This is a genomic window from Brevibacterium moorei (assembly GCF_024580735.1).
Taxonomy (GTDB): Bacteria; Actinomycetota; Actinomycetes; order Actinomycetales; family Brevibacteriaceae; genus Brevibacterium; species Brevibacterium moorei.
On sequence record NZ_JANIJX010000012.1, the window covers coordinates 1 to 57,671 of the forward strand.

General features: G+C 65.0%; 31 protein-coding genes and 1 pseudogene (1 of these 32 running past the window's edge). 7 read left to right on the forward strand and 25 right to left on the reverse strand.

Annotation, left to right across the window (positions count from 1 at the left end; translation table 11 throughout):
* Positions 1 to 301 precede the first annotated feature (301 nt).
* Positions 302 to 2,866 carry a penicillin-binding transpeptidase domain-containing protein gene (locus NQ034_RS09145; RefSeq protein WP_257048438.1) on the reverse strand — a complete coding sequence of 855 codons (2,565 nt, stop codon included), beginning with the start codon at positions 2,864 to 2,866 and terminating at the stop codon, positions 302 to 304.
* 9 nt (positions 2,867 to 2,875) lie between these two features.
* Positions 2,876 to 4,621, reverse strand: a complete 1,746-nt coding sequence (locus NQ034_RS09150) for an ABC1 kinase family protein (RefSeq protein WP_257048440.1) — start codon at positions 4,619 to 4,621, stop codon at positions 2,876 to 2,878.
* A gap of 157 nt (positions 4,622 to 4,778) precedes the next feature.
* Between NQ034_RS09150 and NQ034_RS09155 the strand changes: the two are divergent.
* Positions 4,779 to 5,921 (forward strand): annotated as a pseudogene (locus NQ034_RS09155) (SulP family inorganic anion transporter); the annotation flags it as partial.
* Between the two features lie 201 nt (positions 5,922 to 6,122).
* On the opposite strand, the gene NQ034_RS09160 reads toward NQ034_RS09155, so the two are convergent.
* From NQ034_RS09160 to NQ034_RS09190, 7 genes are all read right to left on the reverse strand, one after another.
* Positions 6,123 to 6,299: a hypothetical protein gene (locus NQ034_RS09160; protein ID WP_257048442.1), complete on the reverse strand. Its 177-nt coding sequence runs from the start codon at positions 6,297 to 6,299 to the stop codon at positions 6,123 to 6,125.
* Positions 6,300 to 6,399: 100 nt separating this feature from the next.
* Positions 6,400 to 7,314 carry a dihydrodipicolinate synthase family protein gene (locus NQ034_RS09165; protein WP_257048443.1) on the reverse strand — a complete coding sequence of 305 codons (915 nt, stop codon included), beginning with the start codon at positions 7,312 to 7,314 and terminating at the stop codon, positions 6,400 to 6,402.
* A gap of 64 nt (positions 7,315 to 7,378) precedes the next feature.
* Positions 7,379 to 8,734, reverse strand: coding sequence for a replicative DNA helicase (dnaB, locus tag NQ034_RS09170; protein WP_373456829.1), 1,356 nt, complete (start codon positions 8,732 to 8,734; stop codon positions 7,379 to 7,381).
* 155 nt (positions 8,735 to 8,889) lie between these two features.
* Positions 8,890 to 10,362 (reverse strand): dihydrolipoyl dehydrogenase, encoded by a 1,473-nt coding sequence (gene lpdA, locus NQ034_RS09175; RefSeq protein WP_257048446.1) that lies wholly within the window; start codon positions 10,360 to 10,362, stop codon positions 8,890 to 8,892.
* A 10-nt stretch (positions 10,363 to 10,372) separates the two neighbouring features.
* Entirely contained in the window at positions 10,373 to 11,926 is a 1,554-nt protein-coding gene (locus NQ034_RS09180; protein WP_257048447.1) for a dihydrolipoamide acetyltransferase family protein, read from the reverse strand.
* A gap of 1 nt (position 11,927) precedes the next feature.
* Positions 11,928 to 12,944, reverse strand: coding sequence for an alpha-ketoacid dehydrogenase subunit beta (locus tag NQ034_RS09185; protein ID WP_257048448.1), 1,017 nt, complete (start codon positions 12,942 to 12,944; stop codon positions 11,928 to 11,930).
* A 43-nt stretch (positions 12,945 to 12,987) separates the two neighbouring features.
* The gene (locus tag NQ034_RS09190; RefSeq protein ID WP_257048449.1) at positions 12,988 to 13,953 is read right to left on the reverse strand and encodes a thiamine pyrophosphate-dependent dehydrogenase E1 component subunit alpha; all 966 of its coding nucleotides are present in this window, start codon (positions 13,951 to 13,953) and stop codon (positions 12,988 to 12,990) included.
* A gap of 285 nt (positions 13,954 to 14,238) precedes the next feature.
* Here NQ034_RS09190 and NQ034_RS09195 point away from each other — a divergent pair, with 285 nt between their 5' ends.
* On the forward strand, positions 14,239 to 15,498 hold the full coding sequence (locus NQ034_RS09195; protein WP_257048450.1) for a helix-turn-helix domain-containing protein: 1,260 nt from the start codon (positions 14,239 to 14,241) through the stop codon (positions 15,496 to 15,498).
* Positions 15,499 to 15,569: 71 nt separating this feature from the next.
* Here the strand turns inward: NQ034_RS09195 and NQ034_RS09200 are convergent, their stop codons facing one another.
* Positions 15,570 to 16,655 (reverse strand): alkene reductase, encoded by a 1,086-nt coding sequence (locus NQ034_RS09200; RefSeq protein WP_257048451.1) that lies wholly within the window; start codon positions 16,653 to 16,655, stop codon positions 15,570 to 15,572.
* Positions 16,656 to 16,709: 54 nt separating this feature from the next.
* A complete protein-coding gene (locus NQ034_RS09205; RefSeq protein ID WP_257048452.1) occupies positions 16,710 to 18,074 on the reverse strand; it encodes an MFS transporter in 1,365 nt (454 codons plus the stop codon).
* Between the two features lie 17 nt (positions 18,075 to 18,091).
* On the opposite strand from NQ034_RS09205, the gene NQ034_RS09210 reads away from it, so the two are divergent.
* Positions 18,092 to 18,487, forward strand: coding sequence for a winged helix-turn-helix transcriptional regulator (locus NQ034_RS09210; protein ID WP_257048453.1), 396 nt, complete (start codon positions 18,092 to 18,094; stop codon positions 18,485 to 18,487).
* A 179-nt stretch (positions 18,488 to 18,666) separates the two neighbouring features.
* Here NQ034_RS09210 and NQ034_RS09215 read toward each other — a convergent pair whose 3' ends face one another.
* Positions 18,667 to 18,945 (reverse strand): mycoredoxin, encoded by a 279-nt coding sequence (locus NQ034_RS09215; RefSeq protein ID WP_257048454.1) that lies wholly within the window; start codon positions 18,943 to 18,945, stop codon positions 18,667 to 18,669.
* 327 nt (positions 18,946 to 19,272) lie between these two features.
* Between NQ034_RS09215 and NQ034_RS09220 the strand changes: the two genes are divergently transcribed.
* A complete protein-coding gene (locus NQ034_RS09220; RefSeq protein ID WP_257048455.1) occupies positions 19,273 to 20,346 on the forward strand; it encodes an Ltp family lipoprotein in 1,074 nt (357 codons plus the stop codon).
* A gap of 81 nt (positions 20,347 to 20,427) precedes the next feature.
* Here the strand turns inward: NQ034_RS09220 and NQ034_RS09225 are convergent, their stop codons facing one another.
* Both NQ034_RS09225 and NQ034_RS09230 read right to left on the reverse strand, forming a co-directional pair.
* Positions 20,428 to 21,681, reverse strand: coding sequence for a M20 metallopeptidase family protein (locus NQ034_RS09225; RefSeq protein ID WP_257048456.1), 1,254 nt, complete (start codon positions 21,679 to 21,681; stop codon positions 20,428 to 20,430).
* Positions 21,682 to 21,891: 210 nt separating this feature from the next.
* Positions 21,892 to 23,193, reverse strand: coding sequence for a metal-dependent hydrolase family protein (locus NQ034_RS09230; protein WP_257048457.1), 1,302 nt, complete (start codon positions 23,191 to 23,193; stop codon positions 21,892 to 21,894).
* A 210-nt stretch (positions 23,194 to 23,403) separates the two neighbouring features.
* Between NQ034_RS09230 and NQ034_RS09235 the strand changes: the two genes are divergently transcribed.
* Positions 23,404 to 24,594, forward strand: coding sequence for a trans-sulfuration enzyme family protein (locus tag NQ034_RS09235; protein WP_257048459.1), 1,191 nt, complete (start codon positions 23,404 to 23,406; stop codon positions 24,592 to 24,594).
* 51 nt (positions 24,595 to 24,645) lie between these two features.
* Here the strand turns inward: NQ034_RS09235 and NQ034_RS09240 are convergent, their stop codons facing one another.
* The 4 genes from NQ034_RS09240 to NQ034_RS09255 all read right to left on the reverse strand — a co-directional run bounded on the left by NQ034_RS09240 (position 24,646) and on the right by NQ034_RS09255 (position 29,694).
* Positions 24,646 to 26,019, reverse strand: a complete 1,374-nt coding sequence (locus NQ034_RS09240) for a M20/M25/M40 family metallo-hydrolase (RefSeq protein WP_257048461.1) — start codon at positions 26,017 to 26,019, stop codon at positions 24,646 to 24,648.
* Positions 26,020 to 26,140: 121 nt separating this feature from the next.
* Positions 26,141 to 28,339 carry a catalase/peroxidase HPI gene (katG, locus tag NQ034_RS09245; RefSeq protein WP_257048522.1) on the reverse strand — a complete coding sequence of 733 codons (2,199 nt, stop codon included), beginning with the start codon at positions 28,337 to 28,339 and terminating at the stop codon, positions 26,141 to 26,143.
* Between the two features lie 41 nt (positions 28,340 to 28,380).
* Positions 28,381 to 28,887 carry a Fur family transcriptional regulator gene (locus NQ034_RS09250; protein ID WP_257048463.1) on the reverse strand — a complete coding sequence of 169 codons (507 nt, stop codon included), beginning with the start codon at positions 28,885 to 28,887 and terminating at the stop codon, positions 28,381 to 28,383.
* 180 nt (positions 28,888 to 29,067) lie between these two features.
* Positions 29,068 to 29,694, reverse strand: a complete 627-nt coding sequence (locus NQ034_RS09255; protein WP_257048464.1) for a hypothetical protein — start codon at positions 29,692 to 29,694, stop codon at positions 29,068 to 29,070.
* A gap of 308 nt (positions 29,695 to 30,002) precedes the next feature.
* On the opposite strand from NQ034_RS09255, the gene NQ034_RS09260 reads away from it, so the two are divergent.
* Complete coding sequence (locus tag NQ034_RS09260) at positions 30,003 to 33,905, forward strand: phosphodiester glycosidase family protein (RefSeq protein ID WP_257048465.1); 3,903 nt, start codon at positions 30,003 to 30,005, stop codon at positions 33,903 to 33,905.
* A gap of 71 nt (positions 33,906 to 33,976) precedes the next feature.
* Here the strand turns inward: NQ034_RS09260 and NQ034_RS09265 are convergent, their stop codons facing one another.
* Positions 33,977 to 35,587, reverse strand: a complete 1,611-nt coding sequence (locus NQ034_RS09265; protein WP_257048466.1) for an ADP-ribosylglycohydrolase family protein — start codon at positions 35,585 to 35,587, stop codon at positions 33,977 to 33,979.
* An 86-nt stretch (positions 35,588 to 35,673) separates the two neighbouring features.
* Between NQ034_RS09265 and NQ034_RS09270 the strand changes: the two genes are divergently transcribed.
* Entirely contained in the window at positions 35,674 to 36,360 is a 687-nt protein-coding gene (locus NQ034_RS09270; protein WP_257048467.1) for an NUDIX hydrolase, read from the forward strand.
* 331 nt (positions 36,361 to 36,691) lie between these two features.
* On the opposite strand, the gene NQ034_RS09275 is transcribed toward NQ034_RS09270, so the two are convergent.
* The 6 genes from NQ034_RS09275 to NQ034_RS09300 all read right to left on the reverse strand — a co-directional run.
* A complete protein-coding gene (locus tag NQ034_RS09275) occupies positions 36,692 to 38,407 on the reverse strand; it encodes an SIR2 family NAD-dependent protein deacylase (RefSeq protein WP_257048468.1) in 1,716 nt (571 codons plus the stop codon).
* A gap of 215 nt (positions 38,408 to 38,622) precedes the next feature.
* Positions 38,623 to 41,226, reverse strand: a complete 2,604-nt coding sequence (locus NQ034_RS09280) for a sigma-70 family RNA polymerase sigma factor (protein WP_257048469.1) — start codon at positions 41,224 to 41,226, stop codon at positions 38,623 to 38,625.
* A gap of 88 nt (positions 41,227 to 41,314) precedes the next feature.
* Complete coding sequence (locus NQ034_RS09285; RefSeq protein WP_257048470.1) at positions 41,315 to 47,722, reverse strand: DUF3320 domain-containing protein; 6,408 nt, start codon at positions 47,720 to 47,722, stop codon at positions 41,315 to 41,317.
* 152 nt (positions 47,723 to 47,874) lie between these two features.
* A complete protein-coding gene (locus NQ034_RS09290; RefSeq protein WP_257048471.1) occupies positions 47,875 to 50,406 on the reverse strand; it encodes a 3'-5' exonuclease in 2,532 nt (843 codons plus the stop codon).
* A complete protein-coding gene (locus NQ034_RS09295) occupies positions 50,403 to 57,338 on the reverse strand; it encodes a DEAD/DEAH box helicase family protein (protein ID WP_306428212.1) in 6,936 nt (2,311 codons plus the stop codon). Before NQ034_RS09295 ends, NQ034_RS09290 begins: the two co-directional genes overlap by 4 nt.
* A gap of 102 nt (positions 57,339 to 57,440) precedes the next feature.
* Positions 57,441 to 57,671, reverse strand: the end of a protein-coding gene (locus NQ034_RS09300) for a hypothetical protein (protein ID WP_257048472.1). It continues 1,014 nt past the right edge of the window; 231 of the gene's 1,245 nt are visible here — the last part of the coding sequence; the start codon falls outside the window, past its right edge; its stop codon occupies positions 57,441 to 57,443.

Here is a 57,671-nt window from a genome sequence, read left to right on the forward strand (position 1 = left end):
TTCAGCCAGAAAATATGTACTACTTAGTTCTGGCATCACGAAAAAAACTATTCAAGTACGCTATTGAGTTCTCAAACAACAGGCACACACCCACACTGGCCAACCCCGACAACCACCCGTGAAACACGGGCAATCACAAGAGGAGTCACCGCGAAGGGATGCTCGATTATGTTCACTGCCGCCGGGATTTCCGGCCCCGCGAACCCGCTGGGCTGTCCTGGCGACAAGAGAAAACATTACACGACCCGCAACCCGGCCGCAAACCGGCTGAGCATGACGCTGCTCACACTCCCCTGCTCGCCTATTCGCCGTCCACCCCACGCAGGAAGTCGGCGGCGGCCGGTGCCGCGGCCGCGGCACCGAAGCCACCGTCCTCCACCAGGACGGAGAAGGCCAGATCGCCTTGGAAGCCGGCGAACCAGGAGTGCGTGCGCGGCGGATTCTCATCACCGTATTCGGCAGTGCCCGTCTTGCCGTAGACCTTGCCGCCCGGCACATTCTTCAGCTTCGTTCCGGTGCCCGTGGTGACGACCCCGCGCATCATCTCGCGCAACTGCTTGATCTGCCCGGCCGAAAGCTCCTTGCCATCGGCCCCACGCAGCGGACCGGATGCGTTTGCATCCGCGCCGGCCGCATCCGAAGACCCCGCGGATTCCGAACCGGTGGCCCCGGAGGACTCCCCCGCGGCTCCCAGGACCAACTGCGGAGCCACGGACTCGCCGCGCTTGATCGCCGCGGCCAGGGTCGCCACTCCCAAGGGGCTGGCCAGAACCTTGCCCTGCCCGATCATCGAGGCCGCGTGTTCGACCGCATCGTCACCGGTTGGCACGGCAGCGCCGAAGGACGGTACGCCGATCTGCGGATCGGTCATCCCGGTTGACTTCGCGACCTGCGCCAGACCGTCGCCCGGAATCTTCCCCGCCGAGGCGATGAAGGCGGTGTTGCAGGACTGGGCGAAGTCCTCGGCCAGGGTCGCTTTGCCCTGCACGTGGCCGTCGGAGTTCTTGAAGGTCTTGCCCTCGACTGTCGTCGTATCGGGGCAGGCGATCGCGTCGTCCGGGTTCGTCCCGCCGCCCAGCAGCGCGCCCGTGGTGACGATCTTGAACACCGAACCCGGCGCGTACCGGCCGGTCAGCGCCCGGTCGTAGTCTGCAGGGGCCTCGGCCGTCTGCTCGCCGGACTTGTCATCCGCCCGACCGTCGGCGGCCTTCGCCCCGGACTTCCCTGCGGCTTTCTGCGCCTGGGCCGCCGTCGGCACGGCGTTCGCCGCGGCAACCACGTGCCCGCTGCGCGTGTCCAACGCGACGATGGCCACCGCCTTGCCCGTCTTCTTCGCGGCGCGCGCCGCGGCGGCATCCGCCGGGTTCTGCACCCGCAGATCCAGGGTCGTGTGCACGTCCCCGCCATCGGCCCCGCCCAGGGTTCCCACCGTCGTGCCGACCGCACTGGTCCCGCCACCCTGGCTCAGCCGCACTGCGGGCTCGTCTCCGCTCAGGGCCGAGGCCTCGGCGTCCTTGGCGGGCCTGACCGTGACCGTGTAGCCCGGCCGGCCCCGCAGCTGCCCGTCGAAGGTCCGTTGCATCCCGCTCAGGCCGGCCTCATCGCCGGCCCGCAGCGCACCGCCGGATTTCTCGATCTGCTCGGCACTGGCCTGGCCGACCCGGCCCAGCACCGGCCCTGCCAAATCCTTCTCCACGCTCAGCGACCGGGTCGAGGTCCGAAACAGCGTCCCCGGCAGCGGCCGGATGGTCGTCGAGACCCGGTTGTAGTCACCGCGACGCAGCGTGATCACCGACAGGAACTGATCGCCGCGACCGGCCTTGTCCGCATCCTCGATCCGCTTACGCAGAGCCGGCCCATCGATGTCGAGCTCTTTGCCCAGAGTCTCCGTCAGCGACTTCACGTCCTCGACGCGCGAGGGCTGCACACCCACTTCCACGACCTCGGCGTCCTTCGTCAGTGGCTTGTCATCGGCTCCGAAGATCTGTCCGCGCGTCGCCGGCTGCGCCCGGGCGCTGAGCACGGTGTCCTTGCCCAAGGCGGGATACAGGGCGCTCGGCGCGGGAGAGGCCTTCCACCGGCCGCCCCGGCGCACCAGCCCCAGGTCGGTGGAGTAGGTCCAGGTGCCCTTTGCCGAGGTCCCGCTCGACCCGGCACCCGCTGCCCGGGCGGCTGCACCTTGGGCGAGCGCCGCTCGGGTGCCAGGGAGCGCACCGGCTGCGGAGTCGCCCGAGGCCGCGTCCGCGGCGCCGGATGTTCCCTCCGCGCTCGTCCAGGTCCAGGAGAGCAGGGCCGTCGCCCGGTCGCCGGAGCGCTGGACCTTCACCACGCGGACATCTTGTGCGCGCAGGCCCGGGCGCAGGTCCGCGAAGACCGCCGAGGCGGCATCGGCCTGGCCATCTGTGGCGAACAGGGACTGGTCGAAGGAACCGTCCTGAGCTTCGGCGGCGAACTCCTTGGCTACATGTGTCGGATTGAACGAGCTGCCCACCACCGCGATCCCACCGCCGGCGGCCAGGGCCACGACGACGACAGCGCCGCCCAAGATCCACAGCGCCCGGGGAACCCTTCGCCGGGGTCGACCGCCCCTGGCCCGGCGCAGGGCAGCGCGCCCAACCGGCTCCGAGCCTGTGGCCGGGGCCAGACCGTTGACCGGGCCCGAGGCCGGCTCCGGGCCGTTGGATGGATCCGAGTCGTTGGATGGATCCTGTGCTGCCGCGGGCACCGGCGCCCAGGGCTCGGGGAACACGGGGTCCGACGCATAGGGGTCGGAGGACTCGGCCTCCGCGGACTCGGTCTGCGCGAATTCGGGCCTGGGGGACTCGGGTTCCGGGGACTCGGGGATGTTGTCGCCAGTCACACTCATGGCCCCAGCCTAATCCCGACCGCCCCGCGCCAGCAGCGCATAGGCCAGGGGAACCAGCGAGCCGGACATGCAGACCACCCCGACGACGCGCGCGCCGGCACCCACGGCGGCGGTCCCGAAGAGCACGGCTCCGCCGATGAACAGACCGGCGAAGACGATCCCGGCCACTGCGCGGCGGGCCACACGCTCCAGCCCGCGCAGTTCCCGATCCACGCCCGGGGTCTGCACCGCCAGGTCGCCGGCCAAGATGACGCTCACCAGATCGTCGATCCGGCCCGGCAGGCGGACGAACATCCGCACTCCCGCGATGACCCGGTCCACCTGGTCCCGGGCGAAGTTCCCACCCTCCTCGCGCATCAACCGCAGGCCGTAGGGCCGCACCGCATCCCACATGTTGAACTCGTGGTCGAGTTCACTGCACAGTCCCGAGACGATCGAGACGGCGCGGAAGATCAGCAGGAAGTCCTCCGGCAGTTGGAAGGGCAGATCACGCAGCAGATCGCCGAACTCGGAGAAGAATTCGGCGAACTCGCGCTGGTCCTTCCGCTGCAACTGCGCGATGCTCAGGCCGCCGAAGCGTTCGAACAGCTCCGCGAGCGCCCGCTCGATCAGCCGCTTATCGGCACTCGGCAGCAGGACCCCCAACCGGTCCAGGCTGTCGACCAGTTCGCCCGGCCGCTCGCCTGCGAGCGCGATGGCAAAGTCCCGCACGGTGGCGCGCAGGGCCTCGGAGACCTCGCCCATCATGCCGAAGTCGATGAAGGTCAGGGCGAACCCGGGGTCCGGCGCGCCGAGGCCGCCGGTTCCCCCGCCCGCGCCACCGGTTCCACCGGCTTCGCCGCCCACCGTCCCGTCTGCGGTCGGGGTGACGAAAACGTTGCCCGGGTGCGGGTCGGCGTGGAAGAACCGGTGGACGAAGAACTGGTCGAGCATGACCGCGGCGAAGGCATCGGCGACCGCGTGCGGGTCGATCCCGGCGCGACGCAGTGCGGCCACGTCGTTGATCTTGATCGCGGTGATGTCCTCGAGGGTCAGGACCCGGCCGGTGCACAGGGACTGGGCGATCCGCGGCGTCTTCACCCGCGCGTCGGCGCGGAAGGCCGTGCGGAAACGGCGGGCGGCCGAGGCCTCGTGCCGGTAGTCGATCTCCTGCCGGCTGGTCGTGGCGAACTCCGCGATCAGGGCCGGCAGGTCCACCCGGGCGGAGACGGTGGGCAGGCGTCCGACGATACCTGCGACGCGGCGCAGAACCGCCAGGTCGACCTCGACGATGCGCTCGATGCCCGGCCGCTGGACCTTGACCACCACCTGCGACATCCCGTATGCCGCCGCCGGCCCGGGATGCAGCACGGCGCGGTGGGCCTGCCCCAGCGAGGCCGCGGCCAGCGGGCGCGCATCGAAAGCGGCGAACGCGATGGCCGGCGGGGCGCCCAGTTCGGCCTCGATGACGGCTGCGATCCGCTCGGCGGACACTGCGGGCGCTTCGTCCTGCAGGCTGGACAGCTCACCGGTGACCTGGGCCGGCAGCATGTCGAGCCGGGTGGAGAGGAACTGCCCCAGCTTGATCAGCAGACCTCCGTGGGCGGCGGCCAGGCGGTGGAAGCGGCGGGCCGCAGCACTCATCCGGCGCAGCCTGCCGCGAGCGGACAGGCGCCCCAGGCCCAGGCGCGGCAGCACCAGGTCGCACCAGAGGAGAGTCGTCATCAGGCGGACGGCGAAGGCCATGAGCCGCAGGTAGCGGAGGCTCGGGTTCATGGGGCCGAGGCTATCCCCGCTTCCTGATAGGAGTTCCACTACTAGGAGTTCCACTACTTAGCGAAATGTTGATTCTTGGCCGAATTCGCTGGATTTTCGACAGTTCGTCAAGTAGTGGAACTCCGGGGTGAGACGGGTGCCCGATAGAGTTCCACCTATGACCACTCCCGCACAGGCGACCTCGGTACTCGGGGCGCTTCGTAATCCGAAGTTATTGACTCGTGAGGTTCTGGCCGGGCTGGTCGTGGGACTCGCACTCATCCCCGAGGCCATTTCTTTCTCCATCATCGCCGGCGTCGACCCGAAGGTCGGACTGTTCTCCGCCTGCGTGATGGCCGTGGCGATCGCCTTCGTGGGCGGACGGCCCGCGATGATATCCGCGGCCACGGGTGCCGTGGCCCTGGTGATCGCACCGGTGATGCGCGAGCACGGCCTGGACTACCTGATCGCGACGGTGCTGCTGGCCGGCGTCCTGCAGATCGTTCTGGGCGCCTGCGGGGTCGCCAAGCTCATGCGCTTCGTGCCCCGCTCGGTGATGACCGGCTTCGTCAACGCCCTGGGCATCATGCTCTTCACCGCCCAGCTGCCCAATCTGATCGGCGTGCCGTGGGCCGTCTATCCCCTGACCGTCCTCGGCATCCTCGTCATCGTGTTCTTCCCCAAGATCACCAAGGCGGTGCCCGCTCCCCTGGTGTCGATCGTCATCGTCACGGCCGTGACCCTGGTGTTCGCGTTCCAGGTGCCCACCGTGGGTGATATGGGCGAGCTGCCGCGCAGCCTGCCGACCCTGTTCATCCCCGATGTGCCGCTGAACTTCGAGACCCTGCGGATCATCGGTCCCTACGCACTGGCGATGGCCCTGGTGGGGCTGATGGAGTCGCTGATGACCGCGACCCTGGTCGACGAAATCACCCATACCGGCTCGAACAAGACCAGGGAGTCCTGCGGCCAGGGCATCGCGAACATCCTCTCTGGCTTTGCCGGCGGCATGGGCGGATGCGCCATGATCGGGCAGACGATGATCAACGTGAAGTCCTCGCACGCCAGGACCCGGATCTCGACCTTCCTGGCCGGGGTCTTCCTGCTGATCCTGGTGGTGGTGTTGGGCGATGTCGTGGGCCGCATTCCGATGGCCGCGCTGGTGGCGGTCATGGTGATGGTCTCCGTCGGCACCTTCGATTGGCGCTCGATCCGCCCCTCGACCCTCAAACGCGCCCGCAAGCGTGAGACCGCGGTCATGGTGGTCACCGTGATCCTGGTGCTGGCCACGCACAATCTGGCCGTCGGCGTGATCGTGGGCAGCCTGCTCAACCTGCTGATCGGCCGGATCCGCGGCGAGCTGGGCGGGGAACCGCGCTAACCGTCCCGTCGGACGCCGGAGCCGAGGTCCGCAGCGCAGACGACAATGCCCGGTCCCTTGACGGGACCGGGCATTGTCTGTGCTTCGGCTGTGCGGGCGCCCCGGCTGACCTGGGTCAGCGGCGCATCCGGCGCGCTCACCTCAGTGGCTGCGGGCCTCCAGCGGATCGGCGTAGTGCACGGGGTGGTTACCGTGGTTGAAGAACACGCGGCGCAGACCCTCGAAGATCCAGGCGATGGCGAACACTACCGCGCCTGCGACGACGACGAGCAGGCCTGCCGCGATGATGGCGACGATGAACGCGATCAGTGCGTACATACTGGGGCTCCATTCCATGGGAGTGGGTGGATATATTGATTCTGCTGCGATTCTACCCCGCGTAGTGGCATCGGCGCACACGCTCCCGCCGGCGTCCCGCTCAGACCCGGCCGAGGTCCCCCAGACCGGCGACGAACTCCTCCGCCGCCCGCGCCGCCAACCCGCTCAGCCCCGCGACGGGAGCCGGCAGGGCGTCCGACCCGGTCAGCTCCAGCGCCTGGGCGAGCGCCGCCGCCACGCGCAGGCTGCCGTGGACGTCCATCAGATCCCATACCGGTTGCAGCAGTGCCTGCGCCCGCTCGGCCGAGTCAGTGTCCCCGGCCAGGGAGGCACGGGTGAGTTCGAGCGTGAGCTCCGGCAGGACTCCGCCGATGACGGAGAACCACAAATCACACCCGGCCATCAGGGCGCGGGCCGCGGCGGAATCACCCGAAGTCCCCAGGCGCACGTGGCCGGGCAACTGGGCCCGGACCTCGGCCAGGTGGGCGGCGACCGTGGCCGCGTCGCCGCGCACCGGCGGAATCTTCAGCGCTCCGATGTGTGGAAGTTCGGCGATCCGGCCGTAGAGTTCCGTGGGGAATGTGAAGTGGGTGGTCCCCGGATTGTCGTAGACGACCAGGGGAACGTCCAGTTCGCCGGTGACCGCGGCGTAGAGACCGTAGACCTCGTCCGGGCTCAGGGCCTGGTAGGTCATGGGCGCCAGCAACACCGCCGCGGCGCCGGCGGCCTGCGCGTCGTGGGCCAGGGCCTGGACCTGCGAGGTGCGCAGGGCGCCGATGCCCACGATCACGGGAGTGTCCCCCGCGTGTTCGACGGCGAGACGGGCCACCCGGGCGCGTTCGGCACGGTCCAGATAGGCGTACGACCCAGTCGAGCCCAGGGCGCCGATCGAGTCGACCCTGGCCGCCGCCAGGCGCCCGATGATGCGGATGAAGGCCGCCTCGTCGATGCGGTCGTGGCGCAGGGGCGTCAGGGGGAAGGCGCTGAGGCCGGTGAACAGTCGGTTGTGGTCCATGCACTCAGCATGGCATACGGAACGGCGTCCGCGGGGCCGAGGCGGCGTCCGCGGGGCCGAGGCCTCAGCTGGGCATGTTCGCGAACCGGCTGCGGGAGCCCTGGAAGGCCACCGTGATGTCGCCGGTCGGACCGTTACGGTGCTTGGCCACCATGATGATGGCCTCGCCGGCGTGCGGGGACTCCGGATCGTACATGTCCTCACGGTGGATCAGCAGGACCATATCGGCGTCCTGCTCGATCGAACCGGATTCGCGCAGGTCGGAGACCATCGGCCGCTTGTCCGTGCGCTGCTCGGAGGAACGGTTGAGCTGCGAGAGCGCGATGACGGGGACCTCGAGCTCCTTGGCCAGCAGCTTGAGCGAACGGGAGAACTCCGAGACCTCCTGCTGGCGCGACTCCACCCGCTTACCCGATGACATCAGCTGCAGGTAGTCGATGACCACCATCTTCAGATCGTGCTGCTGTTTGAGCCGGCGGCACTTCGCGCGGATCTCCGCCAGGGCCATATTCGGCGAATCGTCGATGAACAGCGGCGCATCGTTGATCCGGCCCATGGTGTCGGCCAGTTTCGTCCAACCGCCACGCTCATCGTCGAGGTTGCCGCGCCGCAGCGACTGCAGCGGAATGCCGGATTCGGCCGAGAGCAGGCGCATGGTCAGTTCCAGGCGCCCCATCTCCAAGCTGAAGATGACGGTGGCCTGGCCGTGGGCGATCGCCGCCGAGCGCACCATGTCCAGTGCCAGGGTCGACTTGCCGACGCCGGGGCGGGCGGCGATGACGATCATCTGGCCGGGGTGCAGGCCGTTGGTCAGCTCGTCGAATTCGGTGAAGCCCGTGGGCACGCCCGAGGTCTCCCCGTCGTGGTCGCCGGCGCGTTCGATCTCCTCGACCGTGGGCCCCAGGACCTCGGACAGGCGGATGTAGTCCTCTGCGGTTGAACGCTCCGTGACCTGGTAGATCTCCGACTGCGCGCGGTTGACCAGGTCGTCGGTGTCGCCCTCGGCGTCGTAGCCCATCTGCACGATCCGGGTGCCGGCCTCCACCAGGCGGCGCAGCACCGCCTGTTCGCGCACGATGTTCGCGTAGAAGCCCGCGTTCGCCGCGGTCGGCACCGAGGAGATCAGCGTGTGCAGATAGGCCGCACCGCCGATCCGCGCCAGGTCGCCGGTCTTCGACAGCGCATTGGCCACCGTGACGGCATCGGCCGGTTCGCCGCGCGCATAGAGGTCCATGACGACGTCGTAGATCGTCTCGTGCGCCGGCTTGTAGAAGTCGTCGGCGTGCAGGTTCTCGACAACATCGGCGATCGCGTCCTTCGACAGCATCATGCCGCCCAGCACGCTCGCCTCGGCCTCCAGGTCCTGCGGGGGCGTGCGCAGGCCGGCTTCGGCCCTCTGCCAGTTGTCGGTTTCGCTCATGATCATCAAGATTAGTGCACGGAGCCGAGGCCCCGCGCAGCGCCCACACGAGCACACCGCCGGCTGTCCCGCGCCACTGCCGCGCCACGCAGAGCAGGCGATTCAGTCTGGAACCCCTGCGGATTCTCAGACCAAATCGCCTGCCATTCAACCGCCTAGAGCGTGTTGACCGGGCGGCCCAGGGCCGCCATGAGCGACTCGTGCACGACCTCGGACTTCGAGGGATGCGGCAGGATCGCGCGGACGAAGGCGTCGGCGGACATGTCTCCGGCGTGGGACACGGCCAGCATGCCGATCAGCTCCGTCATCCCCTCCCCCACCAGGGTCGCGCCCAGGATCTCATGGGTGTCGCCGTCGATGAGGACTTCGCCGAAGCCCTCGGTCTGGCCCGTGCCCAATGCCCTGCCGTTCTCCGCCAGGCGCACCGGACGCGCCACCACCGGATGGCCTGCTGCGCCGGCCTGCTCACGCGACAGGCCGATGCTGGCGACCTCCGGCGTGGTGTAGGTGCAGCGCGGGACCCAGGAGCGCCAGTCGGCGTCCACCGGTTCCCGGTCGAAACCGGCCAGGGCGTCGACGCAGCGCAGGGCCTCGGCGCTGGCCTTGTGGGCCAGCATCGGACCGCCGGAAACGTCACCGATCGCGTAGAGTCCCCAGACCTTGGTCCGGCAGTACTCATCGGTTTCGATGAACCCACGCCCATCGACGATGCCGAAGGGCTCCAGGCCCAGGCCCGCGCTGTTGGGCGCAACGCCCACGGCCAGCAGGACCTTCTCAGCCGACACCTGTTGTTCGGTGCCGGCCGCGTCCGTATAGTGCACGACCGCGCTGGTCGTCCCGTCCGCGGCCACGTCCGCCACCTCGACGGAGCCCACGCGCACCCCGGCAGCCGCGGTGATGCCGCGGGACCGGAAGTTCTTGGCCACCACATCGGAAGCCTCAGCGGACTCGCCCGGCAGCACATGAGGCAGGGCCTCCAACAGCGTCACCTGCGATCCCAGGTCCGCATACAGGGACGCGAACTCGCTGCCGATCGCACCGGAGCCGATGACGACCAGGGACTCGGGCACGTGGTCGGGCACCAGGGCCTGCCGGTACGTCCAGATGGTCTGTCCGTCCGGTTCGATGCCAGGCAGGCCGCGGGGACCCGCACCGGTGGCCACGATGATGTGGTCGGCGCCCAGCAGACGGGGCTTGCCCCCGCCCACCGCGGCGCCGTCGGCACCGGGGTTCAGCGTGACGCTGACCTGGCCCTTGTCCGCGATCGTCGCCTCGCCCGCAATCACCGTGACTCCGGCCGCGCCCATCAGCGCACCCACCCCACTGGTCAACTGCCCGGAGGTGGAACGCGAATGGGCGACGAGCTTGGCCACGTCGATCGCCGGTGCGGCATCCGTCAGGACGCCGAACTGGGCGGCCGAACGGATGGTGCGGGCGACCTCGGCGCCGTGCAGCAGTGCCTTGGTGGGGATGCAACCCCAGTTCAGGCAGATGCCACCCAGTTCCGCCTTCTCCACCAGGGCCGTTTTCAGGCCCAGGCGGCCGGCCCGCCCGGCGGCCACATAGCCGCCGGGACCGGCGCCGATGACGATGACGTCATAGCGGTCGTCGGGATGAATCTCAGTCATGATTCCCCCTTCAGGCGAAGATCAGCGCGGGCGTTTCGAGGATCGTGCGCAACTGCGCCATGAACCTCGCGGCCAGGGCCCCGTCGATGACGCGGTGGTCGCTCGTCAGGGTCAGCGGCAGGATCGTCGCGGCCACCGGAGCGCCCTGGGCGTCGGGCACGAAGCGCTTGGCGCCGGCGGCCACGGCCAGGATCGCAGCCGAGGGCGGGTTGATGATGGCGTCGAAGGACGACACCCCGAACATGCCCAGATTGCTGATCGTGAACGTCCCGCCCTGGAACTCGTCGGGCTTGAGAGTCCCGGCCTTGGCGCGGGTCGCCAGGTCGCCGGTGACCGCTGAGATGTCCGTGATCGACCGGGTGTCAGCATGCGTGACGATCGGGGTGATGAGCCCCTCGTCGGTCGCCACGGCAACGGCCACGTCCGCATGCGCGAACTGCCGGATCACCTGGGCGGCCGAATCGTACTGCACGTTGACCTCCGGCACCGCGACCAGGGCCTTGGCCACAGCGGCGACGACCAGGTCGTTGACCGAGACCCGCACGTCCAGTCGCGAGTCGTTGATCTCCTTGCGCAGCGCCAACAGCTTGTCGATGTTCGCATCGATGCTCACGCGGAACGCCGGGGAATCCAAGTAGGACTCCTTCAGACGCGTCGCGATGACCTTGCGCATCGCCGACATCGGAACCTCCGTGGCGGGGTTCCCGGCATCGGCGACCGGAGCCGCAGTGCCGGCAGCCGCGGCCGAGGCCTGGGCTGCTGCCGATCCCGTGCCGTGGAGGTGCCAGTCGGCGGCCTCCACGTCGTAGACCGTGACGCGTCCGTGCTTGCCGGTGGGCCGGGCGTCGAGCAGGTTGACGCCCAGTTCGGCGGCGCGGTCGCGCGCTCGTGGGGTCGCCGCGACTGCGCTGTCATCGCGCTTGGCTGCGACCTGTCCGGTCCGCGGCAGGTCGTTGCCGAAGGGCAGCGACCCACCGGCTGCGGTGACGGCGTCCTGCAGGTCCGTGACCGTGACCCGGCCGCCGCGGCCGGTGGCCTCGACCTTGGACAGGTCGATGCCGTGCTTTTCGGCCAGGTCCGCTGCGTGCGGGGTGGCCGGCGCGTTCGGATCGAAGGTGCCCTTGAGTGCCGCCGGGACGGTGACCGCTCCTGGCTTGGGCGCCGCGGGTGCTGCGGCCGGAGCCGCAGGGGCCGAGGCCACCGGTGCGGCAGCGGGCGCCGCTGCCGGGGTAGCCGCGGGTGCGGCCGATGCGGCTGGGGCCTCGGCTACGGCGGGAGCGGCGTAGCCGGCGATGGCCTCGTCGATCTCACTGTCCGGGGTGCCGGCCGGAGCCACCACCGCGACCAGGGAGCCCACCGGCAGGGTCGAGCCGAGCTCCATCACCTGGCGGGCCAAGACGCCGTCGCCCGGGGCCTCGAGCTCACCGGAGATCTTGCTGGATTCCAGGGTTGCGATGGGAGTTCCCTCGGTGACCTCCTGGCCGACGTCGACCAGCCATTCGGTGAGGGTTCCCTCCTCCATCGTCATGCCCCATTTCGGGACTTCCAATGCGTGGATGGACATATCAGGCCTCCACAACGGCGCGGATTGCGGCTTCGATCTTCGCCGGTCCCGGGATCCACTCCTGTTCCAGGGACTGCGCGAAGGGCACGGGGGCGTGCGGCGGGGTGACCAGCTGGACCGGGGCCTTGAGCGAGTCGAAGGCCTTGGATGCCGCGAGCGCGGCGATGTCGTGGGCGAAGCCGCAGCGGGCCGCGGATTCGTCGACGACGACCAGGCGGCCGGTGGCTGCGACGGATTCCAGGATCCCGTCCTCGTCCAGCGGGCTGGTGGTCCGCGGGTCGACGACCTCGACGCTGATGCCCTCGGCGGCCAGTTTGTCGGCCACGCCGTTGGCGAAGTTCACGCAGTTGGCCAGGGCCACGACGGTCACGTCTGTGCCGCGCCGCGGGTAGGCGGCCACGCCCAGTGGGATCGTGTACGACTCGTCGGGCACCTCGGCCTTCATGTCGTACATGGCCTTGTGCTCGCAGAAGATGACGGGGTCGTCATCGCGGATGCTCTCCAGCAGCAGGCCGCGGGCATCGTAGGCGTTGGACGGAACGACGACCTTCATGCCGGCCGTGGAGGTGAACAGGTGGTAGGGCGAGGCCGAATGCTGGGCGGCCGCACCCACGCCCGCGCCGATGATGCCGCGCATCACCATGGGGGTGGTCGCCTTGCCGCCGAACATGTAGCGGAACTTCGAGGCCTGGTTCCAGATCTCGTCGTAGCAGACACCGAAGAAGTCCATGAACATCAGTTCGGCCACCGGGCGCAGACCGGTGACGGCCGAACCCGCCGCCATGCCGATGATCGCCGACTCCGTGATCGGGCAGTCGATGACGCGGTCATCGCCGAACTCCGTCCACAGGCCCTGGGTCACGCCGAACACACCGCCGAAGGCCTCGACGGTGGGGTCGGGGTTCGACCCGCCCTTGCCGCCACGCAGGTCCTCGCCCATCAACACGACGTCCTTGTCTTCGCGCATCGCATCGGCCATTGCGGCCCGGATCGCCTCGCGGAAGCTCATTGCAGTCATTTTTCACTCACTTCGCTGTGGTTTGGATTGCCGGGTTGGGGACTCAGTAGGACAGGTAGACGTCGGTGTCGACTTCGGACGGGTCCGGTTCGGCAGCCGCCCTGGCATCCGCCACCGCCTGGTCGACCAGGTCGATGTTGGACGCGTCGATCTCATCGAGTTCAGCCGCGTCCACGGTGCCCGCGGCCTTGTCGCGGAAGATCTGCAGCGGATCCTTCGACGCCTTCTGCGCGGCCAGCTGCTCCTGGGTGCGGATCAGGCCGGGGTCGCCCTCGAAGTGTCCGTAGAAGCGGATGGCCGATGCCTCGATGGCCGACGGGCCGCCACCGGCGCGGGCCCGGCCCACGGCTTCGCCCGCGGCGGCGTACATATCGAAGAAGTCCGAACCGTCGACGCTGAGCACCGGCAGGCCGAAGCCCTCCGCACGGGCGGCGATCGACTTGGCGCCGATCGAGAAGTCCGCGCCGGTGGCCTCGCCGATGCCGTTGTTCTCGAAGACGAACACGATGGGCAGCTGCAGTGCCACCGCCATGTTCATGGCCTCGAAGGTGGTGCCCTGGTTGGAGCCGCCGTCGCCGGTGAAGGACACCGCGACGTTTCCCTCACCGCGGTACTTCGCGGTCAGGGCCGCGCCGATGGTCAGGGGCGGGCCACCGCCCACGATGCCGTTGGCACCGAGCATGCCCACGGACAGGTCCGCGATGTGCATGGACCCGCCCTTGCCGTGGCACAGGCCGTCGGCGCGGCCGAAGATCTCGAACATCATCGAGCGGACGTCACTGCCCTTGGCGATACAGTGTCCGTGTCCGCGGTGGGTGGAGGCGATCTTGTCCGCCGGCGTCAGGTGTTCGCAGATGCCGGTTGCGATGGCCTCTTCACCCGCGTACAGGTGGATGAAGCCGGGGATGTCGCCGGTTGTGTTCTCCTTGTGGAGCCGGTCCTCGAAGGCGCGGATCTTCGACATCTTGTCGTACGCGCCCAGCAGCTGCTCGCGGCTGAGATCGGTCATTTCGGTCCCTCACTTCCTCGTGTGGTCAAGGGTTGGGATCACCGTACGCGTGAGCACTGACACAGCACCAGCAACAGAATGTTTCGTGTGCTGAGATTCCCGTGTTCACTGGGGAAGAGGGCCTTTGCAACGCATTGCAACGCTGTTATCGTCCTCTACATAAGGTAGACATCACATACGGATTCACATGTGGAGGACGACGGGAGGACGAGGCCGCGGCGGGGCCCGCACCGACCGCCCGGGTTCGTTTCCGATCCGATACCGCCAGGCGCGGAAGGCACAGCGATGAGGCAGACGCCACAACCCGAGTACGCACTACCCTTCGACGAGGACCCCAGCGAGTACGCCCGTGTGCTGGCCGAGGTCCACCAGGCGATCCGCTGCGGCGGCAGGCCCCCGGCCAAACCCCGTCCGGTGATCGACAGGTCGTGGAAGCGGATGCTGCGCGGCGGGGTGCCGGTCGACCACCGCGACCCCAGGATCGACGAGTCCCGCGTCGCCCAGGACAGGGCGAGGCTACTGACCAGCTATGGGGACGCCTCGGCCACGGTTCTGGCCCAGGTGGACGCGGCGCTGGCACCGGCTCTGTCCGATTCGCGGCTGATCGGCGTGGTGTCCACTCCGGATTCCCGGATCATCCACCGGATCGGGGACAGACCGGCCCTGGGCAGCGCCGATTCCCTGGGTTTCGTCGAGGGCGCGGATTGGGCGGAGCAGTCCGTGGGCACCAATGCGATCGGGGTGGCGGCGCTGATGGGCGGGCCGGTGCAGATCCTGGGCCCGGAGCACTGGTGTTCCAGTCACCATGGATGGAGCTGCTCCGCAGCGCCCGTGCGCGATCCCGCGACAGGGCAGATCCTGGCCATCATCGATGTGTCCGGACCCGTGGCCACCGCCCATCCGGCGATCCTGGGGATGGTGCAGGCGCTGACCGGGCAGATCGAGTTCATGTTGCGCGACGCCCACCACCGCAGGCTGGCCAAGCTGCGGGCGGCGGGCCCGCGCCGTGGCGGTTTCACCCCGCTGTCGGGTTTGGGCGCGGGCGGCTCCATGAGCGCCGGCGGCGCCGCGGGGTCCGGACGATGGGTGCTGTGCGATCCGTGCGGCTGGGTCGCCGATTCCTCCGGTGTCGAGGTCGGTGAACAGTTGAACCTGGGCGTGGGCCTGGTAACGGGGCGGACCGTGCTGCGCGGCCTGGGGGCAGTCGAGGTCCACCGCAGCGGCGCCGGGGTTCTGGTCGTCCCGCTGGAGCACGGGCAGCCGACCGCCGAGTACGCTCTGGACTTCTCCGCGGGCGCCCTGACGGTGACGGCCGCCGGCGAGGCCATCACCCAGTCGGTCTGTCCCCGGCACGCGGAACTGTTGCGCGCCCTACGGGATTCCACCGTGCCCTTGAAGGCCGAGGCCCTGTCCGAGCAGGTGTGGGGCGGCACCGTGACGCCGGTGACCGTGCGCGCGGAGATCAGCCGGCTGCGCAAGCGCTTCCCCGATTTGGTCTCGGGCTCCCCCTACCACCTGTTGGCCGACCTCAGCATGGTTGGCTGAAACGACCCCGGCTGGGGGCACACTCCGACTGAAACGGCCCGGCCGGGCGACGTTTCGCCGGGCCACCGTAGTCACATCTCAGCCCGGGTCAGCGTCGGGTAGTCGATGTAGCCGTGTGCGCCACCGGTGTAGAGGGTCGACGGGTCGAGGTCATTCAGTGGCGCACCCGTGCGCAGACGCTCCACGATGTCCGGATTCGCCAGCGCGAACCGGCCCAGCGGGGCGATATCGGCCAGTCCCCTGTCGATATCGGTAGCGATCCCCTCGCGCTCGCGCCCGTAGCGGACGACGAGCACCGCGCTCGGCCACACCCGGCGGAACGAGGCCAGGAGTTCATCGTCGCCCAGGTGGTGCACGTGCAGGTAGGCGAGGCCCAACTGTGCGAGCTCGCCGACGAGGTAGCCGTATTGGGCGCGCACGGCCTCGGCCCCACCTTCGTCGAGTCCCCCGAGCGGGAACCCAGGAGAAATGCGGATGCCGGTACGGTCGGCCCCGATCTCATCGGCAACCGCTCGGGCGACCTCGATGGACAGCCGGGCCCGGTTCTCAATCGACCCACCGTATTCGTCGGTGCGCTGGTTCGCATTGGGCGCCAGGAACTGGTGTAGCAGGTAGCCATTCGCCGCATGGACTTCCACCCCATCGGCTCCCGCGGCGATCGCGGACGCCGCCGCGTGCCGGAACTCGCCGATCACATCCTGGATTTCCGCCGCCGACAGCTCACGCGGGACCGGCGTCCGCTTCGGGCCCCTGGCGGTGTACATCTCCTGTTCGGCCGATATCGCCGAGGGCGCGACCGGCCGGCGGTGGTGCGGCGTGTTGTCCGGGTGCGACATGCGCCCGACGTGCATCAGCTGGATGAACAGACGGCCACCCTTCTCATGGACCGCACCGGCGACTGTGCTCCAGCCGGCGATGTGTTCCGGCGTGTAGATGCCGGGGGTGTTCATATACCCCTGCCCGTCGGCCGACGGCTGGGTGCCCTCGGTAATGAGCAGGCCCAGTGAGGCCCGCTGTCCGTAGTACTCGACGGCGAGCGCGCCCGGTGTCCCGTCGGGATTCGCCCGGTTGCGGGTCATGGGCGCCATTGCCAGGCGGTGCGCGAGCTCGATCCGGCCCAGTTTGAAGGGCTGCCAGAGGTTTTCGAGATCGGTCATGGTGGGTGTCTCTCCTTGAGGTTGCAGGTGTGTTGTGTGACTTACGGGCTGGGTTCAGGTTCCCGGTCGCCGGGTTCGGATGAGAATCCGCGCCACGATCAGCAGCGCGCCGAGGACGGTGAGCCCCGCTGCGACGAATACCGCGATGCTCCAGCCGTCCACGATGTCCTGGGTCGTGGCCGTCGCGATGATCGTGAACAGGGTGATGCCGCAGGCCGCCCCCAGATAGCGTGCGGTGTTGTTCGCGCCGCTGCCCGTGGCCGCGTGGTCGGCGGGCACGCTGGCCACGGCCTCCCGCCCCAGGGTGGAGTTGAGCAGACCGCTGGTGATGCCAATGAGCACCATCGGCAGGATCAGGCGTGGCACGGATTCGGCGCCCACCGCTGTCAGCATGAACCCGGACGTCAGGGCCAAGAGGATGGCGACCGCCCACGGCCCCTCCACGGGGAAGGGCAGCCAGCGCACGGCGATCGCGGTGAAGGTGCTGGCGACCGCCCACACCAGCGGCGGCAGGCTGGCCAGTTGCAGCGAGGCGCCGAATCCCGATTGGGCGACCGTCGGCAGGAAGGATGTCATCCCGATGGTCCCGACGCCCACGGTCAGGGCGCCGATGGTGGCGGCCAGGACTCGGGGGGCGCGCAGCAGGCCCGGTTCGATGAGCGGGTGGCGCACCCGCGCCTCGACGATCCCGAGAACGCCGAGGACGCACAGGGCGGACAGCGCGAGGACGACGAAGGACACGGTGACTCCGTGTCGCAGCTGGGTCAGGGCGGCCACCAGGAGCACTGTGCCGGCGACCAACAGCACCAGCCCCGGGACGTCGACCGGGCGCAGCCGCGTTGCCCGCGAGGCAGGCAGAGTCACGAGCGTGCCGGCGAGCAGGAGCGCGCCCAGGACCGCTGTCACCACGTAGTTCGACCGCCAGCCGGCTGCCAGGTCAAGCAGCATCGCCAGGAGTGAACCGCCGGCGATCCCGGCTCCGATGCTGGCTCCCCAGATCGAGGTGGCGTGCGCCCGCTGTTGTGCGGCCGGGTAGGAGTGCGCCAGGATGGCCAGACCGCAGGCGATCACGGCGGCTCCGCCGAATCCCTGCAGGATGCGCGAGCCGATCAGTATCGCCGGGTTCCAGGCCACCGCGCAGCCCAGCGCACCGACGGCGACGGCCGACAGGCCCACAGCGTAGACGCCGCGGCGCCCGAACCGATCCCCCAGCAGGCCGGCGGCCAGCAGGCCTCCGGCCAATCCCACACTCATCGCACTCAGGATCCAGGCCCGGGCGGATGTCCCCGCGCCGAGGTCCCCTGCAGCCGAGGGCAACGTCGCCATCGGCGTCACATAGGTCACCAGCACCAGGGCCGTGCCCAGGGCGATGGGCAGGAGTGGACGCTCACTCCAGTTTGGTTTGATTCTCAAACTCATGGGGGTAGCATACCAGCATGGCAACGACAGTTCCGCTCACCGATCTACCCGGCCGCGCCTGCCCGATCGCGGCCTCATTGGAACTCGTAGGAGAACGCTGGGCCCTACTCGTGATCCGTGAGATCGCCATGGACAATCACCGGTTCTCCGACATCGTGCGCGGCACCGGAGCCCCCCGCGACCGCATCGCCGCCCGACTGAAGTCCCTAGAGTCCGCGGGCATCGTCATGCGCCGCCAGTGCCCGAACTCGCAGCGCCACACCTATCATCTGACCGAGGCCGGCGCGGACCTGATCCCCGTGCTCAATGGACTCCTGGAATGGGGTCTGCACCACGCAGTGGCGCCGGACGACCCCAAGCGGAAGGAACAGTATCCCCCGCTGGCCGAACCCGTGACCGAGCTCAACCCATAGCCCGCACCCTGGCTCTCGCACCTCGCACCACGCACCTCGCACCTCGCACATACGACGCGCATACCCGGCACATACGGAAAACGACTCCGCCCCCATCGAACGATGGGGGCGGAGCCTGGACCCGGTCGACCGGGCTGCCAGCGTGCAGACTAGGCAGGGTGTGGATCAGACCAGAGGGATCAGGCCAGCGAGGCCAGCTTCTCCTTAACCTGTGCCGCGGACGGATTCGTCTGCGTGGTGCCGTCGATGTAGAGCAGCGTGGGCACCGTCTGGTTGCCACCGTTGGCGGCCTCGACCACCTGAGCACCGTTGGCGATGTCCTCGATATTGACCTCGTTGATCTCAATACCGGCCTGGGCCAGCTGCGGCTTCAGGCGCTTGCAGTACCCGCACCAGCTGGTGGTGAACATCGTGACCTTGCCGGCCTCCGGCAGGAATTCCTCAACCTCAGTGCTCATCGGCACCCTCCTTCATCTCGTCTTCAAGCTATATGGCTCACTTGCGACAACCGTACACGGAGGAGCACTATTCCCGACCTCGGCCCCAGTCAGCCACCCCTGTGAACTCGCTCCCCACACATCCGCCGGCTTGCCCGTTTAACAGGTTCCACGTGAAACGTGACGAGCCTCAACAGCCACCGAGACTCTAAGAAAACTTAGTAAAGTAACATATAGACGTATTCACATCCACACCGGTTTGCAGCTCCGCTACGGTGCGCGAGCTCGCGAACACAACCGGATCTGCCACCACCCTGCTGCCTGAAACTACAGCACGAAAGGTCCGCCTTGAGCACCGCCCCCACATATCCCGCCACCTCGATGTCGCCAACACCGAACCCAGTCGAGCAGGAGGGGACGAGGTCCTTCGTCGTAGCCTGGTTGCTGTCCCTGTTCCTGGGCGGGCTGGGAATCGACCGCTTCTACCTGGGCAAGGCCGGCACGGGCGTCCTCAAACTCATCACCGCCGGCGGGCTGGGCGCCTGGGCGCTGATCGATCTCATCATCATCCTGGGCAATGGCGCACGGGACGATCAAGGGTATCGGCTGCGCGGCTACCGCACATACCGGGTACTCGCCTGGATCACGAGCATCGTACTCGTCCTGGCCGGTCTGGCCCTCGCCCTCATGTCCTTTATCGGCCAGTGGTCCACCACCACGACCGTGACCAGCTCCCCCGCACCCGGGGCACCCGCCGGTCCCGCTGCAACGCACAGTACCCGTCCGGCCCAGGCTCCGGCCGAGCAGGCCCCCGGTGGTTCCGCCGGGGGTCCGGCCGCCGGCCCCGCCCCGGCCGCCGACGATTCGGCACGGGATACAGCGCCCCGCCGACAGACATCGGAGACCCACCGGAAAACCACTACAACCGAATCCCACAGCAGCACCGGCGAGAGCAGCAGTAAAAGCAGCACCGAACACAAGACCTCTGCCGGCACCCTGAGCCAGCAAAATGCAGTGGAGCGGGCCCAGAGTTACCTGCGCAGTTCGGCTTTCTCCAAATCCGGCCTGGTCGAGCAGCTGGAGTTCGAGGGATTCTCTACCTCCGACGCCACGTGGGCGGTCGCCCATATCGAGGTGAACTGGAAAGACCAGGCGTTGAAGAAGGCCGGAAGTTATCTGCACAGTTCGGCATTCTCCAAGTCCGGCTTAGTCGAGCAGTTAGAGTTCGAGGGATTCACCAGCGCACAGGCTCAATACGGCGCCAACCATGTCCAGGCGAATTGGAAAGAGCAGGCTGTGAAGAAGGCTAAGAGCTACCTGCGCTCAGGCTCCTTCTCCGCCGATGGCCTACAGGAGCAACTCGAATTCGAGGGCTTCACCCCGTCTCAGGCCGCCTATGGGGTCAAGCAGGTCGGCCTCTGACCGGGTGCGTCCAGACATATAAGCGATCCCTCCAGATTTGACCGGAATCCCGGTCAAATCTGGAGGGATCGCTTATATCTTTTAAACCTCGGCACGCAGGCGCTGGGTGGCCAGGTGTGCGAGCACCGCGGCCTGATCGCCCAGCACCGCATCGTCGAAGACGACATAGGGCGAATGGTTGTCCGCCTGCTTGTCCTCGGGTACATCGGCGCGCTTGGCGCCCAGCATCATGTACGTGCCGGGCACCTCGTCCAGCACATAGCTGAAGTCCTCGCTGGGCATCACCGGATCGGCCAGGGTGCGCATCCGCTCGGCCCCCAGCAGCCCGCGCACCTGGTCCATCGCCCAAACCGTCTCAGACTCGTCGTTGACCGTCACGGGGTACTTCACCTGGAAGTCCACCTCGGCCGTGCACCCGTGGGCGGCGGCGATGCCGGCGGCCAGGCGATCGACCTCGGTCTGCATGGTGGCCAGCGCCTCGGCTGAGAACACGCGGATCGTCGCACCCAGCGTGGCCGAGGCCGGGATGACGTTGACCGCGTCCCCTGCAGACAGCTGCGTGACCGACATGACCACCGGGTCGAAGACGTCGAAGCGGCGCGAGACCATGTTCTGCAGCGCCAGCACCAGTTCCGCCAGGGCTGGCACCGGGTCACGGGACTCGTACGGCTTCGAGCCGTGGCCGCCTGCGCCGTTGATGGTCACATGCAGGATGTTCGAGCCCGACTGCAGGATGCCCGGCTTGGTGTGCAGGATCCCGGCCTCGCGGACCTCGACATGGACGCCGAAGGCCGCGCAGACCCGCGGGCCCGCCGCCTCCAGCACACCCTCCTCGATCATGATCGGGGCACCGCCGGGATCTTCCTCCCCCGGCTGGAACATGAAGACGACGTCGCCGGGCAGCTGGTCGCGGTGGGCGGCCAGCAGCCGCGCCGCACCCACCAGGCCCGAGGTGTGCAGGTCGTGGCCGCACGCGTGCATGTTCCCGTTCAGCGATTTGAAGGGCTCGTCGGTCAGCTCCGTGACCGGCAGGCCGTCCATGTCCCCGCGCAGCAGGACCGCGGGTGCGGAAACGGCCTCCGCCGGGGCCCCTGCCGCAGGGCCCGCAGGCCGATCCGGGTGAGTGCCGCGCAGCACCGCGGTCACGGAGCTCAGGCCCGTACCCACGGTGATCTCCAGGCCCGCGGATTCGCGCAGCGGTTCCAGAGCCTCGAGCACCTTGGCCTGGGTACCGGGCAGGTCCAGGCCCGTCTCCGGCTCGGCGTGGAGCCGGCGGCGCAGGTCCTGGAGTTCGGGCAGCAGGGCCGCGGCCTCGGCCACGTAGTCAACGGTCATCAGCGGGTCCTTTCGGTTCAACGGCTGTGGGCAGGAGCGTGCAACCCCCTCGGTGAGCAGTCACTTTGGTCCGATGCCCCTCGATTTGCAGTCACTTTGGTCCGAGAATCTGCCCGGAATCCAGACCAAAGTGACTGCGAATCAGGACGAGACCAGACCAAAGTGACTGCTCACGGGGAGGGATCGAAGCTCACCTGCAGGCTGTGCGTCTCAGAAGGCGGAGTGAGCCAGGTCCAGGCCCGGCAGCGCCGAGTCCGTGTCCTTGACCTTGCGGCCGCCCTGCAGGACGACGCGCACGTTCGCCGGGTCGGCCAGCGCGGCGATATCTGCCAGCGGGTCGATGTCGGTGATGACCAGGTCGGCCAGCTTCCCGGCCTCGACCGTACCCAGGTCCGAATCCAGGCGCAGCAGCTGCGCGGAATTGCGGGTGCCGGCGGTGATCGCGTCCAGCGGGCTCATGCCCAGCGACACCAGGTGCTTCAATTCCATCAGGTTCTCGCCGTGAGGGCAGATACCCGAATCGGTTCCGGTTGCGACCTTGACGCCGGCTGCGATCGCTGCGGTCACGCGTTCGCGTGCGATCGCCGACCACTTCACCTTCTTCTGGTACAGGTAATCGGGCACCAGCGCGGGATCGGGCACACGCAGCGCACTGGAGAGGGTGGGCACCAGGAAGGTATCCTTCTCCAGCATCAGGTCGATGCCCTCGTCGTCGATGCCGTAACCGTGCTCCACACTGGACACACCGCCGCGGATCGCCTCCTTGATGCCCACCGGGCCCTGTGCGTGGGCCGCCACGGGCTGGCCGGCCCGCTTGGCCATCTCCTCCACGATGATGGCGATCTGGTGGGCGCCGATACCCACATCGTCCGGGGTGTCCGAGGGGCTGGACACGCCACCGGTAGCGCAGACCTTGATCGCGTCGGCTCCGGTGCGCACCAGGGTCCGCACGGTCTTGCGCACTTCGTCATCGGAGTCCACTACGGGGTTGACACCGGCGACGGAGGCCGACAGACCGGAGTGCACGCCGTTGGCCAGGTGGGCATCGGTGTGGCCGCCCGTGGGCGACAGGGCCGCGAGCGCCAGGTGCATGCGCGGGCCGATGATCTGCGCGCGGGCCACCGCATTGCGCAGGCTGGGGTCCTGACCGCCCAGGTCGCGCACCGTGGTGACACCGGCGAACAGGGTCTTGCGGGCCACCAGGGCGGCTTCGAAGGCGGACTCGCCGGGGAACCGAGCCTCGACCTCGGCCGCGGGGGCCTCGATGTTGAGGTTGAAGTGGACGTGTGCGTCGATGAAGCCCGGCAGCAGGAACTTGCCGGTCAGGTCGTAGACCGGGGCCGAGGTCGCAGGCGCCTCGGTGCCCGAGTAAACCGCTGCGATGCGGCCGGCGGCCACGTCGACGGTGGCGTTTTCAACCGGGAGTGCCCCGGTGCCGTCGATCAGAGTGACGCCGGTGAGGCGGTATTCATCGGTATTGGCTGGAGTGGCTGGTAGGCGGACCGGGTTCACGGTACTTCACGTCCTAGGTTATGAGATCGGTATTGGATCGGTTGGAGATCACTTCTGACCGGGTTCCAACCTACCAAATGCGCCTGGCCGCCGAGCCGCCGGACGGGCCGCCGAGTGTGACGTCGGGTGACCCTGTATGTCATTGCCGTCACACATCACCCGGCCGGAGGTGTTCACTGGGGTTCACCCATACGACAGGGAGGACTCACCATGACCGACGCACCCGGCTTCACCACCCGCTCGATCCACGCCTCGGCCGCGGCCGATACCGATTCCTTCGGTTCCGTGGTCGCGCCGCTGTATCTGAGTTCGACCTTCGCGATGGAGTCCCCCGGTGTGATGCGCGGGCCCTATGACTATGCCAGGGCGGGCAATCCGAACCGCACCGCGCTGGAGGACACCCTGGCCGGGCTGGAGGGCGCGGACTTCTGCGCGGTGGTGGCCAGCGGGATGGCCGCCGAAACCGCTGTACTCAACGCTCTACTGTCCCCCGGCGACACCCTGGTGCTGCCGCGCGACGTCTACGGCGGCACCGTGCGCCTGGCCGAGGACGAGTACGCCCGCTGGGGCGTGCGCATCGTCACCGTCGACACCACCGATGACGCTGCCCTGGACCGGGTGCTGGCCGACGGCGCAGCGCTGGTGTGGATCGAGACGCCCTCGAATCCCTGTCTGGACGTCCTCGACATCGAATCGATCGCGGCGCGGGCTCACACCGCGGGAGCCCTGTTGGTCGTCGACTCGACCTTCGCCTCGCCGTATGTGCAGCGGCCCCTGGAGTTGGGCGCCGATGTGGTGCTGCATTCGACCACGAAGTTCATCGGCGGGCATTCGGATGTGATCGGCGGGGCGGTCCTGCTGCGCACCGATTCCCCGCGGACCAGCGATGCGGCGGTGCGGATCGAGCGCTGGATCTTCAACGCCGGGGTAGGGCAGGCACCTTTCGACACCTGGCTGACCCTGCGCGGGGTCAAGACCCTGGCGCTGCGGATGGAGCGCCACTGCGCCAATGCGCTGGCCGTGGCCCGCTGGTTGGAGGGGCGGCCCGGGGTGGCCGAGGTCTACTACCCCGGGCTCGAATCGCACCCGCGCCACGAGCTGGCCCACAGGCAGATGAACGGCTTCGGCGGGGTCGTGTCCTTTCGCGCGGACAGCCCGGAACTCGCTACTGAAATCTGTCGGAACACTCGGGTATTCACCCTGGCCGAGTCCCTGGGCGGGGTCGAATCGCTGATCGACCATCCGGCTTCGATGACGCACCGGGTGCTCGCGGACACCGAGCTCGCCGTGGACCCCGCCGTGATCCGCCTGGCGATCGGCCTGGAGGACGAGGCCGACCTCCTGGCCGACCTCGCCGACGGCCTGCAGGCGGGGCTGGAATCGACTATCGGCCGGCTCTGAAACCGACCACTGGCGATCGCTGAACGTGCAGATCGGTCAGAATGTGCAACCTCATGCCCGGCCGCCGAACCAGTCGGCGGGGTTGCGGCTCAGGTCGGCGAAGACCTCGCGCATGATGGCGTAGCCGGATTCCAGGATCGACACGAGCGCGTGCTCATTGGGCGCGTGCTGATTGCAGCCGGGGTAGGAGTGCGGCAGCCAGACCGTCGGCAGGTTCAGCACCTCGGCGAACACATCGTTGGGGATGGTGCCGCCCAGGTTCGGTTCGATCGCCGCATCCGCGCCCGAGGCCGCACGCACCGCCCGCGCGGCCGCCAGGGCCGCGGGGGCCTCGGGATCCAGGCGGGTGGCGTTCATCTGCTCGCCGGCACTGACCTCGACCCCGGTGATACCGGCATCGGCCAGTGCCCGGCGGACAGCGCCGGGCAGGTCGGAGTCGTCGGTGCCCACCACGTAGCGCAGCTGGACGACCGCGCGGGCGGAGCCGGGGATCGCGTTGACGGGGGCGTCCGGGTCGCCGGCGGTGAAGGCCAGGACCTCGAGGACGTTGAAGCCCAGGACCTTCTCATCGGGGGTCAGCCCCGGTTCGCCCCAGCCCGGGTCGATCGCGGGGTCGTCGGGGGCCGGGGGCCGGTCCGGCAGGGCGTCGATGGTGGCGCGCACGGAGTCCGGGAGGGGGCCGGGGCGCAGGGCGGCGGGGCGGATCCGGCCGGTGCCGTCGACCAGGGCGTTGATGGCCGCGGCGATGACGGTGGCGGGGTTGCGCAGTTTGCCGCCCCAGTTGCCGGAGTGGTTGCCGCCCGCACGCAGATCGCAGACGAGCTCGAAGGTCGCGCAGCCGCGTGAGCCCAGGAAGATCGTCGGGGCGTCAGCTGCGTAACGGGGGCCGTCGGAGCCGATGAACAGGTCGGCGGCCAGCAGGTCCCGGTTGGACTCGGCGAAGGCGCGCAGGCCCAGGGAGCCGGATTCCTCCGCGGTTTCCAGGAGCACGGTGACGTTGTAGCCCAGGTGGCCGTCCGGGGCCGCGGCGATCGTGTCGGCCAGGGCGACGTGGTTGACGGTGTGCTGGCCCTTGTTGTCCGCACTGCCGCGGCCGTAGAGTCGGTCGCCCTCGCGGGTGAGTTTCCAAGGGTCCAAGCCGGCGCGCCACTGTTCGGCATGGGCGAACTGCACGTCGGCGTGGCCGTAGAGCAACACGGTGGGCAGGTCGGCGGATTCGATCCGACGGGCCACCAGCAGGGGGTGTTCGATGGATTTCGGGTTTTCGTGGACAGCGGCGGTGAAGCCGGCGGCGGTCAGTTCCGGAATGATCTCCGCATTCAGATAGCGCAGCATGTTCTCCCTGCAGCCACCCGCCTGACTCTCCGTGGCGATGGCGACGCGGCGGTCCAGAGCTTCGATGATCCGATCAATGGGAGTACTCATGTCCCCATTTTCCCATCGATATTCGCGCAGGTGGGAAGAACAAAGCGATCCCCGCACTCCGAACCCCTTCTGGGGTTTGGAGTGCGGGGATCGCTTTGGAGTATGCCGGGGCTAGATCAACTCAGGCGTGCAGGTCGAAGCGGTCCAGCTCGGCGACCTTGGCCCAGGCGGCCACGAAGTCGTTGACGAACTTCTCCTTGGCGTCATCGGAGGCGTAGACCTCGGCGACGGCGCGCAGTTCGGAGTTCGAACCGAAGACCAGGTCCGCGCGGGTGGCGCGGAAGACCTTCTCACCGGTCGCGTCCTCGGTCGCCTCGAAGGCGCGCGAGCCCGGATCCAGCGGCGACCAGGAGTACTTCATGTCGAGCAGGTTGACGAAGTAGTCGTTCGTCAGCACGCCCGGCTGGTCGGTCAGCACACCGTAGTCGGAGCCATCCCAGTTGGTGCCCAGCTGGCGCATGCCGCCCAGCAGCACCGTCATCTCCGGAGCCGAGAGGTTCAGCAGGTTGGCGCGGTCGACCAACAGGTATTCCGCAGGCTGGCCCTGCGCACGGGCGGATTCGTAGTTGCGGAATCCGTCGGCTGCCGGGTTGAGGTACTCGAACGAGTCCGTGTCCGTGAGTTCCTGCGTCGTATCCACGCGGCCGGCGTGGAACGGCACGGTGACATCGAAGCCGGCTGCCTTGGCGGCCTGCTCGACACCCACGTTGCCGGCGATGACGACAACGTCGGCGAAGGACACCTGCTTGCCGTCGGCGGCCTCGGCGTTGAAGGCCTCCTGGATGCCCTCGAGCACCGGGATGACCTTGTTCAGCTGCGCCGGGTTGTTGACCTCCCAGCTGCGCTGCGGTTCCAGGCGGATGCGGCCACCGTTGGCGCCGCCGCGCTTATCGGAGCCGCGGAAGGAGCTTGCGGCGGCGAAGGCGGTGGAGACCAGCTCGGACACGGACAGGCCGGACTCGGCGATCTTGGCCTTGATGGCGTCGACGTCGGCGGAGTCGATCTGCTTGTAGTCGGCCGCGGGGATCGGATCCTGCCAGATCAGATCCTCAGCGGGGACCTCGGCACCCTTGTAGCGGGTCTTCGGACCCATATCGCGGTGGGTCAGCTTGAACCAGGCGCGGGCGAAGGCGTCGCTGAAGGCCGCCTGGTCGTCCTTGAACTTCCGGGAGATCTTCTCGTAGGCCGGATCGACGCGCAACGAGATGTCGGTCGTGAGCATGCGGGGCTCACGGCGGCCCGACCCCTGGGCCATCGGCACCATATCGGAGCCGCCGCCGTCCTTCGGGCGCCAGTGGAAGTGGCCGCCTTCGCCGACGACGCATTCCCATTCGTAGGCGAACAGGATGTGGAAGAACTCGTTGTCCCAGCGAGTCGGGTGGTAGGTCCAGGTGACCTCGATGCCCGAGGTGATGGTGTCGTTGCCCTTGCCCTCGCCGAAGTCGTTCTTCCAGCCCAGGCCCATCTGCTCCATCGGAGCGGCTTCCGGCTCCGGACCGTTGTGTTCGCCGTCGGGGGCGGCGCCGTGGGTCTTGCCGAAGGTGTGGCCACCGGCGATCAGGGCGACGGTTTCCTCGTCGTTCATGCCCATGCGGCCGAAGGTGTCGCGGATGTCCGAGGCCGCGGCAGCCGGGTCCGGCTGGCCTTCGGGGCCCTCCGGGTTGACGTAGATAAGGCCCATGGTGGACGCGCCCAGCGGCTTCTCCAGCCGACGTTCCTCCGTGTAGCGCTCATCGGTGCCCAGCCAGGACTTCTCCGAGCCCCAGTAGACGTCGTCGTCCGGCTCCCAGGCTTCGGGGCGACCGCCACCGAAGCCGAAGGTCTTGAAGCCCATGTGCTCCAGCGCGACGTTGCCGGCCAGGATCATCAGGTCGCCCCAGGACAGGGACTTGCCGTACTTCTGCTTGACGGGCCACAGCACGCGGCGGGCCTTGTCCAGGCTGCCGTTGTCCGGCCAGCTGTTCAGCGGGGCGAAGCGCTGCTGACCGGTGCCGCCGCCACCACGGCCGTCGAACACGCGGTAGGTGCCGGCGGAGTGCCAGGCCATGCGGACGATGAACGGACCGTAGTAGTCGAAGTCGGCCGGCCACCAGGGCTGGGAGTCACTCAGGGTCGCGTCGATGTCCTTCTTGACCTGGTCCAGGTCCAGAGCTTCGAACGCCGCGTTGTAGTCGAAGTCCGCGCCGTTGGGGTTGGCTACGGCGGGGTTCTTCGCCAGGATCTTCAGGTTCAGGCGTTCGGGCCACCAGTCGCGGTTCGTGGTACCGAATTCCGCGGACTTGTCCGCGCCGGCGCCCTTGAAGTCCACCTGGCTGGGCATCACCGGGCACTTGCCGGCTTCTGCGTTGACATCAGTCACTGTTAATTCCTTTCCTCGTGATGAGTGGAAGCTGTTGATTCGTGGGGGAACTGTGGGTCCCGGGATTCAGGGGAATCCCGGGATTCGCAGTCCCGGCAGATACCGCGGAACGTCACCGCGGCCTCCAGGATGCGCATGCCGTGTTCATGATCCGGACGCAGGCAGGGGGCCTGACCGACGACGCACGCGACGTCTTCGATCCGGCCGCACACCACGCACTGCACATGGTGGTGGTTGTTTCCCACCGCCGGTTCGTAGAGGGCCCCACCGGAATCCGGGAGGTCCAAACGGCGCAACAGTCCGGCGTGGGACAAGTCGCCCACGATATTGTGCACGGACTGCGGAGACAGGCTGGGCAGTTCCGCACCCAGCGCCCGGTGAATATCGGAGGCCGAGCAATGATGATGGCCGTCCAGGTATTCCAACACGGCAACCCGCCCCGCGGTCACCCGCAGGCCACCGGTGCGCAGGCGTTCTGCCAATGCGTCCGGGGTTGTCGTTCTGTTCATGTCTTCAGTGTACAACTTTTGAGTCATTCAAAAAAGGGGATGGAGGGAGGTTTTTCGGTTGGGGTCGCGGTTCACGCCCGCCGTCGTGGTCCGGGCAAGGTTCGTCGTGGTTCTGGTTTGGGCTCGTCGCTTCGAAGGAACGGCCCCAAACCAGACCCACGACCAACCTGGGGGCCGCCTTCAGTCAGGGTGCCCATTGCCGGCCAAGAACGCGTCCACGTGCCGCGCCGCGATGGCAAAGCCCCGACTGCCGTAGACCCGACCCAGCCGGTCGGCCCGCGAGCGCAACCAACGCAGGAAATCCTCGCGGGTGCTCGCGCCGGACAGTGCATCGTCGAGTGCGCTGGCGTATGTCAGAGCCCGTTCGCACCTGGCCCGGTCCTCAGCAGCGGCGCCGGCCACGTCATCCCGGAGGCCGGCCAGTGCTTGATACCAAGGCGAATCGGGGTCGCCGCTGGGCTCGGCCCGGGCAGCACCGGACTTGTCCCGGGCGTCCAGAGTGTCCAGGGCACGCAGCAGCCGGAACCGGACGCCATAGGGGAACACGTGATGGACTTCGACCGCATCACCGTCCCCAGCCGCACCATCGCACGCGCTCCCAGCTTCACCGCCGGGCCCATCGCCGGCTGCACCGCCTGGCCCATCGTCAGAACTCTGCACGCTGGGCAATGCGAAGCCGATGAAGTCCCGCAGCATACGCACTTCCACCGCCCGATACCCCGCGTCTTCACGAGCGTCCGGCTCCGTCAGTTGCAAGGCAAGAGCCAGCAGCTGTGCTTCAGGATGCCCGTCGAGATCAAATTCCACTGAGCTCCCCCATCCCTTCGGCACGAATCCCAGCCACCCCCCTGTCGACCACCCCGCCAAGCCAGGACTGTTCAGCGGACTCGCCATTGTAATCGATATCGAAGGCTGCATACGACGTGCTGCACGCAAAGGGATTTGACCCGCCAGACCCCATCACACTCTCAAATCGAATGAGCCGGCCATGGCCCTATCGGCCCGACCACGGCCCTTGGCCAAAGGTTCACGCATCGGTAACCGAGTCCTCAACTCCGTCTCCTCCACGTCTCATAGCCTGTCCGGGTTATACCCACTACGAGTGAAGGATTTTCGTGGCCAAGACTCCCATTGGTGGTCAACTGTTCGCACACAACTCACAGTCCGCCCCCGCATGGCAACGGGCCTTGAAGCCGCTGGCAGCCGGACTCGCCGGCCTCGGCCTGGTCGTGACCGGCGGACTGCTCCCGGCACAGGCCAAGACCGCTCCGCCGGCCCAGCCCACCTCCCCGACCATCGCCGAGGTCGACCCCGACGGCGGCGTGCTACGGACCCAGGAGTCCCAGGCGGTGGCACCGGGGGTCTCGCTCACGAACTTCTCGCGCTTGGAGGACGGCGGCTGGAACAACGGCAACCTGCTGTCCATAGACCTCACCGAGCCGACCGTATCCCTTGATGTGGCCAACAACGGTGCCGTGACCAAACCGGGGACGCTCACGGAGATCATGAAGCGCTCGCCCAAGGCCGTCGCCGGGATCAACGGAACCTTCTTCGACATGAACTATTCGAATGCCCCCGTCTATACGTCGATCGGCCGCGACGGCGTGCAGACCGGAACCGTAGACGAACGGCCCGCGCTGACCGTCGACGGCGCCAGGGCCGCCATCCAACAGCTTTCGGCGGCGGGCACGATGACATACCCGGATCACGGGGAAAGCTCCGGAGGTACCACGACAGTGGACCTGGGCGGACTGAACAATCCCAGCCTGGGCAAGGACAAGATCGGCGTCTACGACACCCAGTGGGGCGATTACCCGTTGTCCAGACCAGTCGGCGGTCCGGACGCGGTGACGAAGACGGTGGCCAAAGCGATCGTCGTTGCCGGCAAGGTCTCCGAGGTCGTTTCCGACGCCGGCTCTGAGCTGGGCCGGGTCCCGGAGGATAAGGGCACGCAGGTGCTTCTGGGACGCGAGGCCGGGGCCAAGACTGTTGGGGCACTCAAGCCCGGCGACGAGGTCGACATCACCGTAGCGCCCAAGGCCAAGATGGACATGGGCCTTGCCGGCAGCCACCAGCTGTTGCGCAATGGCAAGGTGACAGAAGAGGTCGAGTCGTCCGCTGACGATCTCATCACCTCCTTGCATCCGCGGACCGCCGTCGGCATCAGCAAGGACGGACAGAAGGTCTTTGCGCTGACGGTCGACGGCAAGACCGCACAGTCGCACGGTATGAGCATGCCGGAACTGGCCGACACGTTGGCGCGCATGGGAGCCTACAACGCGGTCAACCTAGACGGTGGCGGTTCGACGACCATGGCAGCGCGTGTTGCCGGAGCCTCCGCGCCTGCCGTCTGGAATTCACCATCGGATGGCTCGCAGCGCAACGACGCCAATGCCCTGGTGGTCTACTCCGATGCGCCCACTTCAGCCCTGACATCGGTCCGAGTGGATCCGACGGTGAAGGATGAGCACGCCGTTTTCGCGGGACTGACCCGGAGCATCCAGGCCACCGGACTCAACGATGACCTGGGCCCGATGGCCTCGCAGGGCACGTTCGCCGCGGGTGGCAAGGTCGCGGTGAGTTCCACGAAGGACGCTTCGGCCGTCGTCGAGGGCAGGGCCAGGGGTACGGGCACCGTCACCTACACTGTGGGTTCCCGCGCCCCGGGACGCGCGGCCTCGGCGGCAAAGGGGTCACTCACGCTTACGGTCCTGGGGACGCCGGAGGCGCTGGTGCCCAGCACCCGCGCGCTCAACCTAACGGCGGATTCGCCCAGCGGCGTCCTCAGCCTGCAGGGCGTGGATGCGGACGGGAACCGCGCGCTGATCGAACCTCGCGATGTCAAGGTGAAGGCCACCAAGGGCATCACCGTCAAGCAGGGCGGTGCCGGGGACTTCTCCGTCAGTGCCAAGGACGATGTGGACACCGGCACCGTGACGCTGTCCGTCAAGACGGGGAAGACTACCGTCGATACAAACGTGGCGGTAACGAACGGAACCGAGAGCAAGGCGGTGTTCGACCTGGCGGACGCCTCCGCGTTCACCGACGGCACAGCACGCGCCTCGGGGTCATTCGAGAAAGTCGACGTGCCCGACGGACAGCAGCCCGGTGGCATCCGGCTGCGCTACGACTTCACCCAGTCGACGGCGACCAGGGGCTACTATCTCATCGCCAAGGCCCCGAAGCCCGTCGAAGGTACGGCACTGGGCTTCGATCTGTGGGTCAAGGGCGACGGCTCCGGCGTCTGGCCCAGGCTCCAGGTGACAGACGCAGACGGGGTCACAACCAATGTGGACGGCGCCAACATCGACTTCGAGGGGTGGCAGAAGGTCCACTTCACCGTGCCGGTGGGCCTGTCGCAGCCGCTGACACCCACCGCACTGCGCCTCATGGAGACCAAGTCCGACGCGAAGTACCAGGGTGATCTAACGGTTGCCGGTCTGACGGCCACTGTGACGCCGGAGGCCAAGGTGGACAATCCTCTGCCCCTGCACGATCGTGCCCTGCTGGCGAATGGCTCGGTCGCCGAACGGCCGCAGCACATTGCAGTCATGAGCGATGCGCAGTTCGTGGCGCGCGAGCCGGATTCCGAGAATGCCAAGGGGGCTCGGCGCACGCTCAAGCAGATCGCCGCGACCAAGCCGGACCTGCTGGTGATCAACGGGGACCTGGTCGACGAGGCGTCCGAGGCGGACTTCGAACTGGCCAAGAAGATCCTCGATGAGAACTGGGACGCGAACATCCCCTACATCTACGTGCCGGGCAACCACGAGGTGATGGGCGGGGCGATTGACAACTTCAAGACCGCGTTCGGCGCCACCACGCAGAACCGGACGGTGGGCGGGACTCGGGTCATCACCTTGGATTCGTCCGCGGGCACTCTCCACGCGAACGGAACGGACCAGCTGCGGAATCTGGAAAAACAGTTGGAGCAGGTGGAGCGGGATCCGAACCTGACCGGAGCCCTTGTCTTCTTCCACCATCCGACCCAGGATCCACTGCCGGACAAGAACAGCCGGCTGGGTGACCGCCGGGAGGCAGAACAGCTGGAGAAGGCTCTGGGCGCATTCCGCGCGAGGTCCCACAAGTCTGTGGCCGTGGTGAATGGGCATGTGGGTGTGTTCAACGGATCTGCGGCCAACGGTGTCACCTATGTGGTGAATGGGAATTCCGGCAAGGATCCGGCGTCGACTCCAGCACGCGGCGGCTTCACCGGTTGGACGATGCTTGGGGTCGACCCGGATAAGGGGAAGCTGTCCGATAGCCCGTCCACGGCCGACAGGGCGAGCTGGATGGCCGCCGAAACCCGGCCATGGGTGGATTCGGTCGCGCTGGATGCTCCGGGAACCATTGCCAAGGGCGATTCCGTGGATGTGGCTGCGAGCATCGAGCAGGATGGCCGGAGCGTACCAGTGCAGTGGCCGGTGAGCGCGCAGTGGGGCGGCAGCGGTGTCACCGTCGATTCGGGCGAGGTGACCGATGCCGGCACCGCGGCGGAGAAGGCCGGGACCGATGTGGTCCGGGTGAATCCGCTGACGCACACGATGACCGCGCTGCGTGCCGGAACGGCGACCTTGCGCGTGACTGTCAATGGGCACACCGCCGAGGCCGTTGTCACGGTGCCGGGCGATGACGAGGGTTCCGGAAACGGTTCCGGTGGCGATTCCGACAGTGGCGCAGAAGGCGGCTCCGAAGGCGGGGACGAGGGGTCGGGGAGCGACGGCTCCGACGACCACGAGGGCTCTGAAGGCGATGCCGGGAGTAACGGCGGCGGTACGGGGTCGGGGCCCGACGGCCCGGATGCGCCGGGCGACTCCGACGGTTCCACGGGTTCCGCCGACGGCGGAGATAGCGATGCGCAGGCAGACGGCGAAGACCGAGAAGACGATGGTCCCGGTGCCGCGGGCCGTCTGCCGATCACAGGTGCCGGCGCGGGTATTGCCGCGATCGCGGTGCTGGCCTGCGCCCTAGCAACGCTCGGCGTACTCCTGGTGCGCAGGTCGCGCGGTCGGCACTGAGCCGACCGGCTGTACAGGACCCCGTGTGCCCGACTCTCTGGGCACACGGGGTCGAGGTCCGCGCTCCGACCTCAGGCCCCACCCGTGATCCGCTGGTACGCGGCCTTGAACGCGGGGTTGGGGTGGGCGCCCGGCAGCGCGTGCACCACCTGGGCCAGGGCCTGCTCCGGGTCCACGTCCAGGTGCCGTACCGCATACAGCGCTGCCACCGTGGGCGTGCGGCTGTAGGCCTGAACGCAGTGCAGCAGCACAGTGCGTCCCTCCGCGCGCAGGGTCGCCACCATGTCCGCGGCCTGAGTGAGCACATAGTCCAGGTGGGCCGCCCCTGCGGGGTCACCGGCATCGGGCAGCCAGACGGCCACCCGGTCCTCGCGCCACACCTGGTCAGGAATCTGCTTCCGACCGATCCGGCACAGGGATACGACGGCATCTACCCTGCGGGGCAGAACGTCCAAGGCACGGACGCCGCCCAAGTACAGGCCGGAATCGTGTGGGTCCTGCACACATGTGTCGGTCCGGTCCCAGCCGGCATAGTTCATCCGATCGACCAGCGGCCAGAGCTTGTCCCCCGCGTCCGAATACCCTTCCGCAGATTCTTCCGAGTACTCCACCAGCCGCGCCTGGTCGATGGCGTTTTCGATCAGTTCCTCGCTACGCCAGCCCGGCCAGCCATGGATCCTCCGCTTCCAGTCCAGGGGGACTGCACTGACGCCATAGGACGCGCCGATCAGCCCGCCGGCGATCGCAGCGACCGTATCCGTATCCCCGCCGCTGCGCACCGCCAGTTCCAGGGCGCGCTGCAGGTGGCGCGGGTCGTTATCGGCCCGGTCGCCCGAATGTACGATGGACGACCAAGCCGCTTGGAGGGCGTGGACCACCCAGCCGTTGTGGGAGAAGTGGACGGGCGGGTTGGCCTCGGCTTCGGCGATGCGGGATTCCCAGAGTTCTATGCGCTCTGCCAGCTGCGCATCATCGTCCACACCACCGCTGCTGACCGCATGGACTTCGAAGTCCATGTCATAGAGCCCCACCCGGATGTCCAGGTCCCCGGTGAGCACCGCGTGGGTGATCGCGGCACTCCACAGGGCACAGGCCTCGCGCGCGTCCTGGTGCGGGTGCGTCAGTGCGCTCTGTTCCTGGGCGTAGACCGCGACGGGCCCATAGAAGCCGGCCAGTCCCGCGGGCGCGGTGCGCATGAGCGAGCCGTTGCCGGCCGCGTCAGGGAAGTGCTTCTGGTAGGCGGCCGCGGCCGCCATGGCGTTGGCCGCCGGCCCTTCGTTGACGATTCCACTTCCCGTGGCCGAGGCCCGTCCCCGTCTCCGCGCATCACCCAGTACCGCGCGGGTTTGGTTTCCCACGTCCTTGGCGTCGCGGGCCCAGTCGATCCACTGGTCCACGACCGGGTCCAGACAGTAGCTGCGCATGCGATCCCGCAGGGTGAGCAGTGGGATGGCCATGGACGTGTCGTCGGTCCATTCGCCGGGTTCCCAGTTAAAGGCGCCTCCGCCCTTCATCTCGATGGGCATGTGGTCCGGGTAGGGTCCGCCGAATTCGTAGCCCGCACCCAGCGCATCGCCGCAGGCCATGCCCACCATGACACCGGCAGCGCGATCCTGTTGGCCCGGGGCATGGAAACGTTCGTCCGGACAGACCGCCTTGGGTCCCACACCGTATCTCACCACGGCACTCACCTCATTCTCACACTCGCAGTTAGCTCACTCTTGCGCTAACTCATGACAGATTAGCGCACTTTTGATTTAATGTCTATATGGCGAGCACACGACAACACGATCAGGCCGGACACTCCGGGCAGGGCGGCACTCCTGGGCAGGCGCCCTACCGGGACTCCCACGGCAAGACCCTGGACGAATACCCCAGGCCGTCGGTGGCGGTGGACACTGCGGTGCTCACGGTTGCCGAGGACCAGCTGGGCGTGGTCGTCGTTGAACACGATGGCGGCCTGCGCCTACCCGGTACCTTCCTGCACCAGGGCGAGTCCCTGGCCGATGCCGTGGCCCGGGCACTGCGCGACAAGGCCTGCATCACCGGTAGGGCACCGCAGCAGCTACACGTCTTCGACGCCCAGGGGCGTGATGATCGCGGCTGGGTGATTTCCGTGGCGCATATGGTGGCGCTTCCCGCCGAGGCCGTGGCCGGCAGCCGCATCATCCCCGCAGCCGAGGCCACAGGGCTGGACTTCGACCACGACCAGATCGTGGCCCGCGCCGTGCAACAGCTACAACTGGACTACGCCGAACGCCCGGACCCCGGCCACATGCTGGCCGAGGAGTTCACCATGCTGGAACTCCACCGCCTCCACAAGGCCGTGGACCCCGGCACCGCCCAGAAGGACACCTTCCGCAGGGCTATGTCCAAGCATCTGGAGGACACCGGGCGACTGGAGGGTGGGACCGTGGGGAAGCCGGCGCGATTGTTCAGGCGGGTTGAAGGGTAGCTTCTGAATGGCCGGCACCGTGATCCGGGCAGGCCCTAACCTTCCCGGGGAACATAGTTATCCCGAGAGCATCGGCGCAACCACTTGCCCGGATCAGGCCATTTCACATTCGTCAATGGTCCAATCCTTGCGCAGCGGAATCTTACGCTTCACTTCATCAGGCATGACTTCATAGTGTTCGTCCTTAGAACTTCGGACGATCCACGCTCTTGGCCGCAAATTCTGCCTGCCAGTCACTGCCCATATCCTCAAAAGTCATCATCTACGGGGACAGGGGAGTCTATTTCGTTCACGCCCCGTTGTATCACTTACCACGACGCAGCCAACACTCCTACGGAATATCCAGGTCTTCATCAGGCGAATAATTAATTTCATTCCACACTTTCTCGTACTGATCACGCATATGCTCCACCATCTCATACAATTCTTCCGTGGCGTTTTCCGCATCCTCTAAATCAGATCGAACCTGCTCCAAAACCTCATTTATCTCCTTAATTTCAGCTTCCGTCGAACTCCCTTCTTCTGACTCCCACTGGCGATACTCGTAGTCTTCCAAAACTGTCGGACCGGCTGAAAGTACTGTGAAAACATCGTCAACCAAGAAGTCCAGCTGACTTAGACCGGCTACCGCCGCCATCTTCCAAGAGGCAACCTTCCGGCTATATTGACCAGTCTCATCGTGATCCCCCATGCCCAGGCCGAACGATTTGAAACCGGCCCGCAGCGACGAGGCGCTCGATTCGTTGCGGTCGACACACTGAAGCGCCGACTGCAAGGCAAGAAGACCACCTTTCATTAATCGTTCATCATCGGTCAGCTGAGATGCGAAGGCCTCATCCAGTAGGTACTCCCGGCTATCAGTGGACAATGCCAACACGTAGTCGAGGAAGACCTCCAGGATCCGTCCTGCAGTTCCCGGATCAGTGTCCTCAGCCGTCATGGGGCACAGTTGCAGTTTCCCGGCCCAAGCCCGTTCGTCTAGAGAGTCACGCGACAGAGTCAGAGCTACCGCGTTCCGTGAGATCTTGCCTGGTTCGACGGCCCGCACATCGTGCACGATCTGATGGAAGTGGTCGTCCCCCAGGCCGAAGCCGACGAACACCAACCGCTTGGTCACTAGGCTTGCCTTGACCAGGGCAGCCAGCACATTCCGATTGGCGTCGAAACCCAGGTAGTCATCGCGCGTCAACACGATCGAGTCCTGGTCGGTCACGGACCCGTGCATCTTCAACAGCCAGCGAGTGGCAGCGTCATCTGAACCGCCGTCGTCCGGACTGGGGATGACCGCACAGGGCGCTCCTGCGTCTTCGCTGGCTTTCTCGAAGAGGGTGTCGTAGTTCAGAGTAATAGCCTGCTCCAACGGTAGCGAGGCCAGCAGAGTCGGCGCCAGACCGTATCTTTCCACCTCAACACGCTCCGCCACTGCAAGATTGAACTTCGCCTGGTCGCCGTACACATTGAGGAGGATCTCAGCCTGGTCCAGCACGTTCTTCCCAGACAGTCGCTGACGCTCACTGCTTGTCAGGCCCGCGCCGACGGCCAAGCCATCAACTAGGCCACCCCAGCTTGGGGCTCCTGCAGACATGCTGACGCCCGCACCCATGAACGGGACGATCTTCCCGGCGATTGCATCCCTCGCAAGTTCGCCGGCCATCGCCTTCAGTTCTCCGTTGAGCTCTGACCAGCCGGTCTCCACATTCGATCGCCGAATCCGCTGGGCCAGTGCCAGCTGCGCTGCGTCGCGGACGACCAGCACAATGTCAACCTGATGCCGCTCGGCAGCCACCGTTGCGGCCTTCAGGATGGTCTGAATAAGGTCGCCGATGACCGCAGCGCCTCCACCACCGCTGGCCCCTAGTACTGGCATTGCCAGCAATGGCAGAGGACGCCCATGCAATAGCGCGCTACCACCCATCCTCTGACCGGCCCCCGCCTGGTACTCCATGCCGCGGTCGATCGCACGTCGGGCAACAGCCACAAACTCGTCAATGATCGGTTCGAACTCGTCGGCGCTCCCAAACCCATGGAAGGGCACTGCAGTGAACACCGGCATTGGACTGGGCCCCAGCCAGGAATCCGGTGCCGCCGCGTGGGCATCCCCTGACAAGAACTCCTCATTGTGAAAGCCTGCAATGGCCTTCTCGAGTTCCGGATTTCCCCGACGCCAGTGTCGGCGCACACTCAACGTCTGATCCGTCGGCACCATCCAGGCGCTGCAGGCTACGTGCGTCAGGTCTCCACGGGTCACAAACACATGCGGGGTCATTTTAGGGGTAACTTTCGTCCAGGGTCAGCAATCCAGATCGCCGACTTAGTTTTTCTTGGCAGCCTTTGGACGCCAGATGCGTAGGCCTTAAGCGGTTCAGAATCACCATCAATGAAATATGCGCGAAGCGCCTTCATAGCTTTGTTTTCAAGCTGTCGGATCCGTTCGCGGGTAACACCAAATATCTTCCCCAGTTCCTCCAGAACCATCTTTTCGCCAGTAAGACACCCAGCACGCCCTAGAATGATATATCTATCACGCTCAGGTAGATAACTAAGGATCTCATCAAACTTGCGTGCATTCCATACCCGTACCGACTCTGCAACTACGATTTCAGCGGGATCCGGAACAACATAGACCTCATCGATGATGATACGGTCAGCAAGGCTTACCCACTCATCCAGTGGTCCATACGGTATAGAGTGCTCCAGAATGTCATCGAGCGAAATCGGCTGAACCCGCTCAACCAGGTCAACCTTCACATGATCGTGTTCTTTACACGAATCTCTGTTCCTACAAGCCCTCGCAACACTAACCTGATCCGACATATGTACTGGAAGACGAACAGTGCGACCCAAATCCGCTATCGCCCTAGAGACTGCCTGGCGAATCCACCAGCTCGCATACGTGGAGAACTTATTCCCCTGAGTATAGTCAAACTTCTGAACAGCTCGAACTAGCCCGGAGTTCCCTTCCTGTATTAGATCAAGAAGATCCAACTTGTGTCCCGCATGCAGATACCTCTTGGCAATACTAACCACCAAACGAAGGTTGGAACGCAGAAATAAGTTATATGCGTCAGCGCCCTCCGCCACAGCCCATTCCAAGTCAAGACCCCGACGGCGCGTACGGATGTTCTCGGTCTGCAACAGGTGCCGAGCAAATAGCCCGGCCTCAATCCGCTTACTCAGTTCGACCTCCTCGTCCGCCGTCAATAGGGGTGTCTCACCGACCTGCGCAAGATAAAACTTGAGAAGATCACCGTCGAAGGCCTGCTCGCCTATGTGCTCGTCACACCGGCTCCTATCATTGCTACTGGGAAGGTCATCTTCATCCGGCTCTTCGCGCAAGACGATTTTGGAACTCCGCGCAGGCGCTGAGGGCTCTATCACTTCCCCTGCTTCTGCTGCAGCGTCTTTAGGCTGACGATTCGCTTCACCCCGTCCACCTGCGGCTGGCTGTGCGCTTTGAATGAATTCTTGCTTGAGGAACCTACGCAGGTCGTGAACCTGACGTTCGGTGAACACTGCATGACGGTGCGCCCATGGGAGGATCCCAATGAGCGGATGAGCAGTGCGGACCGTAGGATCCTCGACAGTATTAGCCGCATACAGCAACACCAATCGTCCACATCCGCCATCGGCCTTTCGACGAATGACGCGACCAAGGCGTTGAATACTCTGCCGTGCTTGTTTGGAACCGGAGACAATGATCGCAAGGTCAGCGGCCGGCACGTCGATACCCTCGTCGAGTACCCGCGGAGCGCATAATGCTTTGACTCGACTCGCACCGAAACTCTGAAGAGCCTTACGCCTTTCGACCGGGGTTGCCACGCTACTAACTACCTCTGTCAAGATTCCGCATCCACGCAGCACATTCGCTGACACGTCTGAGGTACCAATCGTCTCGGAAAAGAGCAGGGTCCCGTTCGAACTGGTTACGACTGTGGAAAGCTGCGACAACAAGGCCTGCTTACCGCGTGCTCCAGCCAGTAACTGTTGACGCCGACTGACCGCTTCAAGATATTTCCGGGCCATGATGCAGTTAGGCGACTGATCATGTTCACGACTGGCAAGCCGATGAATCGCCGTAAAAAATCTGTTGGCGCTTGCGTGGTCCAGTTTTAACCTGGCCTTCAACCCTGCGCCCAGTTTAGTAATCCGACTGGTCGTATCTTCATAGACTGACCGTTCGCCTGATGTCAGCTGCACTCCGACGAAGGCGATCTTGAACGGCGATATAACACCGTCTCTTAATGCCCTGTCATACCAAAGTCGGAATACCACCCCACCAAAGTAAGGATCCAACGTGAACTTCTGGGCGTCATCACTACGTGTATAGGTGGCCGTTAGGCCCAAGCGGTAGTGGAACCTCTCGCTCAGAGCCTTCACGAATGATGGGGCCCCATAACGATGGCACTCATCGGCAATCAGCATGCCACTCTGGTGAGCAGACAACAGCTCATGCCGCGCGGCTGAATTGATGATTGCAACCAGCACGTCACATGAGTCCAGTGAATCGTGCCGACCGTTACCTAGCGTCCCGACTCGGGCTTCTGGAATCGTAGTTGCCAGTCGTTCCTGCCATTGAATTTGAAGCTCGGCCGTCGGAACAATGACCAAGGTGCGAATTCCCGCTTTGAAAGCTTCAAACGCGGCAGTGATTCCGATCATGGTCTTACCTGCGCCAGTCACCGCCTCGACCACACCCCTGCAACCGGCTGCGTACCAGTTCGTCAGTGCCTCAACCTGCCACTCCCACAGATGTGGATTTGAAATCCGGGGAGAACGTAACTGCAACGACCGAACAAATGGGTCGGTGTTCGTCTCGAGCTCGCCGCCTGACGACGAGGCAGGACGGGAGATCAGTGCTTCGCTCATGAGCAGTCCTTCACCATGTGCAGCAGTGCCGCTGCCAAAATTCTTCTATGCTTCGCACCCTAATGGAGACCTCTGACACCGCTCTGCCTCACCTTTGAACACTCACGACATCATCCGGCCCGACAGTGACCTTCCCGCGGGCGACCAACCAGTCAATCGTCACGTTCATACGTTCCTTGATCTTGGCACCCATCCGTGACCAGCCAAACACCTCCATAACCCCACGGATCAGTTCTTCCTTGGACATGTCCCCAGCACTGCGCAGCGCATCGCCCATGACATTTCCCAGCTCTACGTGGCTGACCTCACCGATGCCCAGCACGGTATCGGCGTTATACCGTGGTCGGTACCCTGAGTACGTGTCCGGAGTCAGATCGTCAGGCCAGTAGAAATCACCCAGGTCCTGGCCGTGAACCGGCTTCCGGCTACTGCAACTGAGAATCTGCTTCTTCCGCGCAACTGAAACACGCATGAGTCCGAACCGATTGCCAACAACCTTGGCCAGACGATCGGCCTGAATTGGTCCTTCTACCTCGATGATGTCGTCGATCTCCGCTGCGATCTTCGCCTTGTTCTCCTTGGTCTGGTAGTTATCAAGTACTGACTGCTCACCGATAACTTCATTAGGGGCCTCGACGAACTCGTATTCCCCGGATCGGTCGACAGCTTCTTGTTCCCTTTGTTCTGCGGCAACAGGCGCGGATGCTTCTTCGTTGTCTACTGTCGGCGCAATGCTCTGGAGCGGGGTAGCCCCGACCAGAGCACCTGCGGATGTCGTCGGGTTCGTGTCCTGACTGTCTATGCTCTCCGGTGCCGGGATCTGTACTGTCACCATACGATCCGGGTCACTGTCCGAGTCGGCTGGCGATTTCGCTGTCTCCACGGGCTTCCCCACCGTCGAGGCCTGTTGCTCAGCAACCTCGTCGTGCTCTGTTGCGGGTGTGACCGTTTCCACTGCATCGTTCGAAGCGGCTGGACCAACCGGAGCAATCGGCGCATATTGCCGTTCGGTCTCTCCAGCCAGCTGCACTACGCGGTCGACGACTCCGGTAGGATCGCTGATCCAGTCCACCAGCATGATCTGGGCCGTGGCGTCCCATCCCATCACGCCTTGCAGGATGGCCCCGGGCAATGTCATCCGATCTGATGTCGTCTTACGTCCAGCCCACTCCGGAGAATCCAGCAGCAGTCCGACCCAGCCATGTTCGTCATCACTGCGAACCGCCAAGTTGACCCGGAAGTCCGAGGTTCCGACGTCCTCCAGCACTTCCAGACCGACACTATGCAAGGCTGCGGACAGGCCCGTACGGAACATATCAACCGCAGCGCTGTGCCTCTCATCATGGGCACCGTAGGGCTCTTGTGCCTCGGCCGCGGCAAGGTAATCCCGCAGATCCAACACTCCCTGAGCCGAGGTCCGTGCGGGGTTGATATCGGCTGCACGGATCGATGTGAAGATTACGACGGCACGCCGGGCGCGGGTGACCGCCACGTTCAGACGGCGTTCCCCACCCGCGTTGTTCAACGGCCCGAAGTTGTGGCTGAGCTTTCCAGTATCAGGGTTCTTCGAAAAGGCAATGGAGAACAGGATGACATCGCGTTCGTCTCCCTGCACGCTTTCCAGATTCTTGACGAATACCGGTTCTTCAGCGCGCTCCAGCGACCTCCGGACCTCCGCGTCTGAAGACTGTTCCATCAGGTCCAGAATCAGATCACGTTGCTGGGTATTGAACGTGACCACTCCAATGGATGCCGTCGGGTTCACCGCCAGTCGTACGGAGATGTCTTCCACTACTGCTTCGGCCTCGGCCTGATTCGTCCGAGTGCCCTTCTTACCGGAGTCGAATACGCCGTTGACGAACCGGCTGCTTACCCCCAGACCGTCCCGGTTTTCGGGAGGTGCCGGGAAGACCTGCAAGTTGCCCTCGTAGTACTTCGCATTCGAGAAGCTGATGAGGCTGTCGTGCTGCGAGCGGTAGTGCCAGCGCAGCCATTTTCGCGACAGACCAGAATTCGCCACTTCGCTCAGGATTGATTCCTGATCGGTCGCGGCGAAAGTCGGGCGAACGAGCGCTGTCACGGTCGCATCCCCCTGTACCGCTGAGGACGTACCGACGATGTCCACCAGTTGCTGTGCTTCGGGCGCTAACGACTGTGTGGGTGCGATGTCGGTTAGCTCCTCTTCGTCACCAGCGCTCGAGGTGCTGAACGCGCTGGTGGGCGGCATCTGCTTGGAGTCACCCACAACGACGACGGAGTCCGCCCGGCCGATCGCGCCGATCGCATCGGCTACCTTGACCTGGGAAGCTTCATCGAAGATCACCGTGTCGAAGTGAGTGGTGTCGATCGGAAGCGACCGGGCTACGGTCGCAGGGCTCATGAGCACAACCGGGGTCAGACGCAGCACTTCGTCAGAGAAGCGTTCGAATATGCGACGGATCGAGCCACCACTCTTACGGTCCAGTTCCTTCCGCAGTCCAACGCTCGGTTCAAAGCCGGCCCGTTGCTCCAGCAATCGTGCGGGCAATTCTTGTTTTGTCATGGTGCGCAGCTTGTCGCTGATGTCGACATACTCTTTGACGCGCTTCAAGTATCTGGACCCGTCGAAGGTGTCCATATCGTGTCGACGCAGTTCTCGTAACAGGCGTTCACGAGCGGCTGCCAATTCCAGAGCCGCTTGCAGTCCTTCTGGCCTCTCACCAGACGCTATCCGGGCGGTTGCAGACCCCAACCCCAAGCTGTTCAATCCTGCGAGGGCCGATTGCAGGCGCAGCTGGCGCGACAGGTTGGTCTGGGCAACCTCATCGGACAGCATTTGCCGCCATTCCGCACGGCATGTAGATAAACGCGCAGGCAGACGAGCGTCGAATCCCCTGGTCTGGAGGGGGTGGCTCCCCTCCCATTCGCGATTTGATTCCCGGTCACCGCTAAGCCAGGCCTCCAGCGAAGCGTTGCTCGCACCGGCGGCCGACACCAGCCTGCTCCAGGTCTGTTCGAATTCCCCCAGCAGCTCGGTTACTCTGCCCATTTTCAACGTCGCCCGATGATCCGCAACCATCTTGTTCACGACGCCAACCAGTTCTGGGGCACAACGAAGGAAGTCTTGGAGCTTGGCCGCGTGTTCGGCAAAATCACGTTCAGTTTCGTAGCGCCTGTCCAGTTCCTGCATCGCAGCCTCGGCATGCAACGGAAGCCGACGGTAGGGGCCGTCGAGCCCCACGTCCTGACGCGCAGCGGCCTCAGACCTCCGATATGCGTCCAGGCCGGTCAAAAAGCGGATGACTTCGGACGGAGCTCCGCCTGCAATCCGGCCTTCCAAGGGCGACCCCTGCTGTACCAACGGCAGAATCCTGTTGAGCACAGTGGCAACCTTCTTCTTCCTTCCCAGCCGACCACTGTTCTGCGCGGCTTCGAACTCCTGCTGCAGTTGGACGGCATTCGCCATGGCCGCAGCAGGGCTCAGCTGCACGGCGAAGGCTGCCCACGTTTGGACGAATTGCCCCAAGTTCTGTCTTTGACGGTTTGCAGTTTCAGTGCCGATCCGATGCTGCTGTAGCTGGTCCGGGAACACGCCACTACCGGTGTCAAGATCGCGCAACCATGCCGTGAAGGCCTCATTTTGAGCACTATCGCAGGCCTGCAGGATCTGGAAGATCTCTGGCGGAATCTCATCGAATACGCCCAGTAGCTTCTTCACCGCGCCGAAGAAGCCCCGGAGCGCGTCGGCGTCCTGTGCGGAAAAATCGGGTCCTACCAGCAACCAGTTGACGGACAAGCGTTCTCCCCGTGCCCGGGTGTACGCACGGTTCAGTTCTGTAAGCAGCTGATTGATATGGTCCGAGGACGCAGCCAGGAGTTCGTCCGAGACATGTATCTGCTCAGCCTGCCAGTTCTGCTCAGCCGGCATAGCGCGTTCGAGGACTGCGCAACGCTGATACGAGTTCCAGATGGAATCGGCGCCCGCAGCGGCACTGTGACCATCCCCGTGCACGCTGTGCGGATATTCGTCCAGATCGGTGATCACCCGCGCCAGCTTGGTACGCAACGCATCGAATACGGCACGATTGCTCTGGCCCTGTGCCCGAATCGCCGCTCGTAGCTGGGTCCGGACCTTGCCCACTGTTTGATCGATCCCGTGGGCGTTAAGCGTCAATGGCTTTAGGCCCACCTGGTCCAATCGATCCTCCACCACGGATAACGCAGCCTGTTTTTCCGCCACGAACAGGATGGTGCGATCGTGAGCCAGGCTGTTGGCGATGATGTTGGCGATCGTCTGCGACTTACCCGTTCCCGGAGGGCCCTCCAAAACGAAGCTCTCCCCTGCAGAGGCAGCCTTGACCGATTCCAACTGGCTGCCGTCGGCCGGCAAGGGCAAGAACGCTTCGGCTTCATCCTGCGGTTCTACGTGAACTTGCTGAGCCGAAGTCTGCATCAACTCACCGGAGTCGTAAATCAAATGCTTCACAACATCATTACCGGCAAGCTCCTGCCAGTGGTCGCCCACATCCCGCCACATGTCCAGACTGGCGAATTTCACTAGAGCCAACTGTGCAATGCCCTCAACGGAGAACCCCAGCCCTTCCCCGATGAAACGCTGGCGCAGTTCTTGGAAGATCCGTGCCACATCGATCCCACTGTCATCGGTCGGTGGTTCCTCCAGCTGCGGAATCGTCATCCCGTATTCCTGCTTGAGCTTTTCGATCAATGCATAGTTCGCGTGTAATTCGCTATTGGGTTCCACCCGCATGGAGTACGGCTTCGAGGGGCTGCCGGTGAGCTCCACCGGAAGCAGGAACAACGGACTCAAGGCTTCACTTCCACTGACGGAGCTGGACTTCACCGGCCACCGGAGGAATCCGACGGCCAGGTACAGGGCATTGGAACCGCTCTCCTCCAACATCGCTTTGGCTTCGCGCCGCAGAGTATTGAGCTTCGATAGCGCACCACCACGTGCCGATTTGACGAAGACTCGGCCTTCATCGTTGAACAGCGAGGTCAGGCGTGCATCCGAATACTGCACGGCCGATTCCACCCCTCGGACCGCGTCGATTTCCTCCACCACATTATCCGGAGTTAGTTCGACTCTCTGGTTGTCGGCTAACAGATCCTCCAGGATGGGCAAGTCCGCCTCTGGCAGAAGAATCCTCACTCCACGCCCTGCCGAAAGCTTCAGCAGCGGATTGCGCAGTGACAGATCGAGCAGTTCGGAACGCCACTTCTGAACACGCAGCGGGAGCTCGCCTCCGCCAAGCCTCATTCGTTCATCCACGTGCGTCTGTCCCGCGTCATCCGTGGCTGACTTCGCGCCGGATTTGCGTGCCCGCTCCAGTGGGTCCGCCTGGCGAGCACCGGTCGCAGGTTCGACGTACACCACCTGCTTGGTCCCGTCGGCTGAGGTCGACATCGTCGGTAGGGGCATGACGCGACGATGCGCGACGGAAACGCTCACAACATATTCGACAGAACTTCCGCCCTGCGCTGCTTGAGCTGCGGCCTTCACCGCTTCGTCGAAACCGACGTCATGTCCGGCGGTGGCCGCGGTAGTTTCCACTGGGATGAAGTATCCGCTACCGAACAGGTTGGTAATAGATCCGGTGTCGGTCATTGCAGAGGGTGTGTTCAATTCCCTTAGCGAGAAGCCGACGAAGGCGTGGCCAGGAAGCACCACGATATAGGGTTGCAGGCCGGCTTCCTCAAGGGCCGCGGCAAATAGCACCGTGGTATCCAGGCAAGTCCCGAAGCGTGTATCCAATACCGCGTCCGAAGTTCTGACCTTCTGCCCGGAGTCCTCGAAGGAGGCCGGTGGGGTTGCGTAGCGGATGTCCAAGCCCTTGATCGCGTCGTAGATCGCACGGGCCGTGTCGACCACGCGTTCCGCGTCCCGTTGATAACCTACCAACGAAGGGTCATCAGTCCGTTCCTGTAGAAGGTCGGCTGCTGCAGACAGTACCTTTGTTACGGCATGCGCGCGGGGCTGGACGAAGGCGGCAATCGTCTCGGGTATATTCAGCGGGCTCCATTGGTCGTGGGCCAGGAAACGAACGTCCACGGAACGCTTGGTAAAGGTGCCGTCCAGCTCAAATTCCAGGTCGATGATGTCCGGTGTCGCTTCGTCCAGGGCGAAGAAGGCCGATGTGTCGAGGCCCCATTTCAGTGCGCTCTGCGGGGCCCAGAAGTACTTGCCGGATTCGATCTGCAAGTCAGCGCCATGCCAGCCGGCCCCATCGTCGAACCGGCCGGACCGCAGATGGGCGCGTAGACCGGTAATTGTGTGCGTAACCTTGGCAGCCGGATCCTCTACCGGATCCACTGCAATGCCCAGGCCCGCGAAGATGCCGATCCCATTGTGAACCAACGCGAAGTTCAGATCCTCCCGAAAGAAAAGTCCGACCTTCACATCTCCAAAGGGGTAGACCACCAGATTCAGCCCATGTGTGCCACCGGGCAACTCCGATACGAATCGTTCTACAGCGCGCTCAGTCAGCTCATCCAACACTCTCGGTTACCCCGCCCATCGTACCCACGACCTGACTGCCACCCCAGACAGCCCGAAGGCCCCAGAATGGCATCAGGTCCATTGTGAGCAAACTTACCAGCAGGCGGTGACACCGCCAGATTCAGGAACGAATTGGTGAGATAGGGACGCTCCTACCCCAACAACCCACTCTTCTCCCCCGTATACGTCACCATCAGCTCGTCTCGGGCACGCGTTGCAGCCACATACAGCAATGACCGTTCCTGTAGGAGCTTGTCCGCTCGCATTTCCTCCGGGGCCCCTTCTACGGCCCACGTCGGCGGCATGGAGTCCTTACCCACGTGCATGATCACCACGTTGCGGAACTCCGTGCCCTTGGACCGGTGCATTGTCATCACTACCGGCTTGCCCCGTGGCACGCCGTCCTTAGACACCTGGGCCACGGGTATGCCCAGCTCGGCCAGGCGCCGAGTCACCTCATTGACGTCCTTGTTGTTGCGCACCAGGATCGCGTTCTCCTCGGGTCGGAGGGAATCGTTCCCCTCGCTTTGGGCAAGCCACCTGTCCAGCACTTTGGCAACTGCGGCGAACTCCTCATCGCGATTCGCAAACCCCACGATGCTCGGTTCGACTCCAGCCCGTAGCGACCTGTAACCGGACTTCGACGTGGTCTTTTCCTCGACGTCCGTGTATGCCCCACCAGACAAGATCCGTAGGCCCAGACGCAGAATCGCCTCCGTCGTTCGGTAGTTCAACGACAGCGTTCGAGACCGACCCACGATGTTGATACCGAAGTGCGACAGCACGACCTTGGCCCCGTAGATCCTCTGGTGGGCATCTTCTGCAATGAACATGTCATCGCGGCCGCCACGCACCAGCGACCGAAGGAACGTCCAATGTCCGGGATTGAGGTCCTGTCCTTCATCTACCAGGACATGGTCAGCCCTATAAGCCAGCCGTCGCTCGTCCTCGGACCTGCCGGGCAGGTCGATGTTCGCGGCGTGCTGTTCTAACACCAGAGCTGCCAGATGGCGGGATTCTTCCCAGCTCACGGTGCCATCGACCTGTTCACGCGTCCGGTAAGCCTCGAACACCTGCCACACCGCTGTGCGCTGCTGCCGGCTCATCCGCACACTGCGATTAACCCGGCGCACCTTCTTGTATCCCGCCGCATCCACGATCCGTGCGGGCAGAACCACCTGTTCGTATTCCTCTTGTAAGAACTGCGCACTCCGGGCCCGCTCGGGGAGTTCCGCCGTCGCGGCATCCAACACGTCCTGCCAGACTCTGTCGTTTGTTCGCTTGAGCACTGTGGTACGCGAGCGCCCCAGCAGTGCCGCGCTGGCAGCGGCCAGCACACCGTTCTGGGCCCCATGCAGCACCTGGTACACCAGCTTGTCCAGACCCGCGACGTGTAACCCCTCATCGCCCAGTCTGTCGGCTCGGCCGACGTGCGGATCCAGGATGGCGACCTGCTCGTCGAGTTGATCTGCCAGGTTGGCTGTGTAGGTGGTCAGCACGACGCGTGGCCGGGTGCCGGCTGCCTGGTCGGCATCCGTGGCTCCGGCTGCCTTCTGCTTGGCCAATCGGACCGCACGATGTACTAGGACGATGGTCTTACCGGTGCCCGCTCCGCCTGTCAGCCGGAACGGCCCGTTGTATCCGCTCTGGGCGTACCGTCGTTGTTCCGGGTGCAGGAACACGCGCCAGGCTGCGAAATCGCCGTCTTCGACGACGGCTTTGAGCTCCTCCTCCCCCTTGATTGCGGCGAAGCTCAGCTGGGCGGCCGGAGTCCGCAGACCCGCTGCCAGGGCATCGTCCTCGGACACACTTCCACCGACGGCCGAGGCCACAGCGGCTCCCCCGGTTTCCTCACCACGGGCAGGTTCCGGCCGGGTCTCTGTTCCGGGCTGTCCAGCGACATTGGCCTCAGCCACCACGGGTGTGCCCACATGTTCGGGCTCGGCGCCTTTGAGTTTGTCTTGCAGTTCGGCAAGGGTCGTGCCCGATGCCAGGTCCAGCAATGCGTCTACCTGCCATTCGGGGATCTCGGGGATCCGTTCGAATGCGGTGAGCAGCTCGTCCACGCTTGTGCAGCCCCGGGCGATTCCAACTGCTCGGGGACTGATTCCCAACACCCCGGTGAGCTGGGTGTCGTCCACCCGCCCCAGGGTTTCCGCCAGTGGTTTGTCACCGAAGACCGGGTCCGCGGGAGTCGCCGGCTTGGTTGCACCGCTGTCGGAACCGCTACTGTCCAGGCCTACCAGCTTGGCTGCCTGGTCGTATGCCTCCTGTTGTTTGGCCCAGTCACTGTCCTGCCAGGCACCAGCCGCGCCCGGTCCACCGGACGCACCGGCTCCGGGACCCGCGGCGGACTCCACGTATTCGACCTCGGTTACACCGTTGACCGGGTTAACCGTCAACTTGACCTTGCGAGCGATGTCGATAACGTCGTCATGGGGATAGACCCCATAGACCACCCAGATGGTTCCCTGTTGGCTGTCGATGCGAAACAAGGCCGCCCGATAGAAGTCATCCACCCGACCGGTCCGGAAGCGTTTGTCCGCCGAATTGTTGATCGGTTCGACATGCAATCCGGGAACCGAATCGTCATCATCGAGCTTCATGAGGAAGTCCATCATCTTGGACTTCACCGATTTCTCCAGCTTGAGCTTACGGTAGTTGCTGCTCATCGTGAGACTCATGCTGTTCCTCCTGCGGCGGTGCCCATCAACGCTTCTTTCACCTTATCGGCTTGGGCGGACACAACTGTCCACCCTTCCGCCTGCAGGTCTTCAGCGTCACCGTCTTCCGGGTCCAGCAGCACCACGATGTTGGCCTGCGGCCAGCTCAAGTCCATGGGCACACCATTCTCCGATTCCTCGCCCACGTCCGGTACGGCGGTCACACCCGCGGCGTGCAGCTGCAGCACGAACTCCTTTTCCGCGGGTTCCAGTTCTCCGGATTCCAGCAGGGTCTTCCAATCGCCAGAAAGCTGTGCAGTGTCGACTTCAACCCCGATATCAGCCTGGGGCTCCACGAAGTCCAGACCTCCAACACTCTCCGAAGCCACATCACCGATCGTGACGGGCAATTCGGCCAGCAGCTGTTGGACCGAGGCCACGGTCGTGTGGTGCGGCACCTGGCGGTAGCTGCACAGGTTCGAAAGGTACAGCCATTCGGCCCATGCCGTGGCGAACTGTGGGTCGTCCAGGGCCGAGTCACGGTCATCCAAGACCACTGCAACGTCGATCCCCGCGCCGTTGACAATTTCCACCAGGACAGTGAGCGGACCGCGCGTGCACAGTACCCCGCCTCGAACCGGATTCCCGTTCGCATCCACCGGAGCCGTCATGGGATCCAACGCCGAGGTCCCCGTTACCTGTCCCAGAACAACCTGGGCCAGATCCGCTTGCCCAGCCGGCCCTGCCGATTTGGGCGGCAAGACAACAGGGCGCGCTCCCAACACCGGGTTGTTGAAGTTGAAGAAGAACATCGGCATTCCGTTGGCCGCATAGCGCAGAGCCTGTGGGACTTCTTGGGCGTCGCGGCTGGCAGACTGCACCAGGTTGACCAGCAGGTCGATCGGATTGTGCAGATAGGACTCGGATTGTCCAGTCCATCCGTATCGTGCCTGGTTGAGGATGCGTGCAACGATCTGCTGATCAAACCAGACGGGCAAACCACCAGTTTCCAGACCTCCGAGCGCCGCTCCAGAACTGCTGCTGGCTCCCATGCCGGCCTGAGCCGCCAGTTCTTCCTCCGCCTGGCGCACCTCTGCCGCGGTCAGGGATACGACCGCATATCCTTTGGCCCGCAGGCTCTGTCGCTTCCGTGCGTCGTCGGCCACGTTGTTGTGCGCGTGGGACGCGTGGTAGGCGAAGCCGTCGGTGAAGATTGCCACCGGCGGAATGCTGGGCAGCTGGCTGCGCAGCACGAAGTCGGGCCTGACCTGCCCGTCCACGGTCTCTTGTTCGCGCAGGCTCCAGCGGATGCCGGAGCCAGGCTGTTGGATCGTCCACTCGACACCGGTAGGGCCGGGGCGTTCCTGCACGTCCAGGCCGGCCAGGTCGAAGCGGGTGCGCAGAACTTTCCGGAAGCTCTTCTCCAGGTAGGAGTCCGGGTCCGCCGGCTTTGGCGCTTCAGTCGTAACGGACCACAGCAGCGGGTTCTCATCAGAATCTGCTCCGGGGGCTCCGGTACCGGGCTGACCTGATCCGGGCTGGGCCGCATCTACGGCGTCCAAATCCACGCCCCGTCCTGCCTTCAGGATTTTCGTCAGCAGGGATTCTGCGGACGCCCGGCTGACCTTTCCTGTATCGCCATAGGTCGCATACGGCAACAGACAGTCGCCGCAGGCCCACATCCCCTCGTTCTGACAGTGACAGGACCGCACGACCCGCCGCGCTTCGTCCAGGATGCCCCAAACGGTCTCCGGCCGGCTCAAGTCCGCCAGGTAGCCGGTACCGCCTGGCACGGTGTCGTGCAGCAGCAGGGCATCGGCCACACCAGTGGCCGTGCCCCCGGACTGGATGGGTTCTCGTGCCAACATCACGTCGATGTGGTCGGGGTCCCCACCCAGGTGTTTCGACAGGCCCAAGCGGATGGCCGCGACCAGGCTGGGTAGGGCCGCTTGGTCGCCCACCAGCAGTTCCTCCGGCAGGCGCACCAACGATCCCTGCGTGCGCAGCCGATGGGTGAGCACGACCTGCACATTGTGCTCCTCATATGCTTTGCGGTGCTTGCACCACGGACGGTGGTCCAAGGAGCTGTTCCCGTTGGTCTGGCTGTCCTGTTTACCGCAGCTCTCACAGATAACGAACCCAGGGCTTTTGAGGGCCTGACCGCCGGTGAGCACTTCGCGTCCGGACATACGGGGACCGAAGTTCACACTGGTGATGGTGACGTTCTTCAGATAGGCCACCCCGAAGTTGTAACCGTCCACGTACCAGCGTTCGGCCACCTGGTCCAGGTCCACATCGGCCAGGGACTGCACGGTGAAGGACCGTTGTCTGCGCTCATCGTCGCTATCGGTGATGGAGGCCTCATCACGGTTGACCATGGCGGACACCCGCCGCAGGCGCACCGCCGCCAGATGCTGGCCGACATCGGCGATCGATTTGTCCTGGCAGCGCGGACACACGGCCGGGGCGGTGTCGTCGCCGCGCAGTTCCACGGTGTATCCGCATTGGCCGCAGAGGGCCAGGGTGTACTGATCCTGGTTGTCTGGTCCCCGGTCCAGCGCATCGATTCTGATCTGCATACCGCGGCCGTAGAACGTGGAGCCCAGGGCGAAATCGCGCAACGCCAGTCGGGCACCGCGATTGAAGCTCACCTGTTGGTTCCGGTATTCCTGCATTTCCTGATCGCGCCAGCGCGTGTCCACACTGAGTTCTGCGGTGTCGTCCAACAGCGTGTAGTTGGGCAGTAGCTGTGCAGATTCCAGCGCGGATATCCAGTATTCGTCGCGTGCGTCCGCCAACGCCCGGGTGGTCGCCCCATGCGCGGCTTTCGCCTCCTGCAGTTCGCGGCGCGCCTCGTCCGAGGCCTTCTCCGGGTCCTTGCCCACCGCCACCAGAAGATCCGGCAGGGCCTGGTCGATTGCGGCAAGCCGGTGCTGCAGGGACTCCAGCTGCCGATTGAAAGCACCGTGCGCCTCCCACACCATCTGCTGCAGCCCACTCTGTCCATCGGCCGCACCATCATGTGTGGGTACTGCCCAGGCCCGCAGCTCGTCGCCGGCCAAGTGCAGGCTATCGCCGAAAGTACCCAGGAATTCGTTCAGAAGTTCCCGACTGTGGGCATCGTTCAGTTCCAACACTCGGTTGAGGAATGCGGACTGGCCGGGGTCCCCGGTGAACACGCCGCTGGCATTGCGCGGCCACGGTGTGTCTGCCGTCTGGGTGTCAGCCAGCTTGTCGATAAGGAACGCGATGTACTGGCGCTTGATCATCTCCACCGCGTCCAGGTAGGTGGCCGGAGGCCTGACCGCGCCGTTGATCATGGTCAGTGGGTTCTTCACCACGGGCAAGTCTTTGCCGCGGCCTTCAACGAACGCCAGGCTGAGAGCATTACCTGTCAAGCGTCCCGCGCGTCCCACTCGTTGAACGTAGCTGGCCATGGTCTTGGGCAGGGAAGCAAGCATGATGGCGGATAGGTCGCCGATGTCGATGCCCATTTCCAGAGTGGGTGTCGCCACTAGGACATTCGGGGCCGAAGGATTGCCCTGGTCATTCTTGAACCCATCCTCATAGGCTTTCCGAACCCGGGACTCCAAAATACTCGAATGCTCCCGAGCAACAATCCGGTGCATTTCCGAACTGGTGTAGAGCTTGCGATAGAAGTTCGGTTCGATGGTCCCGCGTGCCAGAGTGCCGGTACATCCGGACAACAGGCAGGGGGTTCCCTCCAGCTGATCCAGTGCATCGCTGGCCAGTGGGAATTCCGCCTGGCACAGCCCACACACCAACTGTGGGGTTGGGCCCTCGTCACCTATGCTGCCGGCGGCAGCTGCATCGTAGGACTTTTCCAGATTCACATTGGTCGCGTCCAAACCATAGACCTTGGCGGTGGAATCGTTCTTCGTGGGGAATTCGCGGATCAGGTCGCGCTGCGCCATTTTCTGCAGCAGCAGTTTGACCGCTCCTGCCGACTGTTGACGGCCCAGGCCGAAGAGTCTGCGGGTGTAGTCGGCATACCAGCCCTGCGGGGATTCGACCGGATCGAAGAGTGATTCGGACTTGCCGCGCTTACGGCGCTGTGCGGAGCCGGTGATCGCGAAGGCTGGGCCGTTGCGGGTGCCAGGAAATGCGGGCATGCCCTGGTCGCGCTTGCGCTTGCCCCAGATCCAAATCCGGAAGCCGCCGTCGGCGATGTATGCGTCCAGCCAGGGGTGGTAGATCGCGCCCTGAGTGCGCAGGCGTTCGGCCACGCCGCGTACCCAAGCGGTCTGTAGTCGGCTGGGGTGAGCGTCATCGGGACCGTTCAGCGCCAGTTCGCCATATTTCTCCCCGGATTCGGCCAGAACCCCGCTAGCCAATTCCTGCAGTTCGTCCGGATTTGGCAGTAGGACTTCTGCGGCAATGGTCCCCGTCCTGCTCAGGGTGCGACCGTAGCGGGAGTCGAGGCCGAATTCCAAGGCGGTGTCGAAGGCCAGACGCTTGGCAACCTTCTTGCGAGCATCGGCATTGCGTTTCCCCGGCTGTTCCCACCAGGCCTGCACGTCGGAGAAACGATCCGTCTTGGAGAATTCCGGAGGCAACACGCGGTAACGGCGTTCTGGGTCGTCCCCGGCCTGGGTGAGAATGCGGTCGGCCACCAGGTCCAGGCTGCCGCCATCGCCTACAGCATGTGCGATGATATTACGCCTGGTCAACACGTGGGAACGGGACTCGACGAAGCCCGCACGGTGGGCGGCGTCCTGCACGGAGTCGGTGAAGACCAGGGACTTCTTCTCTGCCGGGGTCAGTGTCTGGTCACCGAACAGGGTGGACAGAGTCACTGACAATAGGGTGGCGACGGCGGCACCCAGGAAGCGGATGGAGTCGCGTTCGCCGCAGGCCGGGCAGTAATCATCCACGGATTTCTGGTCGGAGTCGGTGCTGGCGCGACCTCCTTCCCAGACCAGCACAGGTTCGATCTTGCCTGCTTCCAGGTCCTTCTTCACCTGTTCCGTGACGGAAGCCCCGAACACCCCTGCGGCATCGATCAGTTCGCGATCGACCACGTGGAAGCCAGCCAGGTTGGCATGCAGAGAGTCTTCGTCACCGGCGGATTGCAGATAGCGGTCTGCCTCAGTACCGGCGGCGATGAGTGCACGGAAATGTGGGTTCTTATTAGCCTTTTCGCGGCGGATGTCTTTGTCCTGGGTCTGAGCTACCAGCCCTTGGCCCACGGGGCCGGCAGTAACGCCCCAACCGGAACGGCCGCAGTTGCGACAGTAGATGGCTGGAAAATGCGACCAGGATTCCAGTTGTTCATTCCCGTCTGCAGACTGGGCGGCCAGGCCATCCAAGCTGTCCACCACTGCTTGACCATCATCGGTCCAGCTGAACTCATTGCCCATGCCGCCGGCGCTGCGGTCGATCCGGCTGACTGCCCGGATCCACATATGTACGTCCACGGTAGGTGCGGCCAGGCCTTGACCTGCACGGATCACGCTGAGGGCTGCCACCAGGTGGCCCAGATAAGCAGACGCGGTGGCCACCGTGCGTTCAGGGCTCTTTCCCGTATCCCGAGCGCCCAGTAGTTCACGAGCCAAGTCGTCCTGGGACCTGGCCTGGTATGTAGCCGCGAGTAGGTCTTTGATGAACGGATGCTGTTTGATCAGTGCCAGCTGTGTGGACGTGTCGGCGCCGATAGTGTCAGCAATGATCTGCCACTTGGCGTGGAGTTCGCGGACCGCAGGGCTCTGTTGACCGTCGTCAGTGCGCAGCCTGGTACCCGCGGGCAAGGGAAAGTCAATGGAGTAAACAGTGGCCAGTGCTCGCAGAGCAAGGGATTCCGGCGTCAGGCCGGTTACCTCACCGGAATCCAGCCATGTTTTCGCGGCCCGCAGGTCGAAGGCGTTCTGATCGCCAAGGTCGATAGGCTGCAGTCTGCTTTGTTCAACCGTGAGCTCTGCACCCGGTAGGTCAGACCATTCATCCACGCTATAGCGGGATTCGGTAACGACCGTATCGGATGGGAAGGGTTCGCCAAAGACCCTCTCCGCGAAGCGCAAGAGCTGGTTGGGTCCGGATTCGCTGTTGTCGCCTAGCGTGGCACTGGTGGCAACGGGAGTGATCCGTCCCAGAGGACGGACCCGGTCGGCATCAGTGATGTTGGGATGTTCATCCGGCCAGTGCGATTTCACTTTCACACCAAGCCGCCGTAACAGCATCGCCACATCGGTTCCTTGGGCACCGTCATAGGTGTGGAATTCGTCCAGGACCAGGTATTGCAAGCTCAAAGCGCTGAGTTGCCAGAGTTTTTGGTCCTGTGGGCGCAGCAGCAGTTGATCCAACATCTTGTAGTTGGTCAGCAGGATGTCTGGCGGATTCTCCCTGATGGCCTCCCGGTCGTTGATCAGGCCCTCTAGGGCGACCATTGACCGAGTCGTGTCGCCTGCGTCCCCCGTGTAGATCGCAGCTCGTATGCCCGACAGTTGCGCATTACCGGTAATGAGTTTCGCCAGGCGTTGAGCTTGGTCTGTAGCCAGGGCATTCATCGGGTAGAGAATCAAGGCACTCACACCCGACCCACCGCGGCGCTTATGCCGGACCACATGGTCCAAGATCGGATAGAGGAAGGCCTCCGTTTTACCCGAGCCCGTGCCGGTTGTGACCAAAGTAGGTTGGGGCCGCTCCCCCACAGCCTGACCAGCCGATGACAGCCTGGAAAACGCGCGGGCCTGGTGACCATATGGGGTGAACCCTGCAGGCAACACATCTAGGACCGAGGCACCAGCCTCATCCGGCTTAAACGGCATCCGCGTACGCACATATGGTCCCCGGAAGATCCCATCGTCGGGATCGGCCAGGAAGGCGTCAAAGGCTTCACGGACGTCTCTGTCAGCCAGGGCGAAGCTAGTCTGCAAGTACTCAGACAGCGCATCACGGGTGCGTGCAGCCTGGGATGTGGGAAGGAGTTGGGACATGAGTACAGACTATCGGGTTTTCGCCTCCGCGAATCCGCTCAGGGTTCCATAGAAAACACCTCCTCCACTGAAACCTCCGAATCGCAGACGAGGCCAGAACCATCAAATACCAGAATCTTGAATAAATACTCTATAGTGCACGTCGGCGACGTCAAGACTAGAATTATCGGCCATTAACCATTTCAAAGCGTTCAATAAAGGCATAGACACGATCTGAGCGGCAGCTGGGATTCCAGCCAAGATTGAATTAGTAAGTACATCTAATCCCATATGCGACGCCGCTCCAGCCGTACCTGCTCCACCAACCAAGCCAACTACGAGATTCTCTTTCAA

Excerpts from the sequence above, each read along its gene's own strand:
- NQ034_RS09195 (WP_257048450.1), top strand. The coding sequence starts at position 14,239 with ATGAGGCAGACGCCACAACCCGAGTACGCACTACCCTTCGACGAGGAC.
- NQ034_RS09180 (WP_257048447.1), bottom strand. The coding sequence starts at position 11,926 with ATGTCCATCCACGCATTGGAAGTCCCGAAATGGGGCATGACGATGGAG.
- NQ034_RS09240 (WP_257048461.1), bottom strand. The coding sequence starts at position 26,019 with ATGAGTACTCCCATTGATCGGATCATCGAAGCTCTGGACCGCCGCGTC.
- NQ034_RS09215 (WP_257048454.1), bottom strand. The coding sequence starts at position 18,945 with ATGAGCACTGAGGTTGAGGAATTCCTGCCGGAGGCCGGCAAGGTCACG.
- dnaB (WP_373456829.1), bottom strand. The coding sequence starts at position 8,734 with ATGAGCGAAACCGACAACTGGCAGAGGGCCGAAGCCGGCCTGCGCACG.
- NQ034_RS09160 (WP_257048442.1), bottom strand. The coding sequence starts at position 6,299 with ATGTACGCACTGATCGCGTTCATCGTCGCCATCATCGCGGCAGGCCTG.
- NQ034_RS09250 (WP_257048463.1), bottom strand. The coding sequence starts at position 28,887 with ATGAACAGAACGACAACCCCGGACGCATTGGCAGAACGCCTGCGCACC.
- NQ034_RS09185 (WP_257048448.1), bottom strand. The coding sequence starts at position 12,944 with ATGACTGCAATGAGCTTCCGCGAGGCGATCCGGGCCGCAATGGCCGAT.
- lpdA (WP_257048446.1), bottom strand. The coding sequence starts at position 10,362 with ATGACTGAGATTCATCCCGACGACCGCTATGACGTCATCGTCATCGGC.
- NQ034_RS09295 (WP_306428212.1), bottom strand. The coding sequence starts at position 57,338 with ATGTCCCAACTCCTTCCCACATCCCAGGCTGCACGCACCCGTGATGCG.
- NQ034_RS09145 (WP_257048438.1), bottom strand. The coding sequence starts at position 2,866 with ATGAGTGTGACTGGCGACAACATCCCCGAGTCCCCGGAACCCGAGTCC.
- NQ034_RS09235 (WP_257048459.1), top strand. The coding sequence starts at position 23,404 with ATGACCGACGCACCCGGCTTCACCACCCGCTCGATCCACGCCTCGGCC.
- NQ034_RS09225 (WP_257048456.1), bottom strand. The coding sequence starts at position 21,681 with ATGACCGTTGACTACGTGGCCGAGGCCGCGGCCCTGCTGCCCGAACTC.
- NQ034_RS09280 (WP_257048469.1), bottom strand. The coding sequence starts at position 41,226 with ATGAGCGAAGCACTGATCTCCCGTCCTGCCTCGTCGTCAGGCGGCGAG.
- NQ034_RS09200 (WP_257048451.1), bottom strand. The coding sequence starts at position 16,655 with ATGACCGATCTCGAAAACCTCTGGCAGCCCTTCAAACTGGGCCGGATC.
- NQ034_RS09190 (WP_257048449.1), bottom strand. The coding sequence starts at position 13,953 with ATGACCGATCTCAGCCGCGAGCAGCTGCTGGGCGCGTACGACAAGATG.
- NQ034_RS09290 (WP_257048471.1), bottom strand. The coding sequence starts at position 50,406 with ATGAGTCTCACGATGAGCAGCAACTACCGTAAGCTCAAGCTGGAGAAA.
- NQ034_RS09270 (WP_257048467.1), top strand. The coding sequence starts at position 35,674 with ATGGCGAGCACACGACAACACGATCAGGCCGGACACTCCGGGCAGGGC.
- NQ034_RS09210 (WP_257048453.1), top strand. The coding sequence starts at position 18,092 with ATGGCAACGACAGTTCCGCTCACCGATCTACCCGGCCGCGCCTGCCCG.
- NQ034_RS09205 (WP_257048452.1), bottom strand. The coding sequence starts at position 18,074 with ATGAGTTTGAGAATCAAACCAAACTGGAGTGAGCGTCCACTCCTGCCC.
- NQ034_RS09150 (WP_257048440.1), bottom strand. The coding sequence starts at position 4,621 with ATGAACCCGAGCCTCCGCTACCTGCGGCTCATGGCCTTCGCCGTCCGC.
- NQ034_RS09165 (WP_257048443.1), bottom strand. The coding sequence starts at position 7,314 with ATGGACCACAACCGACTGTTCACCGGCCTCAGCGCCTTCCCCCTGACG.
- katG (WP_257048522.1), bottom strand. The coding sequence starts at position 28,339 with ATGCCCAGCCAGGTGGACTTCAAGGGCGCCGGCGCGGACAAGTCCGCG.